This window comes from Burkholderiales bacterium (assembly GCA_036262035.1).
Classification (GTDB): domain Bacteria; phylum Pseudomonadota; class Gammaproteobacteria; order Burkholderiales; family SG8-41; genus JAQGMV01.
This window is the reverse complement of record DATAJS010000009.1, coordinates 342,490-398,291: the sequence shown is the minus strand read 5'-3', so window position 1 is coordinate 398,291 and position 55,802 is coordinate 342,490. Positions and strand designations below refer to the sequence as shown.

At 67.1% G+C, this 55,802-nt stretch carries 58 protein-coding genes (2 of these 58 only partly in view); 36 read left to right on the top strand and 22 right to left on the bottom strand.

The annotated features are described in order from the left end of the window. Positions 1-441, top strand: partial view of a hypothetical protein gene (locus VHP37_07845; GenBank protein HEX2826242.1) — the 3' portion only. 123 nt of this gene lie to the left of the window's left edge; the window shows 441 of its 564 coding nt (coding positions 124-564); the start codon falls outside the window, past its left edge; its stop codon occupies positions 439-441. Between the two features lie 115 nt (positions 442-556). Here the strand turns inward: VHP37_07845 and VHP37_07840 are convergent, their stop codons facing one another. From VHP37_07840 to VHP37_07815, 6 genes are all read right to left on the bottom strand, one after another. Continuing rightward, entirely contained in the window at positions 557-1,531 is a 975-nt protein-coding gene (locus tag VHP37_07840) for an NADPH:quinone oxidoreductase family protein (GenBank protein ID HEX2826241.1), read from the bottom strand. Positions 1,532-1,664: 133 nt separating this feature from the next. Further along, positions 1,665-2,447: an enoyl-CoA hydratase-related protein gene (locus VHP37_07835; protein ID HEX2826240.1), complete on the bottom strand. Its 783-nt coding sequence runs from the start codon at positions 2,445-2,447 to the stop codon at positions 1,665-1,667. Between the two features lie 8 nt (positions 2,448-2,455). Beyond that, complete coding sequence (locus tag VHP37_07830) at positions 2,456-3,220, bottom strand: glucose 1-dehydrogenase (GenBank protein HEX2826239.1); 765 nt, start codon at positions 3,218-3,220, stop codon at positions 2,456-2,458. After that, positions 3,217-4,368 (bottom strand): CoA transferase, encoded by a 1,152-nt coding sequence (locus VHP37_07825; protein ID HEX2826238.1) that lies wholly within the window; start codon positions 4,366-4,368, stop codon positions 3,217-3,219. The genes VHP37_07830 and VHP37_07825 overlap by 4 nt, the downstream gene beginning before the upstream one ends. A gap of 4 nt (positions 4,369-4,372) precedes the next feature. Next, positions 4,373-4,840 (bottom strand): MaoC/PaaZ C-terminal domain-containing protein, encoded by a 468-nt coding sequence (locus VHP37_07820; protein ID HEX2826237.1) that lies wholly within the window; start codon positions 4,838-4,840, stop codon positions 4,373-4,375. 118 nt (positions 4,841-4,958) lie between these two features. After that, positions 4,959-6,119 carry an acyl-CoA dehydrogenase family protein gene (locus tag VHP37_07815; GenBank protein HEX2826236.1) on the bottom strand — a complete coding sequence of 387 codons (1,161 nt, stop codon included), beginning with the start codon at positions 6,117-6,119 and terminating at the stop codon, positions 4,959-4,961. A 102-nt stretch (positions 6,120-6,221) separates the two neighbouring features. Between VHP37_07815 and VHP37_07810 the strand changes: the two genes are divergently transcribed. The 8 genes from VHP37_07810 to VHP37_07775 all read left to right on the top strand — a co-directional run bounded on the left by VHP37_07810 (position 6,222) and on the right by VHP37_07775 (position 14,719). Beyond that, a complete protein-coding gene (locus VHP37_07810) occupies positions 6,222-6,992 on the top strand; it encodes an IclR family transcriptional regulator (GenBank protein HEX2826235.1) in 771 nt (256 codons plus the stop codon). Next, positions 6,992-8,122, top strand: coding sequence for a CaiB/BaiF CoA-transferase family protein (locus VHP37_07805; GenBank protein HEX2826234.1), 1,131 nt, complete (start codon positions 6,992-6,994; stop codon positions 8,120-8,122). Before VHP37_07810 ends, VHP37_07805 begins: the two co-directional genes overlap by 1 nt. A gap of 342 nt (positions 8,123-8,464) precedes the next feature. Further along, positions 8,465-9,298: a tripartite tricarboxylate transporter substrate-binding protein gene (locus VHP37_07800; GenBank protein HEX2826233.1), complete on the top strand. Its 834-nt coding sequence runs from the start codon at positions 8,465-8,467 to the stop codon at positions 9,296-9,298. A 256-nt stretch (positions 9,299-9,554) separates the two neighbouring features. After that, positions 9,555-10,715, top strand: a complete 1,161-nt coding sequence (locus VHP37_07795) for an acyl-CoA dehydrogenase family protein (GenBank protein HEX2826232.1) — start codon at positions 9,555-9,557, stop codon at positions 10,713-10,715. Continuing rightward, positions 10,712-11,776 (top strand): acyl-CoA dehydrogenase, encoded by a 1,065-nt coding sequence (locus tag VHP37_07790; protein HEX2826231.1) that lies wholly within the window; start codon positions 10,712-10,714, stop codon positions 11,774-11,776. The genes VHP37_07795 and VHP37_07790 overlap by 4 nt, the downstream gene beginning before the upstream one ends. A gap of 19 nt (positions 11,777-11,795) precedes the next feature. Then, a complete protein-coding gene (locus VHP37_07785) occupies positions 11,796-12,977 on the top strand; it encodes a CoA transferase (protein HEX2826230.1) in 1,182 nt (393 codons plus the stop codon). Between the two features lie 69 nt (positions 12,978-13,046). Continuing rightward, positions 13,047-13,829 (top strand): enoyl-CoA hydratase-related protein, encoded by a 783-nt coding sequence (locus tag VHP37_07780; protein ID HEX2826229.1) that lies wholly within the window; start codon positions 13,047-13,049, stop codon positions 13,827-13,829. Between the two features lie 26 nt (positions 13,830-13,855). Next, a complete protein-coding gene (locus VHP37_07775; protein HEX2826228.1) occupies positions 13,856-14,719 on the top strand; it encodes an enoyl-CoA hydratase-related protein in 864 nt (287 codons plus the stop codon). Between the two features lie 265 nt (positions 14,720-14,984). Here VHP37_07775 and VHP37_07770 read toward each other — a convergent pair whose 3' ends face one another. Next, entirely contained in the window at positions 14,985-16,184 is a 1,200-nt protein-coding gene (locus VHP37_07770; GenBank protein ID HEX2826227.1) for an acyl-CoA dehydrogenase family protein, read from the bottom strand. A 65-nt stretch (positions 16,185-16,249) separates the two neighbouring features. On the opposite strand from VHP37_07770, the gene VHP37_07765 reads away from it, so the two are divergent. After that, on the top strand, positions 16,250-17,929 hold the full coding sequence (locus VHP37_07765) for a thiamine pyrophosphate-binding protein (GenBank protein HEX2826226.1): 1,680 nt from the start codon (positions 16,250-16,252) through the stop codon (positions 17,927-17,929). A 112-nt stretch (positions 17,930-18,041) separates the two neighbouring features. Here the strand turns inward: VHP37_07765 and VHP37_07760 are convergent, their stop codons facing one another. Continuing rightward, positions 18,042-18,797: an endonuclease/exonuclease/phosphatase family protein gene (locus tag VHP37_07760; GenBank protein HEX2826225.1), complete on the bottom strand. Its 756-nt coding sequence runs from the start codon at positions 18,795-18,797 to the stop codon at positions 18,042-18,044. 64 nt (positions 18,798-18,861) lie between these two features. On the opposite strand from VHP37_07760, the gene VHP37_07755 reads away from it, so the two are divergent. After that, the gene (locus tag VHP37_07755; GenBank protein HEX2826224.1) at positions 18,862-19,848 is read left to right on the top strand and encodes an LLM class flavin-dependent oxidoreductase; all 987 of its coding nucleotides are present in this window, start codon (positions 18,862-18,864) and stop codon (positions 19,846-19,848) included. Here the strand turns inward: VHP37_07755 and VHP37_07750 are convergent. From VHP37_07750 to VHP37_07720, 7 genes are all read right to left on the bottom strand, one after another. Further along, complete coding sequence (locus tag VHP37_07750) at positions 19,845-20,054, bottom strand: hypothetical protein (GenBank protein ID HEX2826223.1); 210 nt, start codon at positions 20,052-20,054, stop codon at positions 19,845-19,847. The two genes, VHP37_07755 and VHP37_07750, sit on opposite strands and share 4 nt — an antisense overlap. 92 nt (positions 20,055-20,146) lie before the next feature. Further along, positions 20,147-21,775, bottom strand: a complete 1,629-nt coding sequence (locus tag VHP37_07745; protein HEX2826222.1) for a CopD family protein — start codon at positions 21,773-21,775, stop codon at positions 20,147-20,149. A gap of 16 nt (positions 21,776-21,791) precedes the next feature. Continuing rightward, positions 21,792-22,289 (bottom strand): hypothetical protein, encoded by a 498-nt coding sequence (locus VHP37_07740; GenBank protein HEX2826221.1) that lies wholly within the window; start codon positions 22,287-22,289, stop codon positions 21,792-21,794. 78 nt (positions 22,290-22,367) lie between these two features. Then, positions 22,368-22,754, bottom strand: coding sequence for a carboxymuconolactone decarboxylase family protein (locus VHP37_07735; protein ID HEX2826220.1), 387 nt, complete (start codon positions 22,752-22,754; stop codon positions 22,368-22,370). A 79-nt stretch (positions 22,755-22,833) separates the two neighbouring features. Next, positions 22,834-24,174: an MmgE/PrpD family protein gene (locus tag VHP37_07730; protein ID HEX2826219.1), complete on the bottom strand. Its 1,341-nt coding sequence runs from the start codon at positions 24,172-24,174 to the stop codon at positions 22,834-22,836. Continuing rightward, positions 24,171-25,229: a 2-dehydropantoate 2-reductase gene (locus VHP37_07725; protein HEX2826218.1), complete on the bottom strand. Its 1,059-nt coding sequence runs from the start codon at positions 25,227-25,229 to the stop codon at positions 24,171-24,173. Before VHP37_07725 ends, VHP37_07730 begins: the two co-directional genes overlap by 4 nt. 5 nt (positions 25,230-25,234) lie before the next feature. Beyond that, positions 25,235-26,326: a 2-dehydropantoate 2-reductase gene (locus VHP37_07720; GenBank protein ID HEX2826217.1), complete on the bottom strand. Its 1,092-nt coding sequence runs from the start codon at positions 26,324-26,326 to the stop codon at positions 25,235-25,237. 296 nt (positions 26,327-26,622) lie between these two features. Between VHP37_07720 and VHP37_07715 the strand changes: the two genes are divergently transcribed. The 10 genes from VHP37_07715 to VHP37_07670 all read left to right on the top strand — a co-directional run bounded on the left by VHP37_07715 (position 26,623) and on the right by VHP37_07670 (position 37,764). Then, positions 26,623-27,759: an NADH:flavin oxidoreductase/NADH oxidase gene (locus tag VHP37_07715; GenBank protein HEX2826216.1), complete on the top strand. Its 1,137-nt coding sequence runs from the start codon at positions 26,623-26,625 to the stop codon at positions 27,757-27,759. Next, the gene (gene leuC / locus VHP37_07710; GenBank protein ID HEX2826215.1) at positions 27,759-29,165 is read left to right on the top strand and encodes a 3-isopropylmalate dehydratase large subunit; all 1,407 of its coding nucleotides are present in this window, start codon (positions 27,759-27,761) and stop codon (positions 29,163-29,165) included. The genes VHP37_07715 and leuC overlap by 1 nt, the downstream gene beginning before the upstream one ends. 1 nt (position 29,166) lies before the next feature. Beyond that, positions 29,167-29,823, top strand: coding sequence for a 3-isopropylmalate dehydratase small subunit (leuD, locus tag VHP37_07705; GenBank protein ID HEX2826214.1), 657 nt, complete (start codon positions 29,167-29,169; stop codon positions 29,821-29,823). Between the two features lie 4 nt (positions 29,824-29,827). Further along, positions 29,828-30,820 (top strand): hypothetical protein, encoded by a 993-nt coding sequence (locus VHP37_07700; GenBank protein HEX2826213.1) that lies wholly within the window; start codon positions 29,828-29,830, stop codon positions 30,818-30,820. 11 nt (positions 30,821-30,831) lie between these two features. Beyond that, a complete protein-coding gene (locus VHP37_07695) occupies positions 30,832-31,857 on the top strand; it encodes an LLM class flavin-dependent oxidoreductase (GenBank protein HEX2826212.1) in 1,026 nt (341 codons plus the stop codon). Then, the gene (locus VHP37_07690; protein HEX2826211.1) at positions 31,850-32,851 is read left to right on the top strand and encodes a tripartite tricarboxylate transporter substrate binding protein; all 1,002 of its coding nucleotides are present in this window, start codon (positions 31,850-31,852) and stop codon (positions 32,849-32,851) included. Before VHP37_07695 ends, VHP37_07690 begins: the two co-directional genes overlap by 8 nt. A gap of 66 nt (positions 32,852-32,917) precedes the next feature. Continuing rightward, the gene (locus VHP37_07685; GenBank protein ID HEX2826210.1) at positions 32,918-34,270 is read left to right on the top strand and encodes an MmgE/PrpD family protein; all 1,353 of its coding nucleotides are present in this window, start codon (positions 32,918-32,920) and stop codon (positions 34,268-34,270) included. After that, the gene (locus VHP37_07680; GenBank protein ID HEX2826209.1) at positions 34,270-35,631 is read left to right on the top strand and encodes an MmgE/PrpD family protein; all 1,362 of its coding nucleotides are present in this window, start codon (positions 34,270-34,272) and stop codon (positions 35,629-35,631) included. The genes VHP37_07685 and VHP37_07680 overlap by 1 nt, the downstream gene beginning before the upstream one ends. Then, a complete protein-coding gene (locus tag VHP37_07675) occupies positions 35,631-36,590 on the top strand; it encodes a tripartite tricarboxylate transporter substrate binding protein (GenBank protein HEX2826208.1) in 960 nt (319 codons plus the stop codon). The genes VHP37_07680 and VHP37_07675 overlap by 1 nt, the downstream gene beginning before the upstream one ends. 4 nt (positions 36,591-36,594) lie before the next feature. Beyond that, positions 36,595-37,764: a CoA transferase gene (locus VHP37_07670; protein ID HEX2826207.1), complete on the top strand. Its 1,170-nt coding sequence runs from the start codon at positions 36,595-36,597 to the stop codon at positions 37,762-37,764. Positions 37,765-37,900: 136 nt separating this feature from the next. Here the strand turns inward: VHP37_07670 and VHP37_07665 are convergent, their stop codons facing one another. Together VHP37_07665 and pal are read right to left on the bottom strand one after the other, a co-directional pair. Next, positions 37,901-38,263 (bottom strand): SPW repeat protein, encoded by a 363-nt coding sequence (locus VHP37_07665; protein ID HEX2826206.1) that lies wholly within the window; start codon positions 38,261-38,263, stop codon positions 37,901-37,903. A 61-nt stretch (positions 38,264-38,324) separates the two neighbouring features. Next, the gene (gene pal, locus VHP37_07660) at positions 38,325-38,864 is read right to left on the bottom strand and encodes a peptidoglycan-associated lipoprotein Pal (GenBank protein ID HEX2826205.1); all 540 of its coding nucleotides are present in this window, start codon (positions 38,862-38,864) and stop codon (positions 38,325-38,327) included. Between the two features lie 141 nt (positions 38,865-39,005). Between pal and VHP37_07655 the strand changes: the two genes are divergently transcribed. From VHP37_07655 to VHP37_07645, 3 genes are all read left to right on the top strand, one after another. Continuing rightward, positions 39,006-39,500, top strand: coding sequence for a sigma-70 family RNA polymerase sigma factor (locus tag VHP37_07655; protein HEX2826204.1), 495 nt, complete (start codon positions 39,006-39,008; stop codon positions 39,498-39,500). Further along, on the top strand, positions 39,497-40,201 hold the full coding sequence (locus VHP37_07650) for a DUF3379 family protein (protein ID HEX2826203.1): 705 nt from the start codon (positions 39,497-39,499) through the stop codon (positions 40,199-40,201). The genes VHP37_07655 and VHP37_07650 overlap by 4 nt, the downstream gene beginning before the upstream one ends. A gap of 207 nt (positions 40,202-40,408) precedes the next feature. Continuing rightward, the gene (locus tag VHP37_07645; protein ID HEX2826202.1) at positions 40,409-41,377 is read left to right on the top strand and encodes a D-2-hydroxyacid dehydrogenase; all 969 of its coding nucleotides are present in this window, start codon (positions 40,409-40,411) and stop codon (positions 41,375-41,377) included. On the opposite strand, the gene VHP37_07640 is transcribed toward VHP37_07645, so the two are convergent. Further along, positions 41,374-41,700 carry an RNA chaperone Hfq gene (locus VHP37_07640; GenBank protein ID HEX2826201.1) on the bottom strand — a complete coding sequence of 109 codons (327 nt, stop codon included), beginning with the start codon at positions 41,698-41,700 and terminating at the stop codon, positions 41,374-41,376. The genes VHP37_07645 and VHP37_07640 overlap by 4 nt on opposite strands. A gap of 185 nt (positions 41,701-41,885) precedes the next feature. Here VHP37_07640 and VHP37_07635 point away from each other — a divergent pair, with 185 nt between their 5' ends. Next, positions 41,886-42,095 carry a hypothetical protein gene (locus VHP37_07635; protein ID HEX2826200.1) on the top strand — a complete coding sequence of 70 codons (210 nt, stop codon included), beginning with the start codon at positions 41,886-41,888 and terminating at the stop codon, positions 42,093-42,095. Here VHP37_07635 and VHP37_07630 read toward each other — a convergent pair. Continuing rightward, entirely contained in the window at positions 42,082-43,044 is a 963-nt protein-coding gene (locus tag VHP37_07630; protein ID HEX2826199.1) for a tripartite tricarboxylate transporter substrate binding protein, read from the bottom strand. The two genes, VHP37_07635 and VHP37_07630, sit on opposite strands and share 14 nt — an antisense overlap. A 175-nt stretch (positions 43,045-43,219) precedes the next feature. Between VHP37_07630 and VHP37_07625 the strand changes: the two genes are divergently transcribed. From VHP37_07625 to VHP37_07605, 5 genes are all read left to right on the top strand, one after another. After that, positions 43,220-44,071: a TauD/TfdA family dioxygenase gene (locus tag VHP37_07625; GenBank protein ID HEX2826198.1), complete on the top strand. Its 852-nt coding sequence runs from the start codon at positions 43,220-43,222 to the stop codon at positions 44,069-44,071. Between the two features lie 8 nt (positions 44,072-44,079). After that, a complete protein-coding gene (locus VHP37_07620; GenBank protein HEX2826197.1) occupies positions 44,080-45,060 on the top strand; it encodes an Ldh family oxidoreductase in 981 nt (326 codons plus the stop codon). 78 nt (positions 45,061-45,138) lie between these two features. Then, positions 45,139-45,693 carry a cysteine dioxygenase family protein gene (locus tag VHP37_07615; protein ID HEX2826196.1) on the top strand — a complete coding sequence of 185 codons (555 nt, stop codon included), beginning with the start codon at positions 45,139-45,141 and terminating at the stop codon, positions 45,691-45,693. A 247-nt stretch (positions 45,694-45,940) separates the two neighbouring features. Continuing rightward, positions 45,941-46,744 carry a class II aldolase/adducin family protein gene (locus VHP37_07610; protein HEX2826195.1) on the top strand — a complete coding sequence of 268 codons (804 nt, stop codon included), beginning with the start codon at positions 45,941-45,943 and terminating at the stop codon, positions 46,742-46,744. 28 nt (positions 46,745-46,772) lie between these two features. After that, entirely contained in the window at positions 46,773-47,693 is a 921-nt protein-coding gene (locus VHP37_07605) for an ABC transporter substrate-binding protein (protein HEX2826194.1), read from the top strand. Here the strand turns inward: VHP37_07605 and VHP37_07600 are convergent. Beyond that, positions 47,685-48,341: a class I SAM-dependent methyltransferase gene (locus VHP37_07600; protein ID HEX2826193.1), complete on the bottom strand. Its 657-nt coding sequence runs from the start codon at positions 48,339-48,341 to the stop codon at positions 47,685-47,687. The two genes, VHP37_07605 and VHP37_07600, sit on opposite strands and share 9 nt — an antisense overlap. A 66-nt stretch (positions 48,342-48,407) precedes the next feature. Between VHP37_07600 and VHP37_07595 the strand changes: the two genes are divergently transcribed. Next, a complete protein-coding gene (locus VHP37_07595; GenBank protein ID HEX2826192.1) occupies positions 48,408-49,643 on the top strand; it encodes a PQQ-dependent sugar dehydrogenase in 1,236 nt (411 codons plus the stop codon). Between the two features lie 43 nt (positions 49,644-49,686). On the opposite strand, the gene VHP37_07590 is transcribed toward VHP37_07595, so the two are convergent. Further along, entirely contained in the window at positions 49,687-50,427 is a 741-nt protein-coding gene (locus tag VHP37_07590) for a hypothetical protein (GenBank protein ID HEX2826191.1), read from the bottom strand. Positions 50,428-50,718: 291 nt separating this feature from the next. Between VHP37_07590 and VHP37_07585 the strand changes: the two genes are divergently transcribed. The 3 genes from VHP37_07585 (at position 50,719) to VHP37_07575 (ending at position 53,513) form a co-directional block, all read left to right on the top strand. After that, entirely contained in the window at positions 50,719-51,663 is a 945-nt protein-coding gene (locus tag VHP37_07585; protein HEX2826190.1) for a rubredoxin, read from the top strand. Between the two features lie 22 nt (positions 51,664-51,685). Further along, positions 51,686-52,657, top strand: coding sequence for a tripartite tricarboxylate transporter substrate binding protein (locus tag VHP37_07580; protein HEX2826189.1), 972 nt, complete (start codon positions 51,686-51,688; stop codon positions 52,655-52,657). Positions 52,658-52,730: 73 nt separating this feature from the next. Further along, a complete protein-coding gene (locus VHP37_07575; GenBank protein HEX2826188.1) occupies positions 52,731-53,513 on the top strand; it encodes a formate/nitrite transporter family protein in 783 nt (260 codons plus the stop codon). Positions 53,514-53,516: 3 nt separating this feature from the next. Here the strand turns inward: VHP37_07575 and VHP37_07570 are convergent, their stop codons facing one another. Then, positions 53,517-54,485: a tripartite tricarboxylate transporter substrate binding protein gene (locus tag VHP37_07570; GenBank protein HEX2826187.1), complete on the bottom strand. Its 969-nt coding sequence runs from the start codon at positions 54,483-54,485 to the stop codon at positions 53,517-53,519. 118 nt (positions 54,486-54,603) lie between these two features. On the opposite strand from VHP37_07570, the gene VHP37_07565 reads away from it, so the two are divergent. Continuing rightward, entirely contained in the window at positions 54,604-55,587 is a 984-nt protein-coding gene (locus VHP37_07565) for a tripartite tricarboxylate transporter substrate binding protein (protein ID HEX2826186.1), read from the top strand. A gap of 58 nt (positions 55,588-55,645) precedes the next feature. Then, positions 55,646-55,802, top strand: partial view of a SulP family inorganic anion transporter gene (locus VHP37_07560; protein HEX2826185.1) — the beginning only. 1,586 nt of this gene lie beyond the right edge of the window; only the first 157 of its 1,743 coding nucleotides appear in the window; the start codon lies at positions 55,646-55,648; its stop codon lies beyond the right edge, outside the window.

Sequence of the window (55,802 nt, the reverse complement as noted above, 5' to 3'; positions counted from 1 at the left end):
CGGCAATCGGGGAGTGCCGAGTTGCCCGATGTCGTGTGGGAGCAGCATTTCGACGACGTGGACGGCCACTTGCGGGACATGGATGTGCGCGCCGCGAGCGCTGCGTTCGAGGCCGTGCGCGCGGGCATGCGCAAGCTCTGCCGGCGCTTCGAGCGGCCGCTGTTCGAGGCGCAGAGTCCTGTAGCGACGGAGTCGGGGATCGTCACGCTGGACTGGGTATACGGCTCGGCGGACGTCGACGTCGAGGTCGTCGAGCTCTTACAGGCCGCGCCGGCCGACGATGTACAGGCTTTGCGTCTCATCACCCCGGGGGACGACTTGCCGCGCTGGCTTCTGAAGCGCGAGGGCGTCGAAGCCGACAGCGTCGACCATCGCGCGTGGCGCGAGGCGGCCGCAGGCATCGGGGACCGCGCGAAGCACAGCGTCTGGCGGATCGTGTAAAGCAATGTCGTGCGTCATGGATCGCGTCGGCGTTCCTTCGGAGCCGCCTCGCGATGACCGCCAGGCAGTCATTGCGAGGAGCGCAGCGACGAAGCAATCGCGCGGCGCACGAACGCTACATCACGATGACCGCCTTGCCCTGCACCCGGCGCTCCATGACATCTTCGAGCGCTTTCGGCGCGTCGTCGAGGCTGTAGCGCGCGGTCACCGTGGGTTTGAGCTTGCCGCTCCTGATCCACTCGATCATTTCGGCGACGTTCTGCTTGCCGCCTTCGGGATTGCGGCGCGAATAGGTGTCCCACGCGACGCCGACCAGCGAGCAGCCCTTGAGCAGCGGCAGGTTCATCGGGATCCTGGGGATCTCGCCGCTGGTGAAGCCGACGACGAGATAGCGCCCGTACCACGCCGTCGAGCGCACTGCGGCTTCGGCATACGGCCCGCTCACCGGATCGAGGATCACGTCGACCCCGCGGTCGCCGGCAATCGCTTTCACCGCTTCGCGGAAATCCTGTTTGCTGTAGTCGATGAGCGCATCGGCTCCCGCGCGCTTGCACGTCTCGAGCTTGTCCGCCGACGATGCACACGCGATCACTTTCGCGCCCATGAGCTTGCCGAGCTGGACCGCGGCGAGGCCGACGCCGCCCGCCGCGCCCAATACCAGAAGCGTCTCGCCTGCCTTGAGCTGTCCGCGATCCTTCAGCGCGTGATAGCTCGTGCCATAGGCGAGCGGGAACGCAGCGGCATCGACGAAATCGACGTCTTTCGGGATGCGCCAGAAGCGATCCGCCGGGACGATCGCTTCCTCCGCGAACGCGCCCGAGCGCAGCATGGCGATGCCCGCGTCGCCGACGTTCAATCCGCTGACGCCGGGACCGAGCGCTTGCACCACGCCCGCGATCTCGTAGCCGGGCGAGAACGGCAGCGCCTGCCGGTGCTGATATCTGTTCTGGATCATCAGCGTGTCGGGGAAGTTGACGCCCGCCGCCTTCACCGTCACCAGCACTTCGCCTTCACGCGGCGTAGGCGAAGGGATTTCCTCGACGACGAGGTCTTTGGGGAGGCCGTAGGCTTTACACAGTACTGCACGCATACATCGACTCGACACGTTTTCGTAGGGTCCGTGCTAACGGTGCGCTTGCGCGCACCCTACGAAAGTCAAAATGGATCCCGGACGCGTGCGCCGGCGCGCACGCGTCCGGGATGACGGCCGCGATTCGCGGCCGTCACTTCATTTTTTTACGGAACTCGGGCTTGCGTTTCTCGAGGAACGCTTTCACGCCTTCCTTCGATTCCTCGGTCTGGTAGTAGAGGTTGAGCGCCTGGAAGCCGAGGCTGCCGATGCCGCGGATGTTCTCGGAGGCGGCGTTGAACGACGCCTTGGCGATCGCGACCGCGGTCGGGCTTTTCTCGACGATCTCCGCGCACCACTTGTCGACTTCGGCGTCGAGCTGGTCGTGCGGCACGACGGCGTTGCAGAGGCCCATCTCCAGCGCCTGCTGCGCGGTGTAGCGGCGGCAGAGATACCAGATCTCGCGCGCGCGCTTTTCGCCGACGACGCTCGCGAGATACGCGGTGCCCCAGCCCGGATCGACCGAGCCGACTTTCGGACCGACCTGGCCGAAGATCGCCTTGTCCGAGGCGATGGTGAGATCGCAGACCGTCGCGAGCACGTTGCCGCCGCCGATCGCGTAGCCCTGCACGCGGGCGATGACGGGCTTGGGAATCTCGCGCATCACGTTGTGCAGCTGCTCGATCGGCATGCCGATCGTGCCGCGGCCGTCGTACGAGCCGTCGTGCGCCGACTGGTCGCCGCCGGTGCAGAACGCGCGGTCGCCTGCGCCGGTCAGCACGATCACGCCGATCGATTTGTCCCAGCCCGCGTCGGCGAACGCGTCGAGGAGCTCTTCGCAGGTCTTGCCGCGAAAAGCGTTCATCACTTTGGGGCGGTCGATGGTGATGCGCGCGACGCCGTCTTTCTTTTCGAGTCTGATATCTTCGTAGGCCATATCGTTTCCTAGCTCATCGTGAGACCGCCCGAGACGCTGATCGTCTGGCCGGTGATGAAAGCGGCGTCGTCGCTCGCGAGGAACGCGACGATGCCGGGGTAGTCGGTCGGCTGCCCGAGGCGCTTCATGGGAATCGCCCGCGTGAGACCGTCGATCAGCTTCTGTCCCGCGTCGCCGTCCTGCGCGAACGAGCGCAGCAGCGGCGTGTCGGTCGGTCCGGGGCAGACGCAGTTCAACTGGATGTTGTGACGCGCGTGCTCACGCGCGAGGGTCTTGGTCAGCGCGATGATCGCGCCCTTGCACGCGGAGTACACCGATTCTCCCGAAGAGCCGACGCGGCCGGCATCGGACGCGATGTTCACCACGCGCCCGCGCTTGCGCTGGACCATGCCCGGCAGCACCGCGTAGTGCAGGTTGATCGGGCCGTAGAGGTTGATGTCGATCAGCTTCTTCCAGAGGTCGGGCGTGGAGCCGAGGAAGGGCGCGGCCTTGTCCCAGCCGGCATTGTTGACGAGGATCTCGATCGCGCCCGCGCGTTCTTCGAAGGCCTTGACCGCCGACTGGACCGCGCCCAAGTCGCTGATGTCGACCTTGTGCGCGTACGCTCTGCCGCCTGCCGAGCCGATCGCGCCGGCGGCCGCATCGGCGGCGTCGGCGTTGAGGTCGAAGACGCCGACCACGCAGCCCTCCAGCGATAGACGCTCCGCGATGGCGCGGCCGATACCGCTCGCGGCGCCGGTGACGATCGCGGCTTTGCCGCTCAAACCTTTCATAGCTTCTCCATGCCGTGCTCGCGCAGGACCTGCTCGGTGTGCTCGCCCAGCGCGGGCGGCTGCAACCGCAGGCTCGCGGGCGTTGCGCTGAATTGCACCGGGATCGAGGTGGTCACCATCGAGCCTTCGGTGGGATGTTCGTAGTGATGGAAGAAGCCGGTCTCGGTGAGATACGGGTCTTCGGCCATCTTCGCGAGCTCGTTGACGCGGCCGTTCGGCAGATCGGCGGCGTCGAGGAGCTGCTGCCATTCGGCGGTCGTCTTCTTGCGAAGCTCGCCGGCGAGGGTCTCGTAGAGCGTGTCGATGTTGCGCGTGCGGGCGTTGAGCCTGGCGAAGCGCTCGTCCTGCGCGAGCTCCGGCCGGCCGATCACCTGGAACACGCGCCGCCACTGGTCGTCGCTGACCGCGAGCATGCAGATGTGGCCGTCGCGCGTCGCGTAAGGGCGGCGGTGCGCGGAGAAGATGCGCGAATAACCGAGGTTCGCACGATCGGCTTCGAAGAAATTGGTCCAGAGGTGCTCGACGAGGTTGAACGAGAGCATCGTCTCCAGCATCGGCACGACGACTTCCTGGCCCTTGCCGGTGCGCTCGCGCGCGTAGAGCGCCATGCCGATCGCGGACGCGAGCACGTGACCGCAGAACTTGTCGGCCATCACCATCGGGATGTAGCGCGGCTCGCCGGCGCCGCGGCCGATCATCGCGGCGATGCCGCTCTCGCCCTGGATCACGTCGTCGAAAGCGGGGCGGTCGCGGTTCGGCCCGTCGGAGCGGTAGCCGGGGGCGTAGGCGTACACCAGGCGCGGGTTGCGCGCGGACAGCGCTTCATAGGAGACGCCCAGCCGTTCCGCCGTCTGCGGTCGCGTGCTGTGCACGAAGACGTCGGCGGTCTCGACCATTTTCAGCAGCGCATCACGCGGCGCCGGCTTCTTCAGATCGAGCACCACGCTCTTCTTGTTGCGGTTGGTGTTCATGAAGAGCTGCGCCATGCCGGGATTCTTCGTGAGCCCCGAGTGGCGCATCGGGTCGCCTTCGGGCGCCTCGATCTTCATCACCTCGGCGCCCATGTCGCCGAGGATCTGCGTGGCGAGCGGGCCGAGGATGTTGATCGTGAGATCGAGGACGCGGACGCCCGCGAGAGGACCGCTCATCGGGTCACGCTTCTTTCTTGCGGCACTTCACCATCCGCAGCGGCGTGTACTCGATCGCCACGCTGCCGTCCTGTTTGACCACGCGATTGCGGGTGCGCACGAGGCCGCGCCCGGGACGGCTGTTGGAGAGGCGCGCTTCGACCACTTCGCATTCGACATGGATCGTGTCGCCCGCGAGGACGGGGCTCTTCACCTCGAGCTGCATGCCGAGGAACGCGTAGCCGGTGTGCTGCATCGTCGACTGGCAGAGCAGCCCTTCGGCGAAGGTGTAGACCAGCGCGCCGGGCGCGAGACGGCCCTTGATGTCCGAGTCCTGCTTCAGGAACTCGACGTTGGTGAACAGCACCTCGACCATGCCGGTGCAGTTCACGAAGTTGACGATGTCCGCTTCGGTGACCGTGCGGCCGATGGTCTTGAACTGCCTGCCGACGGGAAGGTCTTCGAAGTGTAAGCCGAGTCCTACTGTTTCCATGAGTGGTCCTTTAAACAACCGTCATTCCCGACCGCGCGACAGCGCGATGTGATCGGGAATCCATTCTTGAGGTCTCAAACGTGAAAATGGATTCCCGCCTTCGCGGGAATGACGATATCTATCGTTTGCCGGGTCTTCCCAAAACCGACCCGGCGATGATGTTGCGCTGTATCTGGTTCGTCCCTTCGATGATCTGCAGCACCTTGGCGTCGCGAAAGTAGCGATTGATCGGGAATTCGGCCGACACGCCGGCCGCACCGAAGAGCTGTACCGCGTCGGTGGCGACCTTCATCGCGACGTCGGTGGCGAAGCACTTCGCCATCGCCGCGACGGGCGCGAGCTCGCTGCCGGTCACGCCGGCGTCGACTAGAGAAGCCGCGCGATAGACCAGATGCCGCGCGGCTTCGGTCTGCATCGCCATGTCGGCGATCATCCAGCGCACGCCCTGGAAATCGCTGACGGTCTGTCCGAACGCGACGCGGTTCTGTATGAAATTCGTCGCGTGGTCGATCGCGCCCTGCGCGAGGCCGACGCCGCGCGCCGCGATGATCGGCCGCGAATGGTTGAAGGCTTCCATCACCAGCTTGAAGCCCTGCTTGCCTTCGGCGCCGAGCCGGTTATTCTCGGGAACGAACACGTCATCGAAGAAGAGAGGGCAGGAGGGGATGCCGCGCGCGCCGATCTTGTCTTCCTTGCGCCCGACCTGGAAACCCTTCATCCCTTTCTCGACGATGAAGAGGTTGATCTCGGTCTTGCCGTCTTCGCCCGTAGTCTTCGCCGCGACGAGGATGAAGTCCGCGACGTGCGAGCCGGTGCACCAGATCTTGGCGCCGTCGATCCTGTACCCGCCGTCGACCTTGGTCGCGCGCGTCTTGATGCCCTGCACGTCGGAGCCGCTCTGCGGCTCGGTGGTCGAGAACGCGGCGCGCAGCTCTCCGCTCGCGAGCCCGGGCAGGAAGCGGTCGCGCTGCTCGCGCGTGCCGCCGGCGAGGATCGCGCCGAACGGGATCCATTGAACGACGAGCAGATACGCGGTGTTGTAGCAGACGCGTCCCAGCTCCTCGACCGCGATGCACGCCGACAGCATGCTCGCGGCGCCGCCGTACTCCTGAGGGAAGGGCAGCGTGAACAGGCCGAGCTCCTTCAGGAGCGCGTACATGTCGTCGGGGTATTCCGCGGTGCGGTCGATCTCGTCGGCACGCGCGGCGACTTTCTCGCGCGCGACGCGGCGGATCAGATCCTGAACCTGCCGCTGGTCGTCGGATAAGGTGTAGCTCATTGAGGCGGGAAAACCGCTTGGCGGAAGAAGCTCGCTGCGGCTCGCGTTTTCTGAACGGTGTTCGATATAATGAACGCCCGACGAAACGCTGTCAAACAAGACATGGCCCAGGAAGACAACTCGCCGCGCTCGCTCACGCGCGTGCTCGGACTGTTCGGCGCGATCGCGAAGAGCGGCGACGGCATGACCCTCGCCAGGCTCTCGGTCGAGCTCGGCTCGCCCAAGAGCAGCCTGCTCACGCTCCTGCGGCCGCTCGTCGCGAAGGGCTATCTCCTTCACGAGAACAGCGTGTATCGCCTCGGGCCCGCGGTGTTCAGGCTCGCGGCCGACATCCTCTCCACGCGCAGCTTTCCCAGGCTGATCCGGCCTTTCATGCAGCAGCTCGTCGAGAGCTCGCAGGAATCGGTGTATCTCGCGATCATCGACAAGAACGCCCGGTGCGTGACGTACGTCGAAGGCGTCGAGAGCCCGCAGCCGGTGCGCTACATGGCGCCGCTCGGCTCGCCGCGTCCGCTGTATTGCTCCGCCGCCGGACGGCTGCTGCTCGCGTTCGCGGACGAGGACTGGCGCGACGATTACGTGAAGACGGTGCAGTTGAAGCCGGTGACCGACCGCACCCTCACCAATCGCGCGGAGCTGCGCAAGGAGCTCGACAAGATCCGCAAGACCGGTCTCGCGATCAGCATCGGCGAAGCGGTGCCGGGCGCGGCGGGACTCGCGGCGCCGGTCTTCGACACCAACGGCAGCGTCGCCGCGGCGCTCCTCATCGGCGCGCCGGTCGAGCGCTTCGAGCGCGAGTTGCCTACACTCAGGAAGCTCATGAAAGACGTCGCGACACAGGCCTCGGGCCTGTTTATCGGGCAGGGGGCGTGATGGGACCGCTCCATGGAATGAAAGTGGTCGAGCTCGCCGGCATCGGTCCCGGGCCGATGTGCGCGATGCTGCTCGCCGATCTCGGCGCCACGGTGCTACGCGTCGACCGCAAGCAGCCGGTCGACCTCGGCACGCCGCGGCCGCTGGCCTACAACCTGCTCCTGCGCAATCGCCATTCGATCGCGGTCGATCTCAAACAGCCCGACGCGGTCGAGCTCGTGCTCAAGCTCGTCGGTCAGGCCGATGCGTTGATCGAAGGATTCCGGCCGGGCGTCGCGGAGCGATTGGGCCTCGGTCCCGACGTGTGCCTCGCGCGCAATGCGAAGCTCGTCTACGGCCGCATGACCGGCTGGGGACAGGAAGGACCGCTCGCCAGGGCCGCGGGCCACGATCTCAATTACATCGCGATCACCGGCGCGCTCGCCGCGATCGGCCGCAAGGACCAGCCGCCCACGCCGCCGCTCAACCTGCTCGGCGATTACGCCGGCGGTTCGCTCTACCTCGCGATGGGCATCCTCGCAGGCATCATCGAAGCGCGGCAGTCGGGCAAAGGACAGGTGGTCGACGCCGCGATCGTCGATGGCACGGCCAACCTGATGACCTCGATCTACGGTCTTTTCGGCGGCGGCCTCGCGTCGCTCGAGCGCGGGACGAACAGCCTCGATTCCGGCGCGCACTATTACGACGTCTACCAGTGCGCCGACGGCGAATGGATCTCGGTGGCGCCGATCGAAGGGCGCTTCTATGCCGATCTCCTGAAGGTGCTGGAGATCGCACCCGAAACGCTGGGCGAGCAGCGCGACAAGAAGAACTGGGAGCGCGCCAAGACCGCGCTCGCGGCAAAATTCAAGACGAAGACGCGCGGCGAATGGGTGAAGCTGCTCGAAGGCAGCGACGCGTGCTTCGCGCCGGTGCTGTCGATGGCCGAAGCGCCGAAGCATCCGCACCTCGCGGCGCGTCAGACGTTCATCGACGTCGACGGCGTCACCCAACCCGCGCCCGCGCCGCGCTTCAGCCGGACGGTGCCGGAGACGCCTACGCCGCCTGAAGCGCCGGATGCGAAGCGGGCGCTGGAAGGGTGGTTGGCGACGGAAGAGATTGCCGCTCTACAGAGCTCTGGAGTGCTTTAAGGCGTTTTTAACCGCAGAGGACGCAGAGGAAAACCAGCGGACGGCCATCTTCAACGCATCATGCTCGAGAAGGCGTAGGGTGCGTGGTAACGCACCGCGCTGTTGCAGACCCCGGAGGCGAAAAGCGTGTTGAACCGCAAAGGACGCAAAGGACGCCAAGGAAGATCAAAAGCTTTTTTCAATGAGAGATTTTCCTCCGCGTCCTCTGCGGTTAGTTTTGCTTTTGTAGTCCTTTGCGTCCTTGGCGTCCTTTGCGGTTCATCTTTCGCGCAGCAAGGCTATCCGACCAAGCCTATCCGAGTGATCGTCGCATCCTCACCCGGCGGTCCCAACGAGCTGCTGATGAGAGCGATAGCGCCGGCGTTGAGTGACTCGTTGGGCAAGCCGGTCGTCATCGACACCCGCGCGGGCGCGGCGGGCGTGATCGGCACCGACATCGCGGCCAAAGCCGCGCCCGACGGCTACACGCTGCTCCTCGGTTTCCAGGGGCCGCTCGCGATCGCGCCATACCTGACCGGCGCGCCGTACGACTCGGTGAAGGACTTCGCGCCGGTCTCGCTCGTCGCCGGTGCGCCGTTCGTGCTCGTGGTCAATCCCAGGGTGCCCGCGAGCTCGGTGAAGGAGCTCGTGGCGCTCGCGAGATCGCGTCCCGGCAAGCTCAATTACGCCTCGGGCGGCCGCGGCATCGGCAGCCACATGCAGATGGAGCTGTTGATGAACGTCGCCGGCGTTTCGCTGACGCACGTTCCGTACAAGGGCAGCGGCCCTGCGGTCACCGCGATCGTCGCGGCGGAGGTCGACGCCGGATTCATGGCCGTCGCCGCCGCGCTCCCGCACATGAAAGCCGATCGCGTGCGTGCGCTCGCCGTGGGCAGCGACAAGCGGCTCGCGATCCTGCCCGATCTGGCGACATTCGCCGAAAGCGGCTACGCGGTGAAGCCGACGAGCTGGTACGGTGTGGTTGCGCCGCGCGCTACGCCGAAGGCCATCGTCGCGCTGCTGCACGACAAGCTCGTGCGCATCGTCGATGCGCCCGCGATGCGCTCGCGGCTGGTCGACATGGGTTTCGAAGTGAATGCGTCGACACCCGAAGAGTTCGCGTCGGTGCTGCGCGAGGAGATCGCGACGTGGCGCAAGGTCATCGACGCCGCCGGGCTGAAGGGGAAGGGGGCCTGAAGCGAAAAGCTGGAACCGCAAAGGACGCAAAGGACGCAAAGGAAAAGCGAAGCGATAACGGGTGAGCACGCCGCCGGGCGCGCAGGCATGTTGATTAAACGCTTTTGATCTTCGTTTGCGTCCTTGGCGTCCTTGGCGGTCAATCACGCCTTTCAAGCCCCAGGCCGCTTGACACACCTTCTCCGGCCCCCGAAAATCCGAACGTCGTTCAGAATATTAAACGCCCTGCGGCAGCACCGTCCGCCGCGACCAGCCGATGTTCACCTCGTTCAGCCTGGCCGAGCTCGAGAATGCCGAGCACCTCGAACGCTTGCGCGAAGAGGTGCGTGCTTTCCTGCGCGCCGAGCTCGAAGCCGGCGCCTATACGCGCGAGCCTTCGGGCTGGGACCGCTACGACGCCGGGTTCAGCAGGAAAGTAGCGGCCAAAGGCTGGATCGGCATGACGTGGCCGAAGCAGTACGGCGGCCACGAGAAGAGCTCGCTCGAGCGTTACGTCGTCACCGAAGAGCTGCTCGCCGCCGGCGCGCCGGTGCGCGCGCACTGGCTCGCCGACCGCCAGTTCGGTCCGCTGCTGCTCTCGTGCGGCTCGGAAGACCAGAAGCGCACCTATCTCCCGCGCATCGCCGCGGGCGAGTGCTACGTCTGCGTCGGCATGAGCGAGCCCGACTCCGGCTCCGATCTCGCGTCGATCAAGACCAAGGCGACGAAAGTCGACGGCGGCTGGCGCGTGACCGGCCGCAAGGTCTGGACGAGCTATGCGCACAAGGCGCACCTCATGAACCTCTTCGCGCGCACCGCGCCGTTCGACGAGAAGAACCGCCACGAAGGCGTGACCCAGTTCATCGTCGATCTCGACTGGCCCGGCATCACGATCAGCCCGATCTACAACCTCGCGGGCGATCACGATTTCAACGAAGTGGTGTTCGACGACGTCTTCATTCCGGACGATCGCGTCATCGGCGAAGTCGGCAACGGCTGGAAGCAGGTGTCGGGCGAGCTCGCGCACGAGCGCGCGGGCTCGGAGCGCTGGCTCAACGCCTACGGCGTGCTCGTGCACCTGCTCGACAGCGCGGGCGCCGACCTCGACCGTGCGGACGCCGAGAAGATCGGGCGTCTCGTGACGCATCTGTGGACGCTGCACCGCATGTCGTTCTCGCTCGCGGGGCTGCTCAACCAGGGCATCACGCCCGCGGTGGAAGCGGCCCTCGTCAAGGACCTCGGCAACCAGTTCGACCAGGACATCCCCGAAGCCGCGCGCCAGGTGATGCAGGAAGAAGACCGCGCGAAGCTGCCGGACGAGGACCGCTTCAACGAGATGCTCGACCGCGCGCTGCTCTACGCGCCGTCGTATCCGATCCGCGGCGGCACGCGCGAGATCCTGCGCGGCATCATCGCGCGGGGGCTGGGGCTGCGATGAGCGACGCGATGCTCACCGACAGCGCGGCGCGCCTCTTCCGCGATCTGTGCACCCGCGAAGTGACCGAAGCCGCAGAAGCGGGCACCTGGCCTCGCGAGCTGTGGAACGCGCTGACCGATACCGGGCTTGCAGCGGCCGCGCAGAGCGACACCGGTGTCGGGACGGTCGATCTCTGTGCATTGGCGCGCGTGCTGGGTGCTTACGCTGCACCGGTGCCGCTCGTCGAGACCTGGCTCGCGCAGCGCATGCTCGCCGCGGCGAACCTTTCGGCCGTCGACGGTGCGCTGACCATCGGCCCGGTGCTTCGCCGGGACAACCTCAAGCTCGAACGCGCGAGCGGCGGCTGGCGTCTCTCCGGATCGCTCAAGCGCATCCCCTGGGGCCGCGACGCTGAAACCCTGGTGCTGATCGCCGACGCCGACGACGGCGCGCGCACGGTCGTCGTGAAGAAGCCGCAGGGCTGGACGCATGACTGGAGCTACGCGCGCGAGCCGCGCGACGCGGTTCGATTCGATCGCCTGCCGGTCTCCGAGGAGGATACGGGCAAAGGCTGGAACCGCAGCGAGCTCTTCTTCAACGGCGCGCTGTTCCGCACGCAGTCGATGGCGGGCGCCATGGAGCGCGCGCTGGAGCTCACCGTGGCATACGCGAAAGAGCGCGTTCAGTTCGGACGCCTCATCGGCAAGTTCCAGGCGGTGCAGCAGCAGATTTCGGCCATGGCCTCGCAGGTCGCTGCCGGCAGCGCGGTCGCGCAATCGGCAGCCGAAGCGAACGCCGAGCGCCTCGCGCGCTTCGAGATCGCCGCGGCCAAAGCGCGCATCGGCGAAGCGGTGGCGGTCGTCGCCGGTGTAGCGCACCAGGTCCACGCCGCGATGGGTTTCACGCACGAGCACACGCTGCATCGAAGCACGCGCCGTCTGTGGGCATGGCGCGACGAGTTCGGCACCGAGACCGAATGGCAGGCGTGGGTCGGCCGCGTGGCCGCACAGCTCGGCGGCGAAGGGCTCTGGCGTTACGTCGTCGCGGCGAGCAAGCCCGACATGGGCGCGGCGCTGCCCTGAGAACAACGGAGGAGAAGCAATGAAAGCTGCTGAGTCGCGCGGGCCGATGGACGGCATCCGCGTCCTCGACTTCACCAACATGCTGTCGGGGCCGTACTGCACGCGGGTGCTCGCGGACCTCGGCGCCGAAGTGCTCAAGGTCGAGCCGCCGGCCGGCGATCACAACCGCAATCGCCGCCCGGTGCGCAAGGGCTACAGCAGCTTCTTCGGGCATCTGAACTGCGGCAAGAAAAGCCTGGTGCTCGACCTGAAGTCGCCGGCGGGCCGCGATGCCGCGATCGCGCTGGCGGCGAAATGCGACGTCATCGTCGAGAACTGGCGGCCCGGCGTCGCCGATCGTCTCGGCATCGGTTACAAGGCGGTCTCCGCGACCAATCCGAAGGTCGTCTATTGCTCGGTGTCGGGCTTCGGCCAGACCGGGCCGAAGTCGCAGCGTCCGGCGTATGCGCCGATCGTGCATGCGTCGAGCGGTTACGATCTCGCGCAGGTGCAATACCAGGGCGGCGGCCGTCCGGCGAACACCGCGACCTTCATCGCCGACGTCTTCGGCGGGATGTCGGCGTTCGGCGCGGTGCAGACCGCGCTCTACGACCGCGAGCGCACCGGCCAGGGCCGCTTCATCGACGTCGCGCTGATGGACGCGATGCTGAACCTGCTCGTCTACGAAGTGCAGGAAACGCAGGCGCCGACCGACGAGAAGATCCGCGTCTACCAGCCGCTGAAGACGCTCGACGGCTACATCGTCACCGCGCCGACCTCGCAGAAGAACTTCGAGAACCTCGCGAAGACCGTCGGTCATCCCGAATGGACGACCGACCCGCGCTTCGCGAAGACCCGCGTGCGCGAGGCGCACTGGGGCGAGCTCATGGACCTCATCGAGGCATGGACGAGCAAGCGTCGCGGACAGGAATGCGAAGACACCTTGCTCGCGGGCGGCGTGCCGTCGACGCGCTACCAGACGGTCGAGGAAGCGATGAACGATCCGCAGACGATAGAGCGCGGCGCTTTCTCGAAGGTGAAGGACCGCGTCGGCGAGTATCTCGTCCCGAATGCGCCGTTCCAGATGCCGGGGCTGAAGACCCACGCGCGGCCGCACGTCGCGGAGCTCGGCGAGCACACCGTCGCCGTGCTGACCGGACTGCTCGGCTATAGCGAAGAACAAGCCAAAGCGTGCTCGGGCGAGCCCGTGCACGCGCACTAGCGGCATTGCGAGGAGCGACGCGACGAAGCAATACCGCGGCGCGCGGAACACAACATCGAGGCTGACCCAATGACCACCGATTCCCTGATTCTTTTCGACGTCGACGACCACGGCGTCGCGACCCTCACGCTCAACCGTCCGGAGAAGTACAACGCCTTCACCAAGGACATGATCAACCGCTGGGCGGACATCCTCGAGCAGTGCGAGGAGGATCCCAAGGTGAAGGTCGTCATCCTCACCGGCGCCGGCAAGGCGTTCTGCTCCGGCGGCGACATCAGCGCGCAGAAGGACCGCGCGAACAACGACAGCCTCGAGCGTAAGGATTTTCTCTGGCGCCACGTCCACAAGATCGCGTTCGTCATGGAGCGCATGGACAAGCCGACCATCGCGGCGATCAACGGCGCGGCGCGCGGCGCGGGCCTCGACATGGCGCTCATGTGCGACCTGCGCACCATGGCCGATACCGCGACGCTCGCAGAGAGCTACATCAACGTCGGCCTCATCGCCGGCGACGGCGGCACCTACTACCTGCCGCGCATCATCGGGCTGCCGCGCGCGCTCGAGCTCTTCTGGACCGGCCGCGCGATCGGCGCGGAAGAGGCCGACCGCATCGGCCTGGTGAACAGGGTGGCGCCTTTCGACCAGCTCATGACCGTGACGAACGAGCTCGCGCGCGCCATCGCGTCGCAGCCGTTCGAGGCGGTGCGGGCGTACAAGCGCTCGGTCTACCAGGGCATGAACATGCCGCTCGCGGCGCATCTGGACATGGTGTCGTCGCATACCTCGATCCTGCGCGATACGCCGGATCATCGGGCGAAGGTGCAGGCGTTCCTCGACCGCAAGAAGAAGTGAACGGCCTGTAAAGGAGAGGTGACGCCATGTCGACCGTATCCTGCGAGCATCTGCTGTACGACAAGCACGGCCACCGGGTTACGATCACCCTGAACCGTCCCGGGAAGCGCAACGCCCTGAACGAAGCGCTCACGCGGGAGTTCGAAGCGGCGATGCTCGCGGCGGAGGACGACAACGACGTGCGCGTCGTGGTGATCAAGGGTGCGGGCCTGGGCTTTTGCGCCGGACACGACTACGGCCGGGAGCATTTCAAACAGGGCGAGCGCGAGACCGGCACCGATACCGAGATGCACCGCATCGACTTCGAGAAGCGGCTGCGCGCCTATATGCGGGTCTGGGAGATCCCGAAGCCGGTCATCGCGCAGGTCCATGGCGCATGCATCGCCGCCGGAACCATCATCGCCGGCCTCGCCGATATCGTGGTCGTGGCGAACGACGCGAAGATCGGTCCGGTCGAGGCCGCGCCGGGCATGGTGATGGGGCTCATCTGGGGCTCGTGGCTGCCGCTGGTCGGCATCCGCAAGACCAAGGATTTCGCGTTCCTGCACGGGACGATGAGCGGTCTCGAGGCCGCGCAGTACGGCTGGGCCACGAGAGCGGTGCCGGCGGAGTCGCTGGGCACGGTCGTCGACGACATGGCCGCGGAAATCGCGCGCGTCCCCCTCGAAATCCTGATGATGAAAAAGCTCGCGATCAATCGCAGCGTCAACCACATGGGCTTCCGCGACATGATGGAGACGAACTTCGAAGTGAGCCTCGCCGGACATTTCAGCAACACCCGGCGCGACTGGCGCGCGCGCATGGAGGTCGAGGGTTTCAAGCAAGTGATGGCGGACTGGAAGGCCGGCATCCGCTACGACCGGAACGATCCTCCCGGAGGCACGCGGTAGCGGCCCGCACCGAGCGCTTCGGCGACGCGTAACTTGCGGCAACCCGCGCCGCCGCTAATCGTACTGTGTCATTGCGAGGAGCCGCGCGCGCGGCGACGAAGCAATCCCGAGGCGCTCGGGACGGCTCGTGCGCCACGAGATCGCCACGGCTCGCCGTGCGAGCCTCGCGATGACACAGGACGACTAACGCACCCTGCGCGGCGGACGGGAGTCCAGGGTGCGTCAGCCGGCAGGCGTAACGCAAAGTCCGGCCAGCGCGCCTTCGCTACAAGGTCGGGCTCTTGATCTCCCCGCCGAGGATCGCCAGCCCCCACGGCGGAAGCTGCGCGTCGACGCTGAAGCTGAAGTGCCCGGTCGCCGCGCGCATGTCGCGCAGCATGCGCTCCAGCGGCTGGTTCTCGTAGATGCCGTTGCCGCCGGCCATCTCGTGCAGGGTGTCGACCGATTCCATGCAGAGCTTCGCCGCCATCGCGCAGTTGCGCTTGTAGCGCAGCCTGGTCTCGATGTCGGGCATGCCGCCGTCCTCGACGGTACGCTGCGCTTCGAGGCAGTCGTTGCGTAACAGCGCGGCGGCCGCGTCGATCTTCGCGCCGGCGGTGGCGATGCGCAGTTGCACCGTCGCGAAGTCGCGCATCCTGGCGCCCTGATAGCTCGTGCTGCGCGCCTTCACCATTGCGATCGCGGTGTCCAGCACCGCGCGCGCGTGGCCGACGAGACAGCCGCCGATGGTGTGTCCGCCCAGTGCCGAATTGGGAAGGCGGTAATGAGGATTGCGGTGTACGTCGAGCCCCGGCCACCTGTGATCGGGTTTGGCGAGCTGCATCGAGATGTAGCGATGGTGCGGCACGAAGACGTCCTCGCAGCGGATCGTCTTGCTGCTCGTCGCGCGCATGCCGAGCACCTGCCAGTCGTCGACCACCTCGTATTGCGAGGCCGGCACGAGGGCCATCACGTAGTCGACCACCCTGTCGCCGTCGCGCAGCACGCTCGACAGCATCTCCCACTCCGAATGATCGCTGCCCGACGAGAAATTCCATTCGCCCGACAGCACGATGCCGCCTTCGGCCGGCACGCTGCGCCCTTGCGGATACGCGATGCCCGCCGCGATGCCGACGTCGGGGTTCACGCCCCACACTTCTTCCTGAGCCTGCAGAGGCCACCACACGAGGTTGCGATGGTGCGAGGCGAGGTTGGCGACGACCCACGCCGTCGCGAGGTCGCCCCGGGCGAGCCGCTCGGGCACGTCGAAGTACGCGACGAAAGGCAACTCCATGCCGCCCCACATCCTGGGCTGCACGTAGCGGAAGAGCCCGCTCTGGTGGATCGCGTCGAGCACGACGGGCGTCAGCGTCCGCGCCGCATCGCACAGCGGCGCCTGCTCGCGCAACAGGGGGATGAGCGCCTCCGCGCGCCGCAGCGCTTCGTCGTAGCTCACGTCGGAGAACCCGGGTGTTTCGCGTTTCACAACCTGGACCACCTACGAAATTCGATCATCGATGTTAGCATCGGCGATCGACCGGAGGAGAGACCATGGCACAGATCGACGCGGGAAAAGCGATCATCGAAGCGTTGCGCGCCGAAGGCGTGGACACGATCTTCGGGCTCGTCGGCTCGACGACCAACACCATCGTGTGCGCGATGTACGGGCGGGAAGACGTGCGCTTCCTCGATACGCGCCACGAGGAAGGCGCCGCTTTCATGGCGTACGGCTACGCGCGCGCTTCGGGCAAGCCGACGGCGTGTCTCACGACATCGGGACCGGCGACGATCAATCTCGCCACCGGCATCGCGCTCGCGTACAAGGGCCGCGCGCCGGTGGTCGCCATCGCCGGCGACGTCGACCGCAAGTATCTCGATCGCGACGGCGCGCAGTCGTTCGACCTGGTGAACATCTTCAAGCCGATCACGTCCATGTCGCGCCAGGCGTACAAGACCGAGCGCATTCCCGAGCTCATCCACGATGCGTTCCGCAGCGCCCTGTCGGGCAAGCGCGGACCGGTCTTCATCAACATCCCGCGCGACCTCATGGACAACCAGACGATCGACGACAGCCTCATCCGTCCGTCGTCGGCGTATCGCGCGGTGCAGGCGCGCATACAGGGCGACCGCGACGCGGTGAAGCGCGCGGCCGAGCTCCTGTCCAAAGCCGAGCGGCCGGTGCTGATCGCGGGCGGCGGCGTGGTCGACGGCGACGCCACCAATGAGGCCGTCGCGCTCGCCGAGCGCCTCGAGATGGCGCTCATTCCCGCCTACGGCCACAACGACGCGGTGCCGAACAGCCATCCCCTCTATATCGGCATCCCCGGCAACCGCGGCGCGCCCGAAGCGATGGAAGCGATCCATCGCGCCGACGTGATCCTCGCGCTCGGCTCCAAGCTCAACCAGCACTCGACCCACTGGGATTCGAGCGTCATCAACCCGCAGACGCGCATCGTCCAGGTCGACATCGACGTGCTGGAAGTCGGCCGCAACCACGCGGTGGAAGTCGGCATCGTCGGCGACGCCAAAGCGGTCGCGCAGCAACTGCTCGAAGCGCTGGGCTCTGCGAAGAAAGACAACGCCTCGTGGCGTGCGGATATCGAAGCGCTGGCGAAGCGCCGCAAGGCTCGTCTTGCCGAGGAGGAGTCGCTGCAAGGCGATCCGATGATGCCTCAGCGCGTGTATCCGGAGCTGCGCAAGGCTTTGCCGAAAGACTGCATGGTCACGCTCGACGCCGGCGTCGCGCCGGGGCTTACCTACGATCGACTGTCGTTCGAGCTGCCGGGGACGTTTCACAACTACGCCGGCCACGGCGGCTTAGGGATGGGCTATTGCGTCGGCCTCGGCACCAAGATCGGCCGGCCGGACCGTCCCGCGATTTCCATCCAGGGCGACGGCGGCTTTCTCTATACCTCGCAGGAGCTCAACACCGCGGTGCGCCACGGGATCCCGCTGGTCGCGCTCGTGCTGAACAACAGCTGCCACGGCGCGGAAAAAGCGCAGCAGAAACGCAACTACCAGGAGCGCTTCGTCGGCGTCGACCTCGTCAACCCGCGCTTCGACAAGCTGGCGGAGGTCTACGGCGCGAAAGGCTATTACGTCACCAAGCCCTCGGAGATCGCCGACGCGGTGACCGCCGCGCTCGCGACGAAGTCGCCGTGCGTGATCGAGATTCCGGTGGCCGAGTACTTCCCGACCGCTGCGAAGACGCCCGGCGCGAAAGGGCACTGACGTCATCGCGAGGCGCCGAAGGCGCCGCGGCGATCTCGTGGCGCACGAAAAGCATTTTGCGTTCGCAACGAGATTGCTTCGTCGCTATCGCTCCTCGCAATGACGGTCGTGGTTAGACCGAGCCGATCTCGAGGTCCGCCCACACGCCCGCGTGGTCCGAAGGCCACAGCGAGGGGTCGGTCGGGCTCGGCCGATCGAAGCAGACGCCGCTTTCCACGACCTTCAGCGCGCCTGCGGTCCAGATGTAGTCGATGCAATGTTTCATGCGCGGCCAGTGCGGATGCGAGACTTCGCCGTTCGCGCCTGCGAGCGGCGTGGGGGCAGTGGGCGCAGTCTGAGTCGGCGTATGGCGGGTGGCCATCAGCGTCGCGGAGGGCATGTGAGGCGGCGCGTTGAAGTCGCCGCACACGATGCGCGCCGCGGCGTCGGGACGAGAGTCGATCCACGCGAGCAGTTGCTGGACCTGGTAGAGCCGCAGCGAATCTTCGCCGAGCGAGCGGTAGAGGTGCGTGACGTAGACGTCCACCGGCTTCTCGTCGACGATCACGCGCGCGACGAGCGCGACCATGTCGCGCGTCTGGTAATCGAGATTGCCGGTTTCAACGATCGGGAAGCGCGTGAGCAGCGCTTCGCCCTCGACTGCCGCGAGCCCGTTGACCTTGGTCTGCTGCACCAGCGCGTAATCGGCGCCGGTGCGCGCCTTGAGCTCCGATTGCAGCCAGCGCGCGGTCTGCCGCGGGATGCACACTTCGTTCATCGCAAAGACGTCGGGCTTTAACTGACAGAGCTGTGCGGCGATCAGCTCGCGCCGCAGGTCCCAGCGCTTGTGGTCCTGCTCCATGTTCAGCGTGACGGCGCGAAAGCGCATGACTTCTCCTCGTGGATCACGCAGTGTGGCACAGTATGCCGACACCCTGCGAGCGAGGTGCGGCTTGAGATTCGGACTCTTCGGCGGCGCGCAGACCGGCAGCGATCCCACCGCGCCGGGGCGGGGTTTCCACGACTACGTCGACTTCAACGTCGAAGCCGAGGCGCTCGGCTATCACGGCACCTTCTGCGTCGAGCACCACTTCACCGGCTGGGGCCAGATCTCGGCGACGCTGGAGCTCCTCACGTGGGTCGCTGCGCGCACCCGCTCGCTTCGCGTCGGAACGGCCGTCATGGTGCTGCCGTGGCACAACCCGGTGCTGCTCGCGGAACAGGCGGCGACGCTCGATCTCCTGTCGGGCGGCCGTCTCGATCTGGGGATCGGCAAGGGCTATCGCTACAACGAGTTCCACGGCTTCTCGGTACCGATGGAAGAGGCCGAAGCGCGGTTCGACGAAGCGCTCGAGGTGATGATGAAGGCCTGGAGCTCTTCCCGGCGGTTCTCGTTTCGCGGCCGCTACTGGGACTTCAAGGACATCGTCGTCGAGCCGAAGCCGGCGCGCGCGCCTGCGCTCTGGATGGCGGCCGGCAGCGCGGCGTCGATCCGGCGTGTGGTGGCGCGAGGCGCGAGCCTCCTGCTCGATCAGTTCGCTTCGGTCGAGGCGATCGGCGAGCGTGTCGCGCTATACAAGGCCGAGGTCGAAGCCGCCGGCCGCGCGTTCGATCCGATGAGCGTCGCGGTCGCGCGCGATGCCTACGTCGCGAGCGACGAGTCCGATCGCCGGGCCGCGCTCGCGCGCGCCGGCGCGGTCCGCCGCCGCACCATCGAGGTCTCCCGCGCGCCCGATCGAGACGGCGGCTCGCACATCCTCGCGTACAGCCACAGCGACGCAGGCAACGAGGCGGCGCTCTGCGGCACGCCGGACGAGATCGTGCGGAAGCTCGAAGCGCTGCGAAAGGTGGGGGTGACTTACGTGCTCGCCAACTTCGGCGGGAATTCGCGGGAGAGCCTGCGGCGCTTCGCGCGGGAGATCGTGCCGGCGTTCGGCTAGGCGATTGCGAGCCACACGGTCGGACGGCTCGCATCGTCCGGCACCAGCCGCTGCGGCGCGGCCGGGCAGGCACGGCAGACGTAGGTCTCCCGCACGCTCGCTGCGCCGAACACGGCCGAGGCGAGCCGAAGCCGGCGATGCGGGATCGCTTCTTCCTGCGAAGACAGGCTCCGACAGTCGCGACAAAGGTCTTCCAGAACGTCCATCGGGCGCATTAACGGCAGAAGCGCAAAATGCCATAGGGCGGCGGCAGCAGGTATCCAGCACTCCCTACAGGCTGTCGCCCACCGCGGCGGTCTCACATCTCCCGATACCCGATCAGCACCACCCCGATCAGCGCCAGCCCGATCGGCCAGATCCACGCGGCGACCCGTCTCACCCCGAGGTCCTCGCTCCGAAGCTCCAGCCACCGCGCGGCGCCCGTCGCGAGCGCGAGCAGCGCCATGATCGAGTGGCTCATCTCGATCAGCAGCACTTCCCTGGTGTCGTCGAGGGTGTGGCTGTGCGTGAGCAGCACCAGACCGCCGAGCAGGCAGAGCAGAGGGAACACGTAGCCTGACGGGCGCACGTCGTAGCGGCCGGTCTGCACGTTGCGCTCGAACCAGCCGATGGCGACGATCAGCGGCAGCAGCGCGCGGTGCTGGAGGATCTCGGGGTCGCGGAAGCTCTCCCAGAAGCCGATGTCGCCCGCCGGCCACGCATCGGCGTCGGAGCGCAGGAACAGGAAGACGGCCAGCCCGATGAACACCAGCGGCCAGTTTCGCGCCCAGCGCAGGCCCGCATGGGTGCCGAGCGCGAGCAGCGCGCCGATCAACAGGAACACGCCGGCCCAGTTGTGGTTGAACTGCGACCAGAGCTTGTCGGCTTCGTTGTAGGTGACGCGCACGCCCGAGCCGGGCACGAACGCCAGCGCGCGCTCGTCCGCGCCGCGGCTCTCCAGCTCGTCCCGCAGCTTCGAGATGGCGAGCTGATCGTGCGCCGGACTGGTCCACGCCGGTCGGGGCGGCCAGTTGCGCTCGGCGATCTCCTCCCAGGTGACGCGATCGGCAGTCAGGTCGACCGCGGGCGGCACCGACGTCAGCGACGCGGCGGCGGCGAGGGCGGCGAGCGCCAGCCCGAGCTCCGCCTCGACGAAACGTCGAAAGCGGAAGATCGGCGTCGCCGGGTCGCGGTTGAGCCGCCGCACCAGGAAGAAGTTGCCCGCGCCCAGGAACGCGAGCATCAGGAACAGCGCCACCTTGGCGCCGGTCATGAAGCCGTACGCGGTGCCGTACATCGCTGCGCCGGAGCCGATGTATTTCACGGCGAAGAAGCCGGCGCCGGTCAGCAGGGCGACGACACCGGCGAGCGCCATCGCCGAATAACGGCGGCCGACGAAGGCGAGGGCGCGCCGATCGGTGACCGTCGCAAGCGCGACGAGCAGCGCCGGCAAGCCGCCGATCCAGACGGCGGCGCCCGCCTGGTGCAGGACCGTCGCGGCGAGCAGCCAGCCACGGTCTTCGATGCGGCCGGCCGCGTGGCTCGTCGCGATCCCGCAGGCGAGCACGGCAAGCGCGAAAACAAGGGTCGACGCATCGACGCGGCGAGCGCGAACCGCGAGCGCCGCGCCGCAAGCGGCCTGCAGCGACCACGCGATGACCGATCCGGCGCCCAACGCGCGGTCCAGCGGAATTCCGGTTCCGACCAGCCCGGCCACCTGCAGCGCGACGCGCAGCAGCGCGAAGACCGCGATCGCGCTGCCGGCGATGCGCAGGATTCGAACCGCGCCTCGCTGCACGGTGTCCGCCCCGGCGATGCCGTCGGCCTGCAAGCGCTGCGCGATCAGGCAGAGAAACGCGACGCTGCCGAGGGTTACCGTCTGAGCGATCAGCGCGAAGGCGCGCAATATCAGCGCCAGATAGTCGAACAGATCGAAGAACAGCGTCACTCGACGCTCCGCTCGATCATCCGGTGCGCCGGGCGTCGTGCATGCAGTCGATGACCGTCTTCAGCACCCTGAACGCATGCCAGAACTCGTCGTCGTCGATGTCGACAGGGTCGTCTTCGTCGTCCTCGGTCAGCGCGTCCAGCGCGTACTGCAACGCCGCGGGCTCGGCGTGCTTCTCGGGCTGCACCCGGAAAGGCTGGCGGCCGTAGCCGGCCTCCTGCAAGGCGTCCACGAATTCGGCGTTGTCCTCCCACGCGCGCAGGATCTCGTCCTCCTCGATCGTGCGAAATCGCGCGTTGCTGTGCCGGAACGCCTCCATCAGCACCACGTGCGCGTAGAGCGCGACGCCCGCCGCGTCGGGAGAACGCTCGGAGAGGAAGGCCAGCGCGAAGGCGGTGAGCTCCTCCTGGTCCTCGCCGCAGAGTACCTGAAGGCGTTGCAGCTCATCCGCGGACATCTGCGCCACGGATTGCCGCGTTTGGTCCATCAGCTCGGGTGAGATCGCTGCAGCCATCGTAAAGCCCCTGAAAAACCGGAGTTTACTTGGCTGCAGAGCGCGGCGCGGCGCGTTACGCCTGCCGGCTGACGCACCCTACGTGGCCGTGCGGTCCTGCTCGTTGAACACTTCCTGCGCGGCGCGGAAGCTGTCGAGCGCGGCGGGGATGCCGCAGTAGATCGCGGTCTGCATCAGTACCTCGCGCACGTCGTCGCGCGTCAGGCCGATATTGGGGCCGGCCTTGAGATAGATCTTCACTTCCTCGGTGCGTCCCATGGCGGTGAGCATGCCGAGGTTGATCATCGCGCGGGTGCGGCGGTCGATGCCCGGCCGCGCCCACAGCGTGCCCCACACGTATTCCTGGATCAGCTCCTGGAACGGGCGGTTGAAGTCGTTGGTGGTCTTCGCCGCGGCGTCGACGTAGGCATCGCCGAGGACTTCGCGGCGGATCTGGCGGCCTTGGGTGATCTTGTCGTTTTCCAAGCTTTTCTCCTGATACTGAGGTGGAACTTGCCAAGAAAATTCCCTCCCCCTCAGGGGGAGGGTTAGGGTGGGGGTGGGTTTATTGGGGTGCTGCTTGCCGGATCAGCGCTCCGACGTCGTCGAGCTTTTCGATGTTCCAGCAGCCGTCGATCAATCGATCGATACGCTCGTTGGCAAGCACCGGCTCGGCCAGGCCGCGGAATTTGCGCTCGAGATCGGCGTCGGACATCGGGCGCGCTTCGCTGCCGACGGCATGCTCGACGTGGCAATCGTGCGCGCGGCCGTCGGCGAGCTCGACGGTGATGCGCGCTTCGTCTTCACGGATCGAAGGCGAGGGCGTGGCTGCGCAGCGTGCGGCGAGCGAGGCGAGCGCGGGATCGCGGATCGAAGCTTCGGAATATTCGACTTCCGTAACGCGGCCCTTGGTCAGCGCCGCGGCCGCCGAATGGAAGACCGACAGCTTCGCCTGCGCAGTCGTCTTCGGCTCGCGCCGGCCGCACAGCTCCAGCACCAGCGGATTCACCTGCAACGCAACCCGCTTCACCTCGGAGCCGCGCACCTGCTCGCTCAATTGGATGCAGCCGTCGATCACCGGGTGGATCACCACGCCGCATGGAAAGGGCTTGTAGGTGTTGGACAGGATCTCGAAGCGAGTGCCCAGTCCATCGACCATCGCCTCGAGATCGGGCTTGTCGCCGAGCACGTGCGCGAACCCGCGCCGGCCTTCGATGCCGGTCGTCGAGCTCGTGAAGTCGTTCGCCGCGAGCAGCGCCGACGCCAGTCCGTTCTGCGCCGCGCGCGCCGCGTGCAGGCTCTTGCCCATGCTGCCGAAGAGCTCGCGCAGTCCGGTCGCGTGCGTCGCGGCCATGCTCAACGCCCACGCCATGCGCGTCTCGTCGAGCTTAAGCAGCACGCCCGCCGCCGCGGCGGCGCCGAACGTGCCGACGCTGCCGGTGATGTGCCAGCCGCGCCCGTAATGCCAGTCGTAGACGCCCACGCCGATGCGGCACGCCACTTCGACACCCGCCAGGAAAGCACGCAGCGCTTCGTTCCCGCTGACGCGCTGCCGTTCGGCCAGCGCGGTGACCGCGGGACCGACAACGCCTCCGGGGTGCAGCACGGTTCTGAGATGGGTATCCGAAAACCCGAGCACATCCGCCGCCATCGCGTTGAGAAAGGTGGCGAGGAGGGCGTCGGTGCGCTCGGGCCGGCCGACCACCGTCGCCTGCTCAGGGCCTGCGAACGGCGAGAACGTCGCCAGCGAGCGGTCGATGACCCCATTGCCCGCGCCGCCGATCGCGCAGCCTATCCAGTGCAGGAACGCGCGCTTGGCTTCGTGGACCGCGTCGGCGGGAAATTCGGTTTCGCGCGCGTGCGTGAGGAAGCGCGCGAGCGTCTGCGTGACCGCAGGCGCGCTCACGCCGGGATGCCGTCGACGTTGGCAGGATCGGGCTTGAGCTCGCCGCGGTCGATGCGGCGCACCAGCTCGGTCACCGCTTCGTGCGTCGGCGCGCGCACGCCGGCCTCGCGCCCTTTGTCGGCGACGAGACCATTGGTGAAATCGATCTCGGAGCGCCGGCCGCGCTGCACGTCGCGTCCGACGGACGAATGCGAAGGCTCGAGCAGCGTCGCCATCCACGCGGTCAGTCCGTCCTGCACGCGTTTGATCGCGGCGGCGTCTTCCTTCAAACCGGCGGCATACCAGTCGTCGGGCGAGATGCCGAGGATCGTGCCCAGCTCGTAACCCTGCGCGCGTCCCACGGCGACCGCTTCGGCGCCGAGCTTCACCCCGAGACGATGGATGTGGCAGCGGTGCACGAGCACGTGCGTATTGTCGAGGCCGGTCGCGCCGAGGAGGCCGTGGGTGATGGTGTTCGCGCTGAGCTTGGTCCAGCGCTCGCCCCAGAGATTGGTCGTCACTTTCGCGGCGTCGACGCCGCCGAAGATCCTCGCGAGCTCGGTCACACGCTCGGTCACGATACCGTGCACTTCGCCGACGCGGAACACCGCGTGGTTGGTCTGGCTGCTCGGCATCTGGTAGCGCTTGATGTGTCCCGGCTGGTAGGCGTTGACGCTGATCGTGCTCACGGTGCAGCCCACCGTGCGGCCCCAGCCCACCGCGCGCGCGATGCGCTCCTCGTTGATGCCGTTCTGCATCGACACGCAATAGCCTTCGGGTGACAGGTATTGCCCGATCATCATCGCCGACCATTCGGTGTCGTACGACTTGGTGCAGATCACCGCGACGTCGACCGGCTTCCGCACGAAGCTCTGCACGTCCGAGAGGTCGATCGCGTTCACTTTCACGACGTGCTCGCCCTGCGAGCCGCCGAGGTGCAGGCCGTGCTCGCGCATGGCGCGCACGTGCTCGGGCCAGGGATCGACCAGCGTCACGTTCTCGCCGACCCGCGCGAGATGGCCGCCGACGTAACCGCCGACCGCGCCGGCGCCGATGAAGACGATGTGCTTGCCCATGCGTTCTAACTCCCGGCTGCAGGCGAAGGCGCCTGCGCCACGTCGACCGTCGCCAGCAGCGACGCGATGTTGTCCATGCTCTGCGCGATCTCGCCGCGCTCGACGCGCTTGACGATCCGGTAGAGCGCGTCCTGGGTCGGCGCGGGCACGCCGACGCTCTCGCCCTTGGCCGCGACGTAACCGCAGACGTAATCGATCTCGGTGCGGCGGCCTTTGGAGAGGTCCTGTCCGATCGAGCCGTAATGCGGCTCTTTGGAGCGCTCCATCCACTTGATCCAGCCCGCTTCGAGCTCCGCGAGCGCGGGCTTCTCGTTGCGTGCCGCCGCGAGCCAGAGCGACGCGGGCATGCGCAGGATAGGCTCGAGCGGATGGCCGAGCGCCTGGGCCACGCGGATCGCCTCGCCCGCGCAGCGGATGGCGAGCCGGCGCGTCGCGGTGTTCTTCATGAGGTCATGATCGCTGATGCCGGCCGAGCCGAGGATGCCGTGGTGCATCGAGTTGGTGGTGAGCTTCGCCCAGCGCTCGCCCCACAGGTTGGTCGTCACCTTGGAGCTGTCGACGTTGGAGAGCAGCTCGGCGATGGAGGTCGCGCGCGGCGTCACGCGCCCGTGCGCTTCACCGACGCGGAACACGGTATACGTCGATCCGCCGGGCGTGCGCACCCGCGTGATCTCGCCGGGACCGGTGGCCACCACGCTGATCGTGCTCGCGATGCAGCCCAGCGTGCGCTCCCAGCCGACGACGCCGGCGATCTGCTCTTCGTTGAGGCTGTTCTGGATGGAGACGGCGCAGCCTTCCGGCGCGAGATACGGCTCGATCATCTTCGCCGCCCACGCGGTGTCGTACGACTTGGTGCAGATGAGCGCGACGTCGACGGGCTTGCGGACCAGCGACTGCACGTCGGAGATGTGCAGTGCTTCGAGGCGCGCATTGGCTGCGCCGCCGGGCTCTTTCAGCGTGAGGCCTGCGCTGCGGATGCGCTCGATGTGCGCGATCCAGGTGTCGATCGCGACGACGTCGCGGCCCGCCGCCGCGAGCTTGCCGGCGATGTAGCCGCCGACGGCGCCCGCGCCGACGACTGCGATACGGTTCAACATGGGTAGTGGATCCTCCGAATCAGCTCGTCATTCCCGACCCGCGGTAGCGGAAAGGGATCGGGAATCTATTTTTTGGCCTTCAACGTCAAAATGGGTCCCCGCCTGCGCGGGGACGACCAACGGCGGGCGTTGACGCGCCTTGCGGCCGGCGCTTCAACGGCCGCATCTGCGTCGACGTCGCCGCCGATTTGGCGGCGACGTTGACGCCCTCTCCGTTGGTCGTTATCGTAATGTGAACGCCGTTCAGTATATTGAACGCGCACTCAACAAGCAACGCCAACAAGCAACGGTCCCCAATGCAAGACTCGAAGTCCCGGCTCTTCACGCCGATGGAGATACGCGGCGTGAAGCTGCGCAATCGCATCGTCGTCTCCCCGATGGCGCAGTACTCCGCCAAAGACGGATTCGTCACCGATTTTCATTTCGCTCACTTCGCGAAGTTCGCGATGGGCGGCGCAGGCATCGTGTTCACCGAGGCGACCAAGGTCGAGCGCAGGGGCCTCGGGACGGTGGGCGACATGGGCATCTGGAAAGACGAGCACATCGAGCCTCTGCGCCGCATCGCGACCTTCATCCGCGAGCAGGGCTCGGTGCCCGCGATGCAGCTCAATCACGCGGGCAGGAAGGCGGGGACGTACAAGCCGTGGGACGGCTTCGGCGCGCTCGATCGCAGCGTACCCGTCGAAGGAGAGCAGCACTGGGAGGTGATCGGTCCGAGCGCGGTCGAGTATCTCGCAGGCTGGCCGCTGCCGCGCGCGATGACGCGCGCCGACATCGACGAAGTCAGGGACAACTGGGTGAGGGCCGCGCAACGCGCCGACCGCGCGGGCTTCGACATCCTCGAAGTGCACGGCGCTCACGGCTATCTCCTCCACGAATTTCTCTCGCCCGCGTCCAACAAACGCGAGGACGCCTACGGCGGCAGCCTCGCCAACCGCATGCGCTTTCCGCTCGAGATCGTCGAAGCGGTGCGCAAGGTGTGGCCCGAGCACAAGCCGCTGTTCTTTCGCGTCTCCGCGGTCGACGAGGGCGGGTGGACGCTCGACGACACGGTGGTGCTCGCGCGGGAGCTGAAAGCGCGCGGCGTCGACGTCGTCGACTGCTCGGCGAGCGGCATCGCGATCCGTTCGCCCACCGCGAGCCGCGTCGCGCCCAAGCTCGGTTTCCAGGTGCCGTATGCCGAGCGCGTGAAGAAAGACGCGGGCGTTGCGACGATGGCCGTGGGACTCATCGTCCACGCCAGGCAGGCCGAGGAGATCCTCGCGAAGGAGCAGGCGGACCTGATCGCGGTCGGCCGCGAGATCCTCTACAACCCGTTCTGGCCGGCGCATGCGGCGCGCGCGCTCGGACAGGACGAGCAGTTCAAGTCGCTGCCGGTGCAGTACGGCTGGTGGCTCGATCGGCGCCGCAAGACCGGATACGTCGAGGAATAGTGACCGCCACCCTGCTCGCGAAAATCGTCGACCTGCACACGATCGCCACGCGCGAAGACGGCGAGCGCCTGCTCTATATCGACACCAACGTCGTCCACGAAGGACCGTTCTACGCGTTCGACGGCTTGAAGCGCGAAGGCCGCAGCGTCGCGCGGCCGATGCAGACGGTCGGCGTCGCCGATCACTATGTGCCCACTTTGAACCGCGAGCGCGGTTCGGCGGGCATCGCGGACGCCGAAGCGCGCGCCATGGTCGAGCGCCTCGCCGAGAACGCCCGGCGCACCGGCATCGTCCATTTCGGCATGGACCATCCCCAGCAGGGGATCATGCACGTCGTCGCCCCCGAGCTGGGCATGGCGCAGCCGGGCATGGTCATCGTCGGCTCGGATTCGCACACCTGCACCAACGGCGCGTTCGGGGCGTTCGCGTTCGGCATCGGCGCGTCGCAGGTGAAGCACGTTCTGGCGACCCAGACCTTGTGGGTGCGCACGCCGCGGGCGATGCGCATCACGATCGACGGCGAGCTTGGAAAAGGCGTGAGCGCCAAGGACCTCGCGCTCGCGATCATCGCGAAGATCGGCATGGCGGGCGGCGCGGGCAGCGCGATCGAATACGCCGGCAGCGCGGTGGACGCGATGGCGATGGAAGGGCGCATGACGCTGTGCAACCTCACCATCGAAGCCGGCGCGCGTGCAGGGATGATCGCGCCCGACGACAAGACGTTCGAATACCTGCGCGGCAAGCCTTACGCGCCCGACGCGGCGTCGTGGGATCGCGCGCTCGCGTTCTGGCAGACGATGAAGAGCGACGAGGCCGCGGTCTTCGACGCCGAAGTGCGCCTGAACGGCGCCGACGTGCCGCCCATGGCGACGTGGGGCACTTCGCAGGACGAAGCGTGCGCGATCGCCGGCCGCGTGCCCGACCCGCGCGACATCGACGATGCACCGCGTCGTGCGCGTGCCGAGCATGCGCTGCGCTACATGGACCTGGCGCCGGGCACGCCCTTGCGCGACATCGCGATCCACCGAGTCTTCATCGGCTCGTGCACCAACGCGCGGCTCGACGACCTGCGCGCAGCCGCCGAGGTGGCGCGCGGTCGCAAGGCGCGCATTCCCGCCATCGTCGTGCCGGGCTCGATGAGCGTGAAGCGGGACGCGGAAGCCGAAGGCCTGCACGAGGTCTTTCTCGCCGCGGGCTTCGAATGGCGCGACCCCGGCTGTTCGATGTGCACCGGCGCGAACGGCGATCTCGTGCCGTCGGGCGAGCGCTGCGCGTCGACCTCCAACCGCAACATGGAAGGCCGGCAAGGCAAGGGGAGCCGCACCCATCTCGTCAGCCCCGCGACCGCGGCGGCCGCGGCGGTTACGGGACGGCTCGCGGACGTGCGCGACCTGGTCGGAGGCTGAGATGGAACCGTTCACCACGCTCACCGCGGTCGCAGCGCCCTATTACCACGCCGACGTCGACACCGACGAGATCATCCCGCACCGTTTCCTGCGCAAGCCGCTGTCCGCGGGCTACGGCAACTTCCTGTTCCACGACAAGCGCTTCGACGGCGAGGGACGCGAGATGCCGGAGTTCGTGCTGAATCGCCTGGCCTATCGCGACGCCGAAGTGCTCGTGTCCGGAGCCAACTTCGGCTGCGGCTCGACGCGCGAAGGCGCGGTGTATGCCATCCGCGATCACGGCATGCGCGCGGTCATCGCGACGGGCTTCGCCGATATCTTCCGCGGCAACTGCGTGCAGAACGGCGTGCTGCCGGTGGCCCTGCCGGACGACGCGGTGCGCGCATTGTGCAGTCAGCTCGAAGCGCAGCCCGGCGCGCGCGTCGCCATCGATCTCGCTCGACAGCAGGTGACCGGTCCCGACGGCGCGGTCTACGGCTTCGACATCGCACCCACGTGGAAGACGCTGCTCCTCGAAGGGCTCGACGAGATCGGGCTCACGTTGAAGCACGTCGATGCGATCGCCGCATTCGAGCGGGATTACCGCGGGAAATTGCCATGGCTCGGTGCTCGTCCTTCGGCTTCGCTGCCGCCAGGCTCAGGCGTCGCGCAGGAGTAGACACATGAACCTGCAGCTCAGCATCGCGATGACGGTCAACCCGCGCACGCGGCCGATCTTCGACGGTACGGTCAAGCCCGACGGTATCGATCTCGTTCCGACCGCGCTGCATCCGTCGGAGATGTTCTGGAGGCAGCTCAAGTTCGCCGACTTCGACGTCTCGGAGCTGTCGTTCTCGTCGCTGTCGATGGCGAAAGCGCGCGGCGACGATCGCTACGTGGGCCTGCCGATCTTCACCACGCGCCACTTCTTCCAGAACTGGATCCTGGTGCGCAAGGGCGCGCGTATCGACTCGCCGGAAGACATGAAAGGCAAGCGCGTCGGCGTGCCCGAATACCAGCAGACCGCCGCGGTGTGGTCGCGCGGCATCCTCCAGCACGATTTCGGGGTGCAGCCTTCGGACATGGAGTTCTTCATGGAGCGCGCGCCGGCGCAAAGTCACGGCGGCTCCACCGGTTTCCAGCCGCCGCCCGGCGTCACGGTCCACCGCATCCCGCAGGAGAAGAACATCGGCAGCATGATGCTGTCGGGCGAGCTCGACGCGACGCTGCTGTATTTCGTCGACCGCAACCTCATCGACCGCAGCCGAGCCGACCTCTGGAACCATCCGGACATCGAGCCGCTGTTCCGCGACCCCGTGGCGGAAGGCGAGCGCTATTACGGCAAGACCGGGCTCTTCCCGATCAACCACGGCATGGCGGTGCGCAAGAGCGTCGTCGACCGGCATCCGTGGGTGGTGCTCAATCTCTACAAGGCGTTCGCGCAGGCGAACGAGCTCGCCAATCAGCAGCGCCTCGAGCACGCCGAATACCACCGCGACGCGGGGCTCATCTCGCGCGAAGCGTACGAGGCGATGAAGACGCCGCTCGTGCAGCACGGCGTGAAAGCCAACCGCGCGGTGCTCGAGACCGCGGCCCGTTACTCGCACGAGCAGGGCCTGACGCCGCGCGTGATCCCGCTCGAAGACGTGTTCGCCCAGAGCACGATGGACGTCTGAGTGGCGGGCCGATGAGCGAACGCCTGAAGTTCGGGATCACGCTGTCCAATCGCGGCGTCGTGCTCGGCACGCGCACGCCGAAGCAGCTCCTCGATCTCGCGGACAAGGTCGAGGCGAACCCATTGTTCGATTCGGTGTGGGTCGGCGATGCGCTGTTCGTCAATCGCAGGCTCGACGCGATTCCGCTGCTCGCCGCGATCGCGGGCCGCACCGGGCGCGTGCTGCTCGGGCCGGCGGCGATGGGCTCGTTCGCGCTGCGCAACCCGCTCGTCTTCGCCTACGAGTGGGCGAGCATCGACCAGCTCGCGAACGGCCGTACGCGCCTGATCGTGGCGGCCGGCGGGGGCGGGGAAGCGCTGTGGAGCGCCGAATCGCGCGCGCTGGGTGTGCCGCCCGAAGAGCGGCGCAAGCGCATGTACGAGCACATCCGGGTGCTGAAGCACTTGTGGAAGAACGACGGCTCGCCTTTCAAGGGATCGTTCCACGACTTCGCCGACATCGTGCTCGAGCCGAAGCCCGCGAACCCCGAGTGTCCGATCTGGACCGCGACCAACGCGACGCGGTTGTCGAGCGGCGCGGCGGACGCAGCCAGCGGCGGCTCCGACTACGCGCTCAAACAGTGCGGGCGCCTCGCCGACGGCTGGATGACGCACAGCGCGAGCCCCGCGGCCCTGCGCGATTCGTGGAACCGGATCCTCGCCGTCGCGAAAGAGAACGGGCGGGACACCTCGCACTTCGACAACTGCTTTTATCACCACATCTACATCGACGAGGACCGCGACCGCGCGCTGCACGGCGCGAAAGCGTTCCTCGATCGCTACTACTCGGCGAACTACACCGAGGAGCGGCTGCAAAGCTGGCTCGCGTACGGCTCGGCGCGCGAATGCGTGCGGAAGCTGCGCGCGTTCCGCGGCAGCGGCATCAATCGCATCACCCTGCGGCTGTCGACGGCGGATCGCGAAGGCGAGCAGTTCGAGCGCCTCGTGAACGACGTGCTGCCGTACGTAAACGAAGGTCCAATGGAGGAGCATGACTAAGTATCAAAAAACCAAACGGATTCCCGCCCGCGCGGGAATGACGGCTGCGTTCGCTGCTTGCATCGCGTTCGGGTTCTCGCCGGCGGTATCGGCGCAGCACTATCCCGTCAAACCGGTGCGTATCCTCGTCGGCTTCGCGGCCGGCGGCGGCACCGATACCGCCGCACGCATGGTCGCGACCGAGCTGTCGAAGAGCCTCGGACAGCCGGTCGTCGTGGAGAACCGGCCCGGCTCCGGCGGCATCATCGCGACCGAGACCGTGGCCAAAGCGCCGCCCGACGGCTACACCCTGCTGATGATGGCGGCGGCGGACAGCATCCAGCCCGCCATGCGGCAGAAGCTCTCGTATCAACTGCCGAAGGACTTCTCGCCGATCTCGCTCGTGGTGAGCGGGGCGTTCGTGCTGGTGGTGCACCCGTCGGTGCCGGCGAAGAACATCAGGGAGCTGATCGCGGTCGCGCGCGCGCAGCCCGGCAAGCTCAATTACGCGACCTCCGGCATCGGCAGCTCCGCGCACATGGCCGCCGAGCTCATGAACTCGCTCGCCAACGTGAAGACCGTCCACGTGCCTTACAAGGGCGTGTCGCAGGCGGTCGTCGGCGTCGCGTCGGGCGAGGCCGATTTCGTGTTCGCGAGCGTCACCTCCGCACAGTCGCTGCTCGACGCGGGACGTCTGCGCGCGATCGCGATGAGCACGGCGAAGCGCTCGGCGCTGATGCCCAACATGCCGACCCTGAACGAAGGCGGCGTGCGCGGGTACGACCGCACCGGCTGGTACGGCGTGATAGGACCCGGCGGGATGCCGCGCGACATCGTGAACCGGCTCAACGCCGCGATCGTGAAAGCGGTGAACACGCCGGAGATGAAAGCGGCGTTCTTCAAGCAGGGGCTGGAGACCGACACCAATACGCCCGAGCAGTTCACCGAGATGATCCGGCGCGAGGTCGAGCAGAACGTGAAGCTCGCGAAAACGGCCGGCATCCGCCCCGAGTAGCGAAGGTTGCGTGGTAACGCACCACGCCTTCAAAAGCGTTTACCGCGGAGGACGCGGAGGAAAACGATGGATAAAACGATAGAAAAAATCGCGCAATATGCGGCCACGTTGGAATATCCGGCGTTGCCGCCTGAAGCGGTGCACGAAGCGCGCCGCCGCATGATCGACGCGCTCGGCTGCGGTCTCGGCGCCTACGGGGACGAGCCTTGCGTCATCGCGCGCAACATCGCGTCGCGCGTGGAAGCGAGAGAGGGTGCGCGCATCCTCGGCACGAACCATCGCACGCTGCCCGAGCTCGCGACGTTCGCTAACGGCGTGATGGTGCGCTATCTCGACGGCAACGACACGCTGCCGGGCGGGGGCGGGCATCCGAGCGACGTCATCGCGCCCATGCTCGCGATCGCCGAGGCGCGCAAGCGCGACGGCAAGGCGCTGATCACCGCCATCGCGCTCGCCTACGAGATCTACTACGCGTTCTTCAAGGGCTTCTGCATGCGCGACCGCGGCATGGACCACGTGCTGTATACGGCCGTCGCGAGCGCGGTCGGCGCCGGCAAGCTGCTCGGCCTCGACGCAAGGAAGCTCGGGCAGGCGGTCGCGCTTGCGATCACGCCCAACATCGCGCTGCATGCGACACGCCGCGGCGACCTGTCGATGTGGAAAGGCGTCGCGGCGGGCAACGCCGCGCGCAACGGCGTGTTCGCGGCGCTGCTGGCCGAGCAGGGCATGACCGGCCCGGAAAACGCGATCGAAGGCTCGCACGGACTGCGCGAGCTCACCGGCCGCTTCGAGCTCGGACCCCTGGCGCAACCGGGCGGCGACTTCGGCGTGACTCAGTCGAACATCAAGTTCTTCCTGTCCGAGTATCACTCGCAGGCGCCGATCACCCTGGCGCTCCAGCTCTCTCGCCAGGTGCAGGCCGACGAGATCGAGTCGGTCACGATCAACACCTACTGGTTCGCGTGGCACGAGATCGGCAGCGAGCCCGAGAAATGGCACCCGACCACGCGCGAGAGCGCCGACCACAGCCTGCCGTTCATCGTCGCCGCGGTGCTGATCGACGGCAAGTTCAGCGACGAGATCTTCTCCGAGGCGCGCCTCAAGGACGCGAAGGTGCACGCGCTCGCCGACAAGGTGCGCGTGGTCGAGGATCCGGCGTTCACGAAGCGCTTCTCGGCGGAAATTCCGTGCCGCATCGACATCCGCACGCGGCGCGGCGAGGTGAAATCCGCGGCGGTCGATTACCCGCGCGGGCACGTGCGCAACCCGATGAGCGACGCCGAGGTCGAAACCAAGTTCCGCGCGCTCGCCGGACGGCTGCTCGCGGGCACGCAGGTGCACTCGGCGCTGAAGGTGCTGTGGAAGGTGGACGAGCTGTCGGATTGCGGCGCGGTGCTCGAGGCGCTGGCGAAGCGCTGATGGACGAGACCTCGCGCAAGCTCGTCCGCTACGCGCTTCGAACGCGTTACGAGGACCTCGCGCCCGCGACCGTCGCGGCGTGCAAGTCGAGGCTCCTCGATACGCTTGGGTGCATCGCGGCCGCCTACGCACACCCGGTGACGATGGCCGCGCGCACGCTCGCCGAACGCTATCGCATGGACGTCAACGCGACGATCCTCGGCAGCTCGCGAGAGGTCGCGCCCGAGATGGCGGCGTTCGCGAACGGCGTCGCGCTGCGCGTGCTCGACCTGTCCGACATGTATCGTGTGAAGAGCGGCGGGCACCCGAGCGACGTGATCGCCGCGGCGCTCGCGGCGAGCGAGCTCGGGCAGAGGGACGGGCGCTCGCTGATTGCCGCGATCGCCGTCGCATACGAAGTGTATTGCGCGTGCTGCGACGGCATCGACCTCAATTCGCAGGGCTGGGACCAGCCGGTCTACGGCGTCGTCGCCGCTGCGCTGGCCGCGGCGCGGCTGCTCGCACTGGACGAAGCGCGCGCAGGACACGCGCTGGCGCTCGCGCTGGTGCCCAACATGGCCATGTACCAGACGCGCCACGGCGAGCTGTCGAGCTGGAAAGGGTGTGCGGCGGCGAATGCGTCGCGCAACGGCGTATTCGCCGCGCTGCTGGCGCAGTCCGGATTCACCGGTCCGGAGCAGGCGATCGAAGGCAAGCACGGCCTGTGGGACGCGGTCGGCCAGTTCGAGTGGCCGGTGAAACCCGGCGTCGCGACCCGCATCGAGCGTACGCACATCAAGTGTTTCCCGATCTGCTATCACGGCCAGTCGGCGGTGTGGAACGCGCTAGCGTTGCGCGATCGCGTCCGTGTCGAAGACATCGAAGAGGTGCGCGTGGCCACGCACAAGACCGCGTTCGCCCTGATGGCGCACGCGCCTTCGCGCTGGGCGCCGCAGACCGCCGAGACCGCCGATCACAGCCTGCCGTACGTGGTCGCGCGTGCGCTGATCGACGGGCGCGTGGACGAGTCGTCGTTCGTTCCGGAGGCGCTGCGCGAGCCGCGCGTCACGGCGTTGATGGGGCGCATCAGGGTCGCCGAAGATCCGGCGCTCACCGCCCGGCATCCCGAAGCGTCGCCTTCGCATATCGAGATCGTGACGAGGGACGGCGCGAAGATCGCGAACGACGTGCGCTATCCGAAAGGTCACGACAAGAGCCCGCTGAGCGCCGCGGAAGTGGAAGAGAAGTTCCGGTCGCTGTTCGCGCACTACGGATCGCCGGCACAGGCGTCGCGCGTGGTCGAGGTGGTGCAGGGCCTGGAGAGCGTCGGAGATGTGGGAGCGCTTTTCGAAGCGTTCAAGAAAAACCGAGGAGAAAGATGATGTCGATACGTACAGCCGCCGTGTTCTGCGGCGCATTCATGTCCGCGGGCGCGCTCGCGCAGCAATACCCGACAAAACCCATACGCATGCTCGTGCCTTTCGCGCCGGGCGGCGGCACCGATCTGGTCGCGCGCGCCGTGGCGCACAGCATGAGCGAGGGGCTGGGCACGACGGTCGTCGTCGACAACCGTCCCGGCGCCAACGCCAATATCGGCAACGAGCTTGCGGCGCGTGCGGTGCCCGACGGCTACACGCTGATCATGACGTCGAGCGCGCTCACGATCAACCCGAACCTCTATCGCAAGCTGCCGTACGATCCGGTCAAGGACTTCGCGCCGATCAGCCTCGCGACGATCGTCCCGTACATCCTCGCGGCGCATCCTTCGCTCGGCGTGTCCAACTTCCAGGACTTCATCGCGCTCGCGCGCTCGAAGAAGCGGCCGATCAACTACGGCTCGGCCGGCACCGGCAACGCGACGCACCTCGCGATGGCGCTGCTCGAAGTGATGGCGAAGATCGATCTCACCCACGTGCCTTACAAGGGCACGGGCCAGGCGCTGACCGACCTCGTGGCGGGACATATCCAGGTGTCGTGGGGCACGATGCCGCCGACTCTGCCGCACATCAAAGCGGGACGGCTGAAAGGTCTTGCCGTCGGCAGCCTGAAGCGCACGAAAGCGATCCCCGAGCTGCCGACCGTCGCGGAGATGGGCTATCCCGGCTACGAAGCGGGATCGTGGTTCGGCGTGCTCGCGCCCGCCGGCACGCCCAGGCCGATCGTCCTGCGGCTCAATAAGGAAGTGGTGAAGGCGCTCGCCAAGCCCGATCTGGCCGAACGGCTCGCAAGCGAAGGCGCCGAGCCCGCGGCGAATACGCCGGAACAGTTCGCAGCGTTCATCAAGGCCGAGATCGCGAAGTGGGGCCGGGTCGCGAAAGCCGCGGCGATCGAGCCGCAGTGATCCGATGAGCGGACCGCTTGCCGGCATCCGGGTGGTCGACCTGACCCAGATGCTGCTGGGGCCCTACGCCACCGGCGTCCTCGCGCGTCTGGGCGCCGATGTGGTCAAGGTCGAGCCGCCGGGCGGCGACGGCCGGCGCGGCATCGGCCCGTCGCGCGAGCGCGGCATGACCTCGCAGTTCATCCACGAGAACCGCGGCAAGCGGAGCATCGTCGTCGATCTGAAGCAGCCGCGCGGCAGGGACGTCGTGCTGGGGTTGTGCAAAAGCTCCGACGTCGTGGTCCACAACAGCCGCCGCGAGGCGATGGCGCGGCTGGGTCTTGCGTACGAGGACGTCAGGCGCGTGAAGCCCGACATCGTCTATTGCGCGGCGGTGGGTTTCGGCGAAGGCGGGCCGTATGCGGACAAGCCCGCGTACGACGACATGATCCAGGGCCTCGCAGCGGTGCCGGCGCTGCAGCAGAGGCTCACCGGCGACGCCTGTTACGCGCCTTTCAATCTCTCAGACCGGCTGTGCGGCATGGTGTTCGTGCAGACGATCCTCGCGGCGCTGCTCGCCAGGGCGCGCACGAGCGAAGGACAGTCGGTCGAGCTGCCGATGTTCGAGACGATGGCCGAGTTCGTGCTGTCGGAGCACCTGTGGGGACGCACGTTCGAGCCGTCGAGCGAAAGCATGGGTGCGCCGCGTCTCTTCGAGCGCAGGCCGTCCCGCACGCGCGACGGCCATGTCTGCTTCTGGATAGGCACCGATCCGCAATGCGCGCGGCTCTTCGACGCGATCGGCCTGCCCGGGCTGAAGAGCGACGAGCGTTTCCGCACGCGCGCCGAGCGCAACCGCAACCTGCAGGACTTCTATGCCCGCGTCGACGCGGTGCTCGCCACGAAGACCACCGCGGAATGGATGGACCGCTTCGTCGCGCACGACATTCCCGCGATGCCGCTCAATACGCTCGAGACGCTCCTCGACGATCCGCATCTGGCGGCGACGGGGTTCTTCCGCAGGAGCGCGGACGGGGTGGTCACCATGGCGACGCCTTCGCGTTGGTCTCGCACCCCGCCCGGCGAGCCGGCGCCCGCGCCGCGCCTCGGGGAGAACACGGCGGCGCTGCTGGCGGAAGCGGGCTACGACGAGGCCGCGATCGAAGGTTTGCGCCACGACGCGGTCGTTCGCTAGCCGAACGCTGACGCGGTGCCGGATTGGGGACGTTGAGCGGAGTGTGACCCAGGTCACACCGGGTCGGCGCGCTGCTGATCGTGCTGATGTTGACAGGAGGCGCGTTGCCGCGCCTCCTGACCGGTTTGCTGAAGCTTTAGCTGGCGAACGTCCGGCCGGTGCGGGCGGCGGACATCCGCTCGAGCAGCGCCCACAGCGACAGCAGGAAGACCGCGCCGCCGACCAGCCACGCGCTGTTGCGCGCCTCGATGACCTGCATGAAGCCGAGCAGCCACGGCGAGGCGAGCATCCACAGGCCGAGCGACGGCATCACCCACGACGCCGCCACCGAGCGCCGGTGCAGCGCCAATGCGGCGCAGGCGACCATGATCGCCCCGATCACGTAGAAGTCGACGCTGCGAACCGGGATGTCGTCGTAGAAGCGCAACAGCCACGGCATGGAGAGGAGCAAAAGGCCGAAAACGAGGGTGAGTCCGTACTGCCACTGCTTGGTCTGCATGGGGTAAGTCTCCTCAGAACTGGTGGAATCGATCGCGTTGGGGTAAGGACGTGGCCGGCGATCAGCGGCCGTAAACGATGTCGGCGCGGCGGTTCTGCTCGTATGCTTTCTCGTCCTGCGCGTCGGCGCGCGGTTTCTCCTCGCCGAAGCTGACGGTTTCGATCTGCTGCGCCGGAACGCCGAGCAGGGTGAGGTGCTGTTTCACCGCGTCCGCGCGGCGCTGGCCGAGCGCGAGGTTGTATTCGCGGCTGCCGCGCTCGTCGGTGTTGCCTTCGATGCGGACGGCCGTGCCGCGCTTGCTCGCCAGGTACTGCGCGTTCGACTTCACGACCGTGCCGTACTCGTCCTTGACGACGTTGCTGTCGTAATCGAAAAAGACGCTGCGTTGCGAAGGCGCGGCGACCGTCGAGGCGCCGGTGGCGGTGCCCGCCGTGGACGCCCGCGGCGCGGCGGAGCTCGAAGCGGCCGGGGCACGCGCCGTGCTGGTCGAGGGTGCGGTGGCGCGCGTGCTGGAAGTGGAGGCGTTCGAGCTCGCGGGCGGCGTGGAAGCGCAGCCCGCCATGGCGGCCAGGACGGCTGCAGCAGCGATGGTGCGGTGCATTATGAATCTCCTGACGATGTCCTGTGGGAAAAAGACCGGGGACCGAGGTCGAAGCTTACACACCGGGTCGTGTAAGCTTTCCCGCCCCGTCCGGGTCTCATGAGCAAGGACGGCCGCTTTCCGGCCGCAGGTCAATCCGAGTTGAGCAATCCAAGCTTCGAATCGCTCGTCAGAGCGTACTCCGCCGAGCTTTATCGCTATGCGTACTGGCTCTGCCGCGACCGTTTCGTCGCGGAGGACCTGGTGCAGGAGACGTTCGCCCGTGCGTGGGGCGCGCGCGCGGCCTTGCGCGAGCAGGGTGCCGCGAAGAGCTGGCTGTACACGATCCTGCGCAACGAGAATGCGCGGCTGCACGAGCGCAAGCGCCTGGACGTGGAAGAGGGCGCCGACCTCGACGCGATCGAGGACCTGCGCCTGGCGAGCGTGTCGGCCGAGCTGGAGATGCGCGAAGCGCTGCACGCGCTGCCCGAGTCGTACCGGGAGCCGCTGCTGCTGCAGGTGGTCGGAGGATTCAGCTGCGAAGAGATCGCACAGATGATGCAGCTTACGCCGGGAGCCGTGATGACGCGGCTCACCCGGGCGCGGCAGGCGCTGAGGCGGGAGCCCGGCGCGGCCGCAAGGGAGTCGTCGAAATGAATTGCCTCGAAACCAGAAGATCGCTGCTGGCGGCGCCGCGGGAGCGTAGCGCCGAGCTGGAAGCCCATCTCGCCGAGTGTGCGGAGTGCTCGCGGCTGTCGTTGCGCGTCGACGAGCTCGACACGCGGATCGCCGAAGCCGCGCTCGTGCCCGTGCCGCAGGGGCTCGCCGACCGCGTGCTCTACGGCAAGCGCGCCAAGCCGCGCTGGCCTTACGCCGCCGCGGCGGCCGTTTTGGGCGCTTCGGTGCTCATGGGCTTCGCCGGTCCGCAAATCGTGGACGCGGTGTCCGCGCCGATGGAAGCGGTCGGTCCGTCGCATCCCGCGGTCGCGGCGATCGCGATGGTGGTGGAGCAGCAGCCCGCCTATCTCGACGAAGCCCGCGGCGTCGACACCGTGGCGATGGAAGAAGGCTTGAAGCGCCTGGGACTGTCGCTGCGCCAGGAGGGCGTCAAAGTCGACTATGCCGCGCGCTGCTACATGCCCGAGACCGAGTGCGACCACCTCGTGCTCGATACGCCCGACGGCCCGGTGAGCGTGATCCTGGTGCCCGATTACCCGGTCGGCTCGCGCGCCCTGGTCGCCGACCGGCGCATGACCGCGCTGGTGAGCCCGGCCGGCAGCGGCGGTTACATCGTCGTCGCGGGGTCGCCCAAGATCGCCAAGCGCACCGAGAAGCTTTTCGTGAAAGGGCGGGTGTAAGGTTTCTCCGGGCAGTCCGGTCTCATGAGTAGTGCCGGATCATTCCGGATCACACGGCGGACAGGAGCCCTTCTACCTTCCTTGGGGCTTCTGCTTGGCCCGGCCTGAAGCGATTCAGGCCGGGTCTTTTCTTTTGGGTCAGCCGAAAGCCTTTCGGAGCTCCGCCGGTATGATTCGCGGATGCCCACGCCTGCATCGCCTGACGCCTTGACATCACCCCGCGAAAGCCCGCGCATCCTCGTCTACTCGCCGCGCGCAGGCGAAGCCGAGGAGTACGCGGCTCTCATCCGCACGGCGCGGCCCCGGTCGAATCTCGCCGCGGCGGCCACCCCCGAAGCGTTCCATGCCGAGATCGGCTCGGCCGAGATCCTCATGGGCTGGTGGTTCCCCGCGGACGCTTTTCGCCATGCGCCGCGGCTCAGGTGGATCCACAAGGTCAGCGCCGGCGTCGAGGACGTGGTCTACGGTCAGCCGCATGCGCCGGGTGTCGCGCTCACGCGCAGTCACGGCGCGCTCATCGCGCCGCGCATGGTCGAATACGTGCTCGGTGCGATCTACGCCCATACGCAGCGCTTCGACCTCGCGGAGCGCCAGCAGCGCGCCAAGGTCTGGACTCTCTATCTCAACGGACTGGCGCAGGGCCTGACCGTGGGCATCGCCGGGCTCGGCGACATCGGCCGGGCGGTCGCGGCCGGCGTGGCGCGCAACGGCATGCGCGTCATCGGCTGGCGCAGGACGCCGGACGCGGTGCAGGGCGTGGAGCGCGTCTATGCCGGGCGCAGCGAGCTCGCAGCGTTCGTCGCAGCGTGCGACGTGCTCGTGGTCCTGCTGCCCCTCACCGAGGAGACGCGCGGTCTTTTCGATGCGAAGCTGTTCGCGGCGATGAAGCGCAGCGCCTACCTCGTGAACATCGCGCGCGGCGCTGTGCTCGACGAGCGCGCGCTGGTCGAAGCGCTGCGCGAGAGACGCATCGCGGGCGCGACGCTGGACGTGTTCGAGACCGAGCCGCTGCCGGCGGAAAGTCCGCTGTGGGAAATGGCCAGCGTCAGGATCACCCCGCACGTCAGCGGTCCGGTCATTCCCGCCGACGTCGCGGGCTTCTTCGTCGACAACCTGGACCGTTACGTCGCGGGACAGCCCCTCGAGCGGCGCATCGACGAGACGCGCGGCTATTAGGAATCGTCGCGCAGCACCACGCGGCGGCGCTTGCGCTCGATCACCGGAGCGGTGCGCGCCGGCGGCGTCCCGTGCTGCGTCGTGTGCACGCGAGGCGCGTGCGCCCGCACTTTGCCGTGCTTGGGCGCAGGCTCGATCATCGCGATGCTGGTCTTGAGCAGCAGCAGCGGTTCCGACGAGGCCAGGCGTATCGAATAGACGTCGAACGATTCGATCGTGCCGTCGAAGGCATCCGAGTTGAGCAAAACCACCCGGATGCGCGTGCCGTGCTTCCTGTACTGGTTGAGTAGAGCGTCCTGTATGCGTTCTTTGCTGCCTGCCATCGAATACCGTTCCATTCCGACATAGCCCGGGCCCGCGAGTACCGGCCCGGGAGCGGCGTTGCCGGGCTATCATCGCCGCATGGCGCGGTTCTTGCGAAAGCGCGCGCCTGCACCGCTTCGTGCGGTCGCGATGATACGTCCGATGTACGCTTCGTGGGAAATCGTCTGTCGATCGGGGAACGAACTTGAAAAAAAACACGCCGCAAGCGTCCGCGCCTGAGCTCATCGACTCGCGAATCGAAGAGCTGGGCGACTGGCGCGGCGAGATGCTCGCCCTCCATGAAGCCCGGAAGATCGATGAAAAGGCGCTGAAGGCGCTGATTCGCGCCGCAGTGATCTTGAACACGTCCCCGGTCGAGAAACGACCGACGAGGAAAACGCCTAGTCCGGCTTGATCCCCGCGTTGGCGATGATCGGCGTCCAGCGCGCGATCTCGCGCTTGATGTGCTCGGTGAACTGCTCGGGCGTGCTGCCCACGGGCTCGAGGCCGAATCCCAGCAGCTTCTCGCGCACGTCGTTCGCGTTCACGGTGCGTGACACCTCGGAACTGAGCTGGTTGACGATCGCCGAAGGCACGCGCGCGGGACCGAGCAGCCCGTACCACGTCGCGACTTCGAAACCCGGATAACCGAGCTCGGCGACGGTCGGTACTTCGGGCAGCGCCGCGGCGCGCTTCGCGGTGCTGACCGCGAGCACTCTCAGCTTGCCTGAGCGAATGTGCGGCATCGCCGCCGGCGCGCCGACGAAGGTGAGCTCGATCTGTCCGGCGAGCACGTCGGTGAGCGCAGGCCCGCCGCCTTTGTACGGCACGTGCACGATGTTGACGTGGGCCATCGACTTCAGCAGCTCGCCCGCGAGGTGCATCGTGCCGCCGCTGCCGGACGAGGCGAAGTTGAGCTTGCCCGGCTGCCGTTTCGCGAGCGCGATCAGCTCTTTCAGGTCCTTCACCGGCAGCGAGCGGTTGACCACGAGCGTCAACGGGCCGGTCGCCGTCATGGAGACCGGCGAGAAATCGTTGATCGGGTGATACGGCAGCGTCTTCGCGTGGAGCACCGAGTTCATCGCGTGTCCGGCGCTCACGCACACGAAGGTGTAGCCGTCGGGCGGCGACTTCGCCACCACGTCGCCTGCGACGATGCCGTCGTGTCCGGGCCGATTCTCGACGATGACGGTGCCGAACGATTCGCCCAGGCGCTGCGCGATGAGGCGCATCGGAATGTCGACCGCCCCGCCTGCGGCGAAGCCGACGATGACGCGCACGGGCTTGGCGGGGTATTTGGTCTGCTGAGCGATGGCGGGCGACGCGGCAAGACACGCGAGCGCCGCCCACAGTCCGATACGCATGATGAGTCTCCTCCTCGGAAAAATCTACGCCGTCGGTCGGCGCGGCCTGAAGGCCGCTACTCCCCGCGCAACGGCGCGCTTATACGCCTGGCGGCGCTCCTTTATATGCTAAGTTTAGACCGATAATCAGCAAACGGCTGCAGGCGAGGGCGCCTGCGCTACCGGAGGGTCCCCAGTGGCAATAGAAGTCATCCCGAGCGGAGACGCGCTCGGCGCGCGCATCGAGGGCGTCGATCTCACGCGTCCGCTCGACGACGCGACGTTCAACGCCGTGCGCGACGCGTTCTACGAGCACCAGGTCGTGTATTTTCGCGGCCGGCAGCTTTCCGACGAAGATCACATCCGCTTTTCCCAGCGCTTCGGCGAGCTGCGCAAGCTCAAGTTCGACCAGGTCCGCGCCCCGTATCCGGAGATCTTCGTCGTCTCCAACATCATGGAGGACGGCAAGTACATCGGCGCCTACGATGCGGGCATCTACTGGCACACCGACGGTGCGTATCTTGCGAACCCGCACGCGATCTCCGCTCTGCGCGCGCTCGAAGTGCCGGTGCAGGACGGCCGTGTGCTGGGCGACACGGCGTTCGCCAGCATGAGCGCGGCGTATGACGCGCTGCCGGACTCGATGAAGAAGCGCCTCGAAGGCCTGAAGGCTTTGCAGAGCATCATCTACCGCCATCAGAAGACGCTGAACGAAGGCCGCAAGAAGGAGTACACCGCCGCGATCAAGGCCGATCCGGAGGCGATCCACCCGGTCGTGCGCGTGCATCCGGTGACGAAGAAGAAGTGTCTGTACGTGAGCGAGGGCTATACGGTGAAGATCATCGGGCTGCCCGAAGACGAAAGCCGCCAGCTCATCGCGGAGCTCACGAGCCACTGCACCAAACCCGAGTTCCAGTACCGCCACAACTGGCGGGAAGGCGACCTGGTGATGTGGGACGACTGCTCGACCCAGCACAAGGCGACGTTCGATTACGCGCTGCCGCTGCGGCGGTTGATGCATCGGACGACCGTGATCAACGGTTTGTAAAAGGCTCGATGAAGCTCTCGATCGAGGAGGCGACCGATCTCGCGGTGCGCGGCCTCGTGCGCGCGGGCATGAAGCCCATCGCCGCGCGCATCGTCGCCGACCATCTCGTCGACGCGAACCTCTGCGGGCACGAGTTCTCGAGCCTCCCGCGCGTGCTCGCGCTCGCCGCGGAGCTCTCGGAGAAGCCGCCGCCGGGCGAGATCCGTATCGTGCGCGAGACGCAATGCTCGGCGGTGATCGACGGCGGCGACAACGTGGCGTACGTCGTCTCGCTGTATGCGATCGACAAGGCGATGGAGATCGCGAAAGAAAGCGGCGTCGCGGTCGTGGGCGCCCACAACACGTGGTTCAGCGGTCGGCTCGCTTATTACGTCGAGCGTGCGGCCCGGCGGGGGTTCGTCGCGATGCACACGACCAACACCACCGCGCGCGTCGCGCCTTTCGGCGGCATCGACCGATTGATGGGGACCAATCCTGTCGCGATCGCGTTCCCGAGCCAGGACGAGCCGCTGCTGATCGATATCGGCACCTCCGCGATGACATGGGGTGACGTCGATCTCGCGCGCACCAAGGGCGAGCCGCTGCCGCAGGGCGTGGCGGTCGATCCGCAAGGCCGGCCGACGCTCGATCCCGCCGCCGCGCTCGAGGGGGCTTTCCTCGCCTGGGGCGGGCAGCGCGGCAGCGCGCTGTCGCTCGCGGTGCAGGCGCTGGGCGTGCTCGCCGGCAGTGCGCCGGTGATCCACGGCGTGGGCAACTACGGATTGTTCTTCCTGGTCGTCGATCCGCACGTGCTCATGGACCGCGACGAGTTCACGTCGCGCGTGTCGGAGCTGAGACGATCGATCCAGGCCAACCGCCCGCAATCGAGCGGTTCGCCGGTGCGCGTGCCGGGCGACGGGAGCCTGCATCGCCGCAAGGCGCGGCTCGCGGAAGGGTTCGTCACCGTCGACGACCGCGTCTACGAACGCCTGCTCGCCCAGGCCCGTTAAAATCCGGGTCAGAGTCGGATTTTCAGCAAAGCGGTTGACCGTAAATCCGACTCTGACCCCAATTGATCGGAGGGCGCCATGTTCGACAGGGATCGCTTCATCGAGGACTGCCGCGCGGCGATCAAAAGCGCCGACGCGCAGGCGCAGATCCGCGAGCTCGTCGCGCGCGCGGTGAGCGAGCCGCCGCAGGTCATCCGTGCTCTGGGGGAGCCGACGCGCTCAGGCGTGGAGACGCTCTATCGCGGCGACGACCTGACGATCCTCAACCTCTCGTGGGGACCGCAGATGTTCATGCGGCCGCACGATCACCGCATGTGGGCCGTGATCGGGATCTACGGCGGCACCGAGCTCAACACGTTCTTCCGGCGCGCGGAGCAGGGGCTCGCGCAGCACGGCACCAGGGAGCTCGGGGTCGGCGACACCGCGCCGCTCGGCGCTTCGATCATCCATGCCGTGCGCAACCCGCTCGACAGCATCACCAGCGCCATCCACGTCTACGGCGGCGATTTCTTCGCCACGGCGCGCAGCGAGTGGGACGCGGCGACGCACGTCGAGCAGCCCTACGACGTCGCGCACACCCTCAAGGCGTTCGAGGACGCGAACGCGCGGCTGGCCGAGCTGCGTCCACGATAGGAATCGTCATTCCCGACCCGCGGCAGCGGGACCGATCGGGAATCCATTTTGAATGGCTAGCAGGTCAAGATGGATTCCCGCCTTCGCGGGAATGACGTCGTTCTTCGTGTCCTTTGCGGTTCATCTTTTTGCTTTTCCTCTGCGCACCTCTGCGTCCTCTGCGGTCAATAACGCCTTTACCTCCCGATCCGTATAGAATCGTCCCGCGATCCCGCATCCGCCGTCCGACCAGAGAGGAGTCCACTTAATGAACGCTCCACTGACGCTGAAGACCACCCCGACGATCGATTGCTCTCCCGAGGAATGGGAAGCGCGCGTCGACCTCGCCTGCCTCTATCGCATCGTGTCCCATCTCGGCTGGCACAAGAGCATCATCTACAACCACATCTCGATGCGCGTGCCCGGACCGGAGACGCACTTCCTGCTGAACCCCCTCGGGCTCATGTACACCGAGATCACTGCGTCCAATCTGCTCAAGGTCGATCTCAAGGGGCGCAAGGTCAATCCGTCGCCCTACCCGGTGCACACCGCGGGCTTCGTGGTTCACAGCTCGGTGCATCGCGTGCGCGAGGACGTGAAGTGCGTGATTCACACGCATTCGAATGCCGGTGTCGCGGTGTCGTGCCAGGAGCAGGGCCTGCTGCCGATCAACCTCGGCTCGATGGGTCTCTACGACAAGATCAACTATTACGATTGCCAGGGCGTGACCAACGAAGCCGACGAATGCGAGCAGATCGCCGCGGCGCTCGGCGACAAGAACGTGCTCATCCTGCGCAATCACGGCCTGCTGACCTGCGGCAAGAACGCGGCCGAAGCGTTCAACCTCATGCGCCGGCTCGAGAGCGCGTGCGAGGTCCAGATCATGGCGCAGTCGGGCGGCGCGAAGCTCTCGATGCCCCCGATGAACGTCGTCGGCAAGACCACGCAGCAGACCACGATGACCATGGACCAGAACGCCGACGCCAAGGGCGAAGCGGCCGACGGCCCGTCGATGCTGTGGGCGGCGGTGCGCCGCTGGATGGCGCAGGTCGATCCGAGCTACATGTCGTAAGGAGCAGGCGCGGCGCCCGGCAGTAAAGATGAAATTAACGCTGATCGAAAACTTCCGGGCGCTGTTCTACGCCCCGTTCTACGCCGCGCTCGAGCTCGGCGCGTATCGCGCCGAGGGTCTCGACGTCGACATGATCACGCCGGAAGGCGCGGCGCGAAGCATCGAGATGCTCGCTGCCGGCACGGGCGAGGTGTCGTGGGGCGGACCGTTGCGGGTCATCCTCGCGCACGACAAGGACCCCGCGTCCGACACCGTCGCGTTCTGCGAGGTCGTCGGGCGCGATCCGTTCTTCCTGATCGGGCGCGAGCCCAATCCGTCGTTCAGCCTTGCCGATCTCCTCGGCAAGCGCGTCGGCATCACCACCGAAGTGCCGACGCCGTGGATCTGTCTTCAGCGCGATCTGCAGCTCGCCGGGATCGATCCGTCGACGATCACGCGCGGTCCTCCGCGGACCATGGCCGGGAACTCGGAGGCGCTGCGCGCCGGCGAGGTCGACGTCATCCAGCTCTTCCAGCCGTATGCGCGCAACGTCCTCGACGACGGCGCGGGCCACCTCTGGTATGCAGCCGCCAGCCGCGGCCTGTGCTGCTACACCACGCTCAACACCACGCGGCGCTTCATCCGCGAGCACCCGCAAACCCTGCTTGGCATGACGCGTGCGATCTACCGCACGCAGAAGTGGATCCATGCGCATTCGGGCGCGCAGCTCGCGGCTGTCGTGGCGGCGTATCTCTCGCACGTGCCGGCCGGCGTGCTCGCGCGATGCTTCGACGAGTACAAATCGCTCGGCGTGTGGAGCCGCGACCCGAGCGTCAAGCGCGCGGGCATCGAATGGAAGCGCGACGCGATGCTCGAGACCGGGACGATCAAACAGGGGCTCGAGTACGAGGATTACGTCGATCCGAGCTTCGGCGAGTCGGTCGTTCGCGAGGACCCGCCGTCAATCTGACGTGCTGAATTCGAGCAGCCAGTAGTAATCGAGCGCGGTATAGCCGACTCGCGAGGCGAGGCCGGCGAGCTCCTCCCGCAGCTCCGCTTCAGTGGGGAAGTTCTTGAGCACGAGGTGCTCCGAGCCGTCGTCGAGCCGGCGCTTCTGGAACGTATTGCCGTCGGCGTCGGTGTGCGCGAGCGGCGTGCTGCTGCCTTCGACGTAGAGGTTGTCGAGCACGACGACGACCGCGCCGGGTGCGAGCGCCTTGCACAGCGATTCGACGAACGCGCGCCGCTCCCGGCGCGGGATGTGCGACCACCAGAAGCCGGCGAATGCGCCGTCGAAGCCGCGATGCTTCGCGAGCGCGGCGTGCACGTCGGCCGCTTCGAAAGTCACGCGCCCCGGCGGATAGGGTTTGGCGCCGGCGATCTCGAGCGTCTCGGGATTGATGTCGACCCCGACGATGCGGCGCGCACTCGGCGCGATGACCGCGGTCCAATAGCCGGTACCGCACGCGATCTCGAGCACGTCGCGGCCCGCGAGCAGCGGCGGGATCGAGGTGCGCAGCTTCGCCAGATCCCGCTGGCGCTCGGGCTTGTCGTAGACGCGCTCGTATTCCGCGGCGCGCGCGGCGTAGTACGCAGGAAGCGTCGAAGCGGACGGCATAATGGGACTGTAACAGCGCGGACTGCTTCTTGCAGCCTTTCCGCCTTTTCAAAAACGAGAGCACACATGCGCCTGCACCTTGCCATCCTGCTCGCAAGCCTCGCGGCTCTTGCCGCATGCAGCGAGCGCGACATGCCGTCGTCCGTAGGAACCGCGTCGGCGGCAGCGTCCTGCCGGCCGATCGAGACCCGACCGCCCAATGCCCCCGAGCAGCGTCCGGCGTTTCCCGGGCAGACGCGCGTCTGCGGAGTTCGATCGCACGTCGCGTTTGACGTGGTCGTCCTCACCGACCGTCTCGACACGCCGTGGTCGGTCGAGCCGCTGCCCGGCGGCGACCTGCTGGTGAGCGAAAAGCCGGGGCGGCTGCGCATCGTGTCGGCGAAAGGCGAGATCGGACCGCCGATCTCGGGCGTGCCGAAGGTCGACGACCGCGTGCAGGGTGGCCTGCTCGACGTCGCGCTGAGCCCGCAGTTCGAATCGGATCACACCATCTTCTTCAGCTTTTCCGAGCCGCGCGAAGGCGGCAACGGCACGAGCGTCGCGCGCGCGGTGCTGTCGGCGGACCGGCGCAGCCTTTCCGACGTGCGCGTGATCTTTCGCGTGACGCCGACCTACCCGGGCGTCGGGCATTACGGCTCCCGGCTCGCGTTCGGTTCGGACGGCATGCTGTACGTCACGACCGGCGAGCGTTCCGATACGCGGATGCGCAAGTACGCGCAGGACCTCGGCAGCACGCTCGGCAAGACGGTGCGCATCGCGCCCGACGGTTCCGCGCCGAAAGACAATCCGTTCGTCGGCAGGAAAGGCGCGCGGCCGGAGGTCTGGAGCTACGGGCATCGCAACATCCAGGCCTCCGCGTTCGATCCGCAGGGAAAGTTCTGGATCGTCGAGCACGGCACGCAGGGCGGCGACGAGCTCAACCTGATCCAGAAGGGGAAGAACTACGGCTGGCCGCTGCAGGCGTACGGCGAAGAGTACTCGGGCACGCCGATCGAGAGTGCGGCGACCGCGCGCGAAGGCATGGAACAGCCGGTGTATTACTGGGACCCGGTGATCGCGCCCTCGGGCGCGCAGTTCTACACCGGTGAAGCGTTTCCCGCGTGGCGCGGCAGCCTCTTCGTCGGCGCGCTGAAGGAGCAGCGGCTGGTGAGGCTGGCGATCGAGGGCGATCGCGTCGTCGGCGAAGAGCATCTGCTCACCGACCGCCATCAGCGCATCCGCGACGTGAGACAGGGACCGGACGGCTTGCTGTACATCGCTACGGGGGGCGGGCAGATCTGGAAGCTCGTGCCGCGCCACTGACAAAAAAACACCCGCCGAAGCGGGTGTTTTTCATGACGCCGGGTTAGTGCTTCGACCACGGCGCGTTGCGATGGCCTTTGGCCTTGCCCTGGCCGTGTTTGCCCGGACCGTCGCTCATGTCGACTTTGGAGCCGACCGCGCCGCCCGCGCTGGACGAAGTGCCGCCGGCGCTCGCTGCCGCACCGCCGATCGCGCCGCTCGACACGCCCGGCACCGCGCTCATGCCAGGCAGGTTGCTCGAGCTGCGGTTACGGTCGCGGCTGCGGCCGGATCGCACGTCGGCGCTCTGCGAAGCGTTGGTGTTCTGCGAAGCGGTGGTCGACTGGTTGGTCGTTGCGCTCGTGTCCATCCGCGCGCGGTTGTCGTCACCGCGCAGCCGCGCGTCCGCCGCGACGCCGGTCGCCGCGCCCGGATTCACGTACTGCTCGGGATTGGTCTGCGCCGCCTGGCTCGCGTCGGTGGACTGACGTGCGCGTGACGCGTTGTCGCTGCTGAAGGTCCCGCTCGACTCCACGCCAAGGTTCTGCGTCGCGCCGGTATTCTGCGACGCGCTCGTCGACTGGTTGGTCGTCGCGCTCGAGTTCAGCCGTACGTCGTTGCCGCTACCCGAGACGCCGATGTCGGACTGCACGCCGGTCACCGCACTCGGATTCACCGATTGCAACGGGTTGGTCTGTGCGGCCTGGCTCGCATCGGTGGATTGACGAGTCTGTGCGAAGCCTGCGCTGCTGAGTGCTGCGAAGATCGCAGCGGCGATGACGCTCTTGGAATGTTTGCGAATCATGGGAACATCTCCTTCCTCGTTGTCGAAAACTACACGAGGAGAGGTGCAGGTGGCATGCCCCTAACGGGCCTTGTTGCCGCAAGGAGACGCGCTGAGTTGTAACGAGATGTGTGCTTTGTAAAAGGATGTTACGGAGGGGCCCGATGGGAGCGGTGATGCGGTTTTTTCGATGCGGACGCCGGGTTTGCGCGCCGAACCCCGTCCACATTGTGAGTGGCTGACGCAGCGATGCCTGCCGCACCGCGACAGACATGACTACAATACGCGCCTGCGACCCAAGGAGACTCCCCAATGCCGCTGATCAAGGCGTACGACGAGATCGAGAACCCGCGCATCCAGCGCAACCTCGCGAACGGCCACTTCGCGTGGCGCAGCGACTTCATCAAGCGTCCCGAAGACAAGAGCGTCGACACGCCGATGGCCTTTCTCGCCGAAGGCTCGGCCCACCGCGTGCTGCGCGCACACTTCCACGAAGTGGACCAGTTCCAGGTGATGTACAACGGCGCCGGCACGCTCGGCAAGCACGATGTCGGTCCCGGCGCAGTGCACTTCTCTCGCGCGTACACCCCTTACGGTCCGATTGCCTACAGCGAGAAGGGGCTGGGCTTCATCACGTTGCGCGCCCATCGCGACCCGGGTGCGCAGTATCTGCCCGACAGCCGCGAAGTGCTCGACAAGGTCGAAAACCGCACGCCGTGGCAGGTGACGGTCGCCCCCGACTTCGACTATCTGCCGGGTGAGCGCGGCGTCACGATGAAAGCGCTCGAAGGTCTCACCGGACACCACGACGGGCTCGCGGGGTGGTCGGTCAAGATGAAGCCGGGCGTCAAGGCGTTCGCGCCCGATCCTTCCAAGGGCGACGGGCAGTACATCCTGGTGCTGAAGGGCGGGGTTCAGCACGATGGCAAGCTCAAGAAAGATCTGACGATCATCTGGGTCGGCAAGAACGAAGGCCCGTTCGAGCTTCAGGCCGGCCCCGAAGGCATGGAAGGCCTCATCCTCAACTTTCCCGTTCCCGGCGGCGGCCGGCCCGAAGAAGCCAAGGTCGTCGCGGCCGATGCCGACGGCGAGTACAAGACCTGGCAGTGCATCCTGTGCGCGTTCGTGTACGACGAAGCCGCGGGCATGCCGGATGAAGGCATCGCACCCGGCACGCGCTGGGCGGACGTGCCGGAATCCTTCGGCTGCCCGGACTGCTCGGCGACGAAAGCCGATTTCGAGATGATCGAGTTCTGATCGGCCTCGCGTGCGTAGCCGCATGCGACTGACCGCTGCGAGCGCCGCCGTCGCGTGCGCGCTCGCAGCCGCTCTGCCGGCTCATGCCGGCGAGCAAGGCTATCCCACGCGTCCGGTACGTCTGGTGGTTGCGCTCGCCGCGGGCGGACCGACCGACGTCGTGATGCGCCTCGTCGCCGCCAAGCTCTCCGAGCAGATGGGGCAGCAGATCGTCGTGGACAACCGTCCCGCGGTCGGCGGCAGCGTCGCGGGCGAGATCGTGTCGAAAGCGCCGCCCGACGGTTACACGCTGTTCGCCGGCGCGAACGGCACGATCGCCATCGCGCCCAATCTTTTCACCAAGCTGCCGTTCAGCGTGAGCCGCGACTTCACGCCGGTCGCGCTGATCGGCAACAGCCCGCTCGCGGTGATGGTGCACCCTTCGGTCCCGGCGCAATCGATGAAGGACCTCATCGCGCTCGCCAGGCGCGCACCGGGCGCCATCAACTACGGCTCGTCGGGGCAGGGCGGCACCGGGCACCTCGCGACCGAGCTGCTGTGCATGATGGCGGGCGTGAAGATGACGCACGTGCCGTACAAAGGCGCGGGGCCGGCGCTCATCGGCCTGGTCGGCCGCGAGATCCAGCTCATGATCTCCGGCCTCGCGTCGGGTCTGGCGTACATCAACCAGAAGCAGGTGCGCGCGCTCGCCGTGACGAGCGCGAAGCGCCTGCCGCAGGTGCCCGACGTTCCCACGGTCGGCGAGACGGTGCCCGGTTACGAGGCGGGCTCGTGGTACGCGATCCTCACGCGCGCGGGCACGCCGCGCGCGATCGTCGAGAAGCTGAACCGCGAAGTCGCGACGGCGATCACCGCCCCTGACGTGAACGGCAAGCTCGTCGCCGGCGGCGTCGATCCCGAGCCGCTCACGCCGGAGCAGCTCGGCGCGAAGATCCGCGCCGAGACCGAGCGCTGGGGCAAGGTCGTGAAGGCCGGAGGCATCAAGCCGCAGTAGACCGGCTATTGGACCAAGGGCCACATGCGCGGGGGCGCTTGCGGGTTTAGCCTCTCGCGCTGGAGGGCCCGCAATGGACCGAGTCCACGTCGAGAAAGCCGCGCACGCCGGCGCATTCAAGGTCGGCCTCCTGCAACGCGACATCGCCCGCTACGTGCTGCGTTCGATCGGCGGCGGGGCCGGGCTCACGATCGTGGTGTTCGCGTTCTGGTCGCTCAACCACAACCTCGCCGACATCTCGCTCGGCAAGGCGATCGCGGCGGCGTTCTTCGGCGTCGGCCTGACGATCATCGTCTTCACGAACACCGAGCTGTTCACCAGCAACAACATGTATCTCACCGTCTCGTCGAGCGAAGGCCGCACGAGCTGGAAACAGACGGGACTGTTGTGGGCGGTGTGCTGGTTCGGAAATCTCGCGGGCGCGCTGTTCGTCGCGCTGCTCCTCCTCGGCGCGGGCTCGCTGCAGCTTCCCGCCGATCACGCGCTGTTCGAGGGCGCGCTGCACAAGGCGCACCAGTCGGCGAGCGTCATCTTCTTTAAAGGCATCCTCGCCAACTGGATCGTGTGCCTCGCGGTGCGCATCGCTCTGCGCTGCAAGGAAGAGACCGCGAAGATCCTGATCCTCGTCTCCATCGTCTTCATCTTCGTGTATCTGGGCTTCGAGCACTCGATCGCCAACATGGGGACGTTCTCGATCGCGATGCTCGGCGGCGGCGCGCTCACCGCGGGCGAGGCGCTGCACAACCTCCTGTGGAGCACGCTGGGCAATGTCGTCGGCGGCGTCGTGCTCGTCGGGCTGCCGTTCACCTACCTCAACCCGCGCGAGCGCGAAGAGCAGCTGGGCGGTTCCGAATAGGCGCTACTCGGGCTTGATCCCGGCGGCCTTGATGACCTTTGCGTAGCGGACCGTGTCGCTGCGGATCAAGTCGCGGAACTGATCGGGCGTGCTCGTCACCGTGTCGATGCCCGAGGCCGCGAGCTTGTCCTTCACCTCCGGCGACGACACTGCCTTGTGGATCTCGGTCACGAGCCGGTCGACGATCGGCTTGGGCGTGCCGGCGGGCGCGAGGATGCCGTACCACTGCACCGATACGAGGTCGACGCCCTGCTCGCGCGCGGTGGCCACGTCGGGGAGCACCGACAGCCGTTTCTCGGTGAGCACGCCGAGCGGGCGGACCTTGTGAGACTTCACGATCGGTATCGCCGGCGCGATCGCGAACGTGCCGAAATCGACTTCGCCGGTCGCGCACGCGAGCAGTCCCGCGACGTTGCCCTTGTACGGCACGTGCACCATCGAAAGACCGTACATGCTCCTCAGGAGCTCGGTCGCGAGATGGTTGCCGGCGCCGAGCCCGCTCGAGCTGAAGTTGAGCTTGCCGGGATTGCGCTTGGCGAGCGCGATGAACTCGTTGAGGTTCTTCGCCGGCACCGAGTTGTGCACCGCCGTCACGTAATACATGTTCGCGACGAGCGACAGCGGCTGCAAATCCCGCAGGGCATCGTAGTTGAGCTTCTTGTACATCGACGGCGAGAGCGAGATCGACGGCGGCGTGAGCACGATGGTGTAGCCGTCCGGAGGCGCTTTCGCCGCGAGCTCGAGGCCGAGGTTCGACGTCGCGCCGGGGCGGTTGTCGGCGATCACCGGCTGCTCGAGCTGCTCGCCGAGCTTCTGGGCGATCGTGCGGCCGGCGATGTCGGTGGGCCCGCCCGGCGGGAACGGCAGGATGAAGCGTATGGCTTTGGTGGGGTACGTCTGCGCGAGCGCGGTCGGAGACGCGAATGCCGCGAGCGCGGCGACCGTGCAGGCGAATCCAGACAATGCTTTCATCGATTCCTCCTCGGTGGGGCACCGTCGGCAGGCGCGGTGCTTGGAGGCATCTTACGCCTATGCTCAAATCGGGGCCTAGCGGCAATCGATGCCGCAGCCGACGAGGAGGAGCCACTGCATGTCCATGCTGCACAGGTCGTGTCTCGCGCTGTCCGCACTGTTCGCCGCGTCGCTGTATCCCGCCTTCGCCTCCGCGGATACGCTGGGACTGCCGGCCAAGCCGGTACGCATCATCGTCCCCAACGCGGCGGCGGGTCCCAACGATCTCGTCGGGCGCCTCATCGCCCCCAGGCTCTCGGAAACCCTGGGCCAGCCGGTGATCGTCGACAACCGGCCCAGCGCCAACGGCGTGATCGGCTCGGAGCTCGTCGCGCGCGCGGCGCCCGACGGCACGACGCTCGCCGTGGGCAACAGCGGCACGCACGCCGTCAACGCGACGCTCTACAAGAAGCCGAGCTACGATCCGATCCGCGATTTCGCGCCGATCACCGAAGTCATCTTCGCCCCGCTGGTCCTCGCCGCGAACCCGTCGGTCGCGGCCGCCAGCGTGAAGGACCTGATCGCCGAAGCGAAGCGGGCTCCGGGCAAGCTCAACTTCGCCGTCGCCGGCGCGACCGGCGAGATCGCCGGCAACCTGATCAAGCTGCAGGGCCAATGCGACATCACCAACGTGCCGTACAAAGGCGGGGCGCCGGCGATGCAGGCGGTGATCGCCAACGAGTCGCAGCTCGTCCTGACGCTGTACTCGAGCCTCAAGGGCGCTTTCGACGCGGGGCGTCTCAAGCCGCTCGGGGTGACGAGCGCGAAGCGCGATCCCCAGATCCCGAACGTGCCGACGATCGCCGAGAGCGGTCTGCCGGGCTACGAGGTCGAGTTCTGGGTCGGCGTGTTTGCGCCCGCCAAGACCCCGCCCAAAGTCGTCCACGCGCTCAACCGCGAGATGGTGCGCATCATCAACCTGCCGGACGTGAAAAAAGGCTTCGTGAACGTCGGCTACGAGGTCGTCGGCGACAGTCCCGAGCATTTCGCGCAGCGTGTCAAGCGCGACACCGACAAATTTCGCAAGACCATCCTCGATTCGAAGATGCAGCAGCTCGATTGAGGCTGTAAGGTTCGGGCGGCGCGGCCGGTCTGATTTCATTCCGCTATAAAATACCGAAGTGCTGACCGGTTCCGCCGCCGCGCCCAACGTCCGGGCGCTGCTCCTGCGATTCCTCCCGTTCCTCGCCTGGTGGCCGCGCGTCAACCGGGTGAGCGTGCGCGCCGATCTCATGGCGGGCGCCACGGGCGCGCTCATCGTGCTCCCTCAGGGTGTGG

Bases quoted from the DNA above. Each gene is read 5' to 3' on its own strand.
- VHP37_07840 (HEX2826241.1), bottom strand. From the start codon at position 1,531: ATGCGTGCAGTACTGTGTAAAGCCTACGGCCTCCCCAAAGACCTCGTC.
- VHP37_07835 (HEX2826240.1), bottom strand. From the start codon at position 2,447: ATGGCCTACGAAGATATCAGACTCGAAAAGAAAGACGGCGTCGCGCGC.
- VHP37_07830 (HEX2826239.1), bottom strand. From the start codon at position 3,220: ATGAAAGGTTTGAGCGGCAAAGCCGCGATCGTCACCGGCGCCGCGAGC.
- VHP37_07825 (HEX2826238.1), bottom strand. From the start codon at position 4,368: ATGAGCGGTCCTCTCGCGGGCGTCCGCGTCCTCGATCTCACGATCAAC.
- VHP37_07820 (HEX2826237.1), bottom strand. From the start codon at position 4,840: ATGGAAACAGTAGGACTCGGCTTACACTTCGAAGACCTTCCCGTCGGC.
- VHP37_07815 (HEX2826236.1), bottom strand. From the start codon at position 6,119: ATGAGCTACACCTTATCCGACGACCAGCGGCAGGTTCAGGATCTGATC.
- VHP37_07810 (HEX2826235.1), top strand. From the start codon at position 6,222: ATGGCCCAGGAAGACAACTCGCCGCGCTCGCTCACGCGCGTGCTCGGA.
- VHP37_07805 (HEX2826234.1), top strand. From the start codon at position 6,992: ATGGGACCGCTCCATGGAATGAAAGTGGTCGAGCTCGCCGGCATCGGT.
- VHP37_07800 (HEX2826233.1), top strand. From the start codon at position 8,465: ATGAGAGCGATAGCGCCGGCGTTGAGTGACTCGTTGGGCAAGCCGGTC.
- VHP37_07795 (HEX2826232.1), top strand. From the start codon at position 9,555: ATGTTCACCTCGTTCAGCCTGGCCGAGCTCGAGAATGCCGAGCACCTC.
- VHP37_07790 (HEX2826231.1), top strand. From the start codon at position 10,712: ATGAGCGACGCGATGCTCACCGACAGCGCGGCGCGCCTCTTCCGCGAT.
- VHP37_07785 (HEX2826230.1), top strand. From the start codon at position 11,796: ATGAAAGCTGCTGAGTCGCGCGGGCCGATGGACGGCATCCGCGTCCTC.
- VHP37_07780 (HEX2826229.1), top strand. From the start codon at position 13,047: ATGACCACCGATTCCCTGATTCTTTTCGACGTCGACGACCACGGCGTC.
- VHP37_07775 (HEX2826228.1), top strand. From the start codon at position 13,856: ATGTCGACCGTATCCTGCGAGCATCTGCTGTACGACAAGCACGGCCAC.
- VHP37_07765 (HEX2826226.1), top strand. From the start codon at position 16,250: ATGGCACAGATCGACGCGGGAAAAGCGATCATCGAAGCGTTGCGCGCC.
- VHP37_07760 (HEX2826225.1), bottom strand. From the start codon at position 18,797: ATGCGCTTTCGCGCCGTCACGCTGAACATGGAGCAGGACCACAAGCGC.
- VHP37_07750 (HEX2826223.1), bottom strand. From the start codon at position 20,054: ATGGACGTTCTGGAAGACCTTTGTCGCGACTGTCGGAGCCTGTCTTCG.
- VHP37_07740 (HEX2826221.1), bottom strand. From the start codon at position 22,289: ATGGCTGCAGCGATCTCACCCGAGCTGATGGACCAAACGCGGCAATCC.
- VHP37_07725 (HEX2826218.1), bottom strand. From the start codon at position 25,229: ATGGGCAAGCACATCGTCTTCATCGGCGCCGGCGCGGTCGGCGGTTAC.
- VHP37_07720 (HEX2826217.1), bottom strand. From the start codon at position 26,326: ATGTTGAACCGTATCGCAGTCGTCGGCGCGGGCGCCGTCGGCGGCTAC.
- VHP37_07715 (HEX2826216.1), top strand. From the start codon at position 26,623: ATGCAAGACTCGAAGTCCCGGCTCTTCACGCCGATGGAGATACGCGGC.
- leuD (HEX2826214.1), top strand. From the start codon at position 29,167: ATGGAACCGTTCACCACGCTCACCGCGGTCGCAGCGCCCTATTACCAC.
- VHP37_07700 (HEX2826213.1), top strand. From the start codon at position 29,828: ATGAACCTGCAGCTCAGCATCGCGATGACGGTCAACCCGCGCACGCGG.
- VHP37_07695 (HEX2826212.1), top strand. From the start codon at position 30,832: ATGAGCGAACGCCTGAAGTTCGGGATCACGCTGTCCAATCGCGGCGTC.
- VHP37_07690 (HEX2826211.1), top strand. From the start codon at position 31,850: ATGACTAAGTATCAAAAAACCAAACGGATTCCCGCCCGCGCGGGAATG.
- VHP37_07685 (HEX2826210.1), top strand. From the start codon at position 32,918: ATGGATAAAACGATAGAAAAAATCGCGCAATATGCGGCCACGTTGGAA.
- VHP37_07680 (HEX2826209.1), top strand. From the start codon at position 34,270: ATGGACGAGACCTCGCGCAAGCTCGTCCGCTACGCGCTTCGAACGCGT.
- VHP37_07675 (HEX2826208.1), top strand. From the start codon at position 35,631: ATGTCGATACGTACAGCCGCCGTGTTCTGCGGCGCATTCATGTCCGCG.
- VHP37_07670 (HEX2826207.1), top strand. From the start codon at position 36,595: ATGAGCGGACCGCTTGCCGGCATCCGGGTGGTCGACCTGACCCAGATG.
- VHP37_07665 (HEX2826206.1), bottom strand. From the start codon at position 38,263: ATGCAGACCAAGCAGTGGCAGTACGGACTCACCCTCGTTTTCGGCCTT.
- pal (HEX2826205.1), bottom strand. From the start codon at position 38,864: ATGCACCGCACCATCGCTGCTGCAGCCGTCCTGGCCGCCATGGCGGGC.
- VHP37_07650 (HEX2826203.1), top strand. From the start codon at position 39,497: ATGAATTGCCTCGAAACCAGAAGATCGCTGCTGGCGGCGCCGCGGGAG.
- VHP37_07640 (HEX2826201.1), bottom strand. From the start codon at position 41,700: ATGGCAGGCAGCAAAGAACGCATACAGGACGCTCTACTCAACCAGTAC.
- VHP37_07630 (HEX2826199.1), bottom strand. From the start codon at position 43,044: ATGCGTATCGGACTGTGGGCGGCGCTCGCGTGTCTTGCCGCGTCGCCC.
- VHP37_07620 (HEX2826197.1), top strand. From the start codon at position 44,080: ATGAAGCTCTCGATCGAGGAGGCGACCGATCTCGCGGTGCGCGGCCTC.
- VHP37_07615 (HEX2826196.1), top strand. From the start codon at position 45,139: ATGTTCGACAGGGATCGCTTCATCGAGGACTGCCGCGCGGCGATCAAA.
- VHP37_07610 (HEX2826195.1), top strand. From the start codon at position 45,941: ATGAACGCTCCACTGACGCTGAAGACCACCCCGACGATCGATTGCTCT.
- VHP37_07605 (HEX2826194.1), top strand. From the start codon at position 46,773: ATGAAATTAACGCTGATCGAAAACTTCCGGGCGCTGTTCTACGCCCCG.
- VHP37_07600 (HEX2826193.1), bottom strand. From the start codon at position 48,341: ATGCCGTCCGCTTCGACGCTTCCTGCGTACTACGCCGCGCGCGCCGCG.
- VHP37_07595 (HEX2826192.1), top strand. From the start codon at position 48,408: ATGCGCCTGCACCTTGCCATCCTGCTCGCAAGCCTCGCGGCTCTTGCC.
- VHP37_07590 (HEX2826191.1), bottom strand. From the start codon at position 50,427: ATGATTCGCAAACATTCCAAGAGCGTCATCGCCGCTGCGATCTTCGCA.
- VHP37_07585 (HEX2826190.1), top strand. From the start codon at position 50,719: ATGCCGCTGATCAAGGCGTACGACGAGATCGAGAACCCGCGCATCCAG.
- VHP37_07580 (HEX2826189.1), top strand. From the start codon at position 51,686: ATGCGACTGACCGCTGCGAGCGCCGCCGTCGCGTGCGCGCTCGCAGCC.
- VHP37_07575 (HEX2826188.1), top strand. From the start codon at position 52,731: ATGGACCGAGTCCACGTCGAGAAAGCCGCGCACGCCGGCGCATTCAAG.
- VHP37_07570 (HEX2826187.1), bottom strand. From the start codon at position 54,485: ATGAAAGCATTGTCTGGATTCGCCTGCACGGTCGCCGCGCTCGCGGCA.
- VHP37_07565 (HEX2826186.1), top strand. From the start codon at position 54,604: ATGTCCATGCTGCACAGGTCGTGTCTCGCGCTGTCCGCACTGTTCGCC.